This is a genomic window from Streptomyces sp. NPDC058469 (genome assembly GCF_042721125.1).
Classification (GTDB): domain Bacteria; phylum Actinomycetota; class Actinomycetes; order Streptomycetales; family Streptomycetaceae; genus Streptomyces.
Map to the genome: position 1 here is coordinate 16966 of NZ_JBHXME010000039.1, position 48122 is coordinate 65087.

Genomic DNA, 48122 nt, shown 5'->3' on the forward strand with positions numbered 1-48122 from the left:
GTGTCTGTTGTGTTTTCGAGCAAGTCCGTTTGGGTGCGCTTCGGGATGGTGTGCCAACGGTCGGTCAGGCGGGGCGAGTCGCCGCCGATGACTTCGTAGCTCCCGTCCCTCTCCGGCGAGTCGACGGATTCGACGGGCCCGATACCGCTCATGCCGACAGCCTCATGGGGGAACGGTAGGGGAGCGGACGGGGGTGTGGAAGACGGGGGTGCGGTGGACGCGCCCCTGTCCGGGGGGAGTTGGTGGGGGGTTCGGGGTCGGTGTGTGACGGGTGTGGTCCGTTCGCGGTGCGCGCGATCAGTTCGCGGTGTGTGCGGGGATTCCGTCGCCCGGCTTCACGTCCCGCAGCATGCAGGTCAGCCGTGCGGTGCACACGCGTCGCCCGTCCTCGTCACTGATCACGATCTCGTACGTCGCCGTCGAGCGGCCCCGGTGGACGGGGGTGGCGACGCCGGTCACGAGGCCGGAGCGGGCGCCGCGGTGGTGGGTGCAGTTCAGGTCGACGCCGACGGCGATCTTCGTGCTGCCGCCGTGCAGCATGGACCCCAGCGAGCCGAGGGTCTCCGCCAGGACCGCGGACGCGCCCCCGTGCAGCAGTCCGTACGGCTGTGTGTTGCCCTCGACCGGCATGGTGCCGACGACGCGCTCGGCGGACGCCTCGACGATCTCCACGCCCATCCGGGTGCCGAGGTGCCCCGCGGAGAAGAGGGCGACCAGGTCGATGCCGAGTGCCGAGTACTCGTCGATGACGTCCTGCGGGAACTTCCCGTGCTGCTGCTCGCCCATGGGGCCGACTCCGTTCGTCCTGCGTCTGGCTGGTGGACCTGACTGACGGCTGAGCGAACGCTCAGTCGGTGGCCGATTGTTCCAGACGTACGACGACGGACTTGCTGGCCGGGGTGTTGCTGGTGTCGGCGGTGGCGTCCAGGGGGACCAGGACGTTGGTCTCGGGGTAGTAGGCGGCGGCACAGCCCCGCGCGGTCGGATAGTGCACGACCCGGAAACCGGGCGCCCGCCGCTCCACGCCGTCCTTCCACTCGCCGACGAGATCGACGTACGACCCGTCGGCGATGCCCAGCCGGGCGGCGTCGTCGGGGTGGACCATGACGACCCGGCGGCCGTTCTTGATCCCCCGGTAGCGGTCGTCGAGGCCGTAGATCGTGGTGTTGTACTGGTCGTGCGAGCGCAGCGTCTGCAACAGCAGGCGGCCTTCGGGGAGTTCGGGGTATTCGACGGGCGCTGCGGTGAAGTTGGCCTTGCCGGTGGCGGTGGGGAAGCGGCGTTCGTCGCGCGGGGCGTGCGGGAGGGCGAAGCCGCCAGGGCGACCAGCAGAACCGGTCACGCGCGCGTTGAAGTCCTCGAAGCCGGGGATCACGCGCGCGATGCGGTCGCGGATCGTCGCGTAGTCCTTCTCGAACTCCTCCCAGCACGTGCGGGATGCGTCGCCCAGGACGCGGCGGGCGAGGCGGCACACGATGGCCGGCTCGGACAGCAGGTCGGCGCTCGCGGGCTCCAGGCGGCCGCGTGAGGCGTGCACCATGCCCATGGAGTCCTCGACGGTCACGAACTGCTCGCCGCCGCCCTGGAGATCGCGCTCGGTGCGTCCCAGGGTGGGCAGGATGAGGGCACGCGCGCCCGTGACGGCGTGCGAGCGGTTGAGCTTCGTCGACACGTGCACGGTGAGGCTGGCGCGCCGCATGGCGGCTTCGGTGACCTCGGTGTCGGGGGAGGCGGACACGAAGTTGCCGCCCATGGCGAAGAAGACCTTCGCGTCGCCGTCGCGCAGGGCGCGGATCGCGGCGACGACGTCGTAGCCGTGCTCGCGCGGCGGGGCGAAGCCGAACTCCTTCTCCAGGGCGTCCAGGAAGGCGGGTGCGGGACGCTCGAAGATGCCCATGGTGCGGTCGCCCTGGACGTTGCTGTGGCCGCGCACGGGGCACACGCCCGCGCCGGGGCGGCCGATGTTGCCGCGCAGCAGAAGGAAGTTGACGACCTCGCGGATGGTCGGGACGGCGTGCTTGTGCTGGGTGAGGCCCATCGCCCAGCACACGATGGTGCGCTCGGAGGCGAGGGCCATCTCCAGGGCCTTCTCGATCTCCGGGCGGGTCAGGCCGGTGGCGAGGAGCGTCTCGTCCCAGTCGGCTTCGCGCGCGGTGGCGGCGAACTCCTCGTAGCCGTGGGTGTGTTCGTCCACGAACTCCGTGTCGACGGCACCCTCCGTCTCAAGGATGAGCTTGTTGAGGAGGCGGAAGAGGGCCTGGTCGCCGCCGATGCGGATCTGTAGGAACAGGTCGGTGAGGGCGGCGCCCTTGAGCATGCCCTGCGGGGTCTGCGGGTTCTTGAACTTCTCCAGGCCCGCCTCGGGCAGCGGGTTGACGCTGATGATCTTCGCGCCGTTGGCCTTGGCCTTCTCCAGGGCGGAGAGCATGCGCGGGTGGTTGGTGCCCGGGTTCTGGCCGGCGACGACGATCAGATCGGCCTGGTAGAGGTCCTCCAGCAGGACGCTGCCCTTGCCGATGCCGATCGTCTCGTTCAGCGCGGAACCCGACGACTCGTGGCACATGTTCGAGCAGTCCGGCAGGTTGTTGGTGCCCAGCTCACGGGCGAACAACTGGTACAGGAACGCGGCCTCGTTGCTGGTGCGGCCCGAGGTGTAGAAGAGCGCCTCGTCGGGGGAGCCGAGGGCGGCGATCTCCTCCGCGACGATGTCGAAGGCGCGCTCCCAGGAGACCGGTTCGTAGCGCTCGGCCCCTTCGGGGAGATACATGGGGTGCGTGAGTCGGCCCTGCTGGCCCAGCCAGTACCCGCTGCGGGTCGCGAGATCGGCGACCGGATGGGCCGCGAAGAACTCGGGGGTGACCCGGCGCAGGGTGGCCTCCTCGGCGACCGCCTTCGCGCCGTTCTCACAGAACTCCGCCGCGTGCCGGTGGTCCGGCTCCGGCCAGGCGCAGCCCGGGCAGTCGAAGCCGTCCTTCTGATTGACCCGCAGCAGCGTCAACGCGGTGCGCTTCACACCCATCTGCTGCTGCGCGATGCGCAACGTGTGCCCGATCGCCGGAAGTCCGGCCGCGGCGTGCTTCGGCTCGGTGACCTGCGGGGCGTCCTGGACCGGATCACCCTTGGGCGGCTTCGTGGCCATCGCGGGCCCTCCTTCGCTGGCACATGTGCACTACATCGCCGATCCTCGCACGCGCCACCGACAACGTCCGTGGCGCGCCCTCCGCTCGTTTCCGTCCCTCCGTCGCGGTGGCCGTGCGTCCCGACTGTCAGTGGGGCGTGGCAGGATCGGGGTCGTGGCAGAGACAGCATCGAAGAAGACCGACAAGACCTCCGGCGGAGACCGTCCACGGCTGATGCTGATGGACGGGCACTCGCTGGCCTACCGCGCGTTCTTCGCGCTGCCCGCGGAGAACTTCACGACCGCGACGGGCCAGCCGACGAACGCGATCTACGGCTTCGCGTCGATGCTGGCCAACACCCTGCGTGACGAGGCGCCCACGCACTTCGCGGTGGCCTTCGACGTGTCCCGAAAGACCTGGCGCTCCGAGGAGTTCACCGAGTACAAGGCGAACCGCTCCAAGACCCCGGACGAGTTCAAGGGCCAGGTCGAGCTGATCGGCGAGCTGCTCGACACGATGCACGTGTCCCGGTTCGCGGTCGACGGCTTCGAGGCCGACGACGTCATCGCCACGCTCGCCACCCAGGCCGAGGCCGAGGGCTTCGACGTGCTGATCGTCACCGGCGACCGCGACTCCTTCCAGCTCGTGTCCGAGCACACCACCGTGCTCTACCCGACGAAGGGCGTCTCCGAGCTGACCCGGTTCACTCCGGAGAAGGTCGTCGAGAAGTACGGGTTGACGCCCGCCCAGTACCCCGACTTCGCGGCGCTGCGCGGCGACCCGTCCGACAACCTCCCGGGCATCCCGGGCGTCGGCGAGAAGACCGCCGCGAAGTGGATCAACCAGTTCGGTTCGTTCACCGAGCTGGTGGAGCGCGTCGACGAGGTCAAGGGCAAGGCCGGGCAGAACCTCCGCGACCACCTGGACGCCGTCAAGCTCAACCGCCGGCTGACCGAGATGGTCAAGGACGTCGAGCTGCCCAAGACGGTGATCGACCTGGAGCGCGCTCCGTACGACCGCACGGCCCTCGCGATGGTTCTCGACACCCTGGAGATCCGTAACCCCTCGCTGCGCGAGCGCCTGCTGGCCGTCGACCCGGGCAACGAGGAGGCCGACGCGACCCCGCCCGCCGAGAGCGGTGTGGCGGTCGACGGCGCGGTCCTCGGCACCGGCGAACTGACGGGCTGGCTCGCCGACTACGGCACCGAGCCCCTCGGCGTCGCCACCGTCGACACCTGGGCGCTCGGCTCCGGCTCGGTGACCGAGGTCGCGCTCGCCACCGCCGGGGGAGCGGCCGCCTGGTTCGACCCCGCCGAGCTGGACGAGAGCGACGAGAACGCGTTCGCGGCCTGGCTGTCCGACGCCGACCGCCCCAAGGTGTTCCACAACGCCAAGGGCGCGATGCGGGTCTTCGCCGAGCACGGCTGGACGATCGCCGGTATCTCCATGGACACCGCGCTCGCCGCCTACCTGGTCAAGCCCGGCCGCCGCTCCTTCGACCTGGACGCGCTGTCCCTGGAGTACCTCGGCCGCGAACTCGCCCCCGCCGCCACGGCCGACGGCCAGTTGGCCTTCGGCGCGGACGACGGTGCCGAGGCGGACGCCCTGATGGTGCAGGCCCGCGCGATCCTCGACCTGGGGGACGCCTTCGGGGAGCGCCTCCAGGAGGTCGGCGCGGCGGACCTGCTCCGTGACATGGAGCTGCCCACCTCGATCCTGCTGGCCCGCCTGGAGCGGTCCGGCATCGCGGCCGACAAGGCGCACCTGGAAGCCATGGAGCAGATGTTCGCCGGCGCCGTGCAGCAGGCGGTGAAGGAGGCGCACGCGGCGGCCGGGCACGAGTTCAACCTCGGCTCGCCCAAGCAGCTCCAGGAAGTCCTCTTCGGCGAACTCGGCCTGCCCAAGACCAAGAAGACGAAGACCGGCTACACGACCGACGCGGACGCCCTGGCCTGGCTGGCCAACCAGACCGAGAACGAACTGCCGGTCATCATGCTCCGCCACCGCGAACAGGCGAAGCTGCGCGTCACCGTAGAGGGCCTGATCAAGACGATCGCGACGGACGGCCGCATCCACACCACGTTCAACCAGACGGTGGCGGCGACGGGCCGTCTCTCCTCGACGGACCCGAACCTGCAGAACATCCCGGTCCGCACGGACGAGGGCAGGGCGATCCGCCGGGGCTTCGTGGTGGGCGAGGGCTTCGAGTCCCTGATGACGGCCGACTACAGCCAGATCGAGTTGCGCGTGATGGCCCATCTCTCCGAGGACGAGGGCCTGTTGGAGGCGTTCACCTCGGGCGAGGACCTGCACACCACGGTCGCCTCCCAGGTGTTCTCGGTCGAGGGTTCCGCGGTCGACGCGGAGATGCGCCGCAAGATCAAGGCGATGTCGTACGGCCTCGCCTACGGGCTGTCGGCCTTCGGTCTCTCCCAGCAGCTGAACATCGACGCGGGCGAGGCACGGGTCCTGATGGACACGTACTTCGAGCGCTTCGGCGGTGTACGGGACTATCTGCGCCGAGCGGTCGACGAGGCACGGGCGACGGGCTACACGGCGACCCTCTTCGGCCGCCGCCGCTACCTCCCGGACCTCAACAGCGACAACCGCCAGCGCCGCGAGGCCGCCGAGCGCATGGCGCTGAACGCCCCGATCCAGGGCACCGCGGCGGACATCGTCAAGATGGCCATGCTCAAGGTCGACACCGCCCTGCGCGAGGCCGACCTCAAGTCCCGCATGCTCCTCCAGGTCCACGACGAAATCGTCCTGGAGATCGCCCCCGGTGAACGGGCGGCCACGGAGGAACTCGTCCGCCGCGCGATGGCCGGCGCGGTGCATCTCCGGGCGCCGTTGGACGTCTCGGTGGGGGTCGGGCGGGACTGGGAGTCGGCTGCACACTAGAGCCTCCGGCGGTTGGGCGGAGGGGGCGTGGTTGGGCCGGGGCGGTGGGCTGCGTGGGAGTCATGGCTGGGGTGGCGGATGGCTGAGCGTCACGATGGGCGTGGCGGGCGGCGGGGAGTCCTGGCCGGGGTGGTGGGTGACGGGGAACCCCGGTTGGGGTGGTGGGTGGCTGAGCGTCACGATGGGCGTGGTGGGCGGCGGAGCGTCACGGTTGGGGTGGTGGGTGACGGGGGGTTCCGGCTGGGGGTGGGCGCTCGGCCAGTTCCGAACCGCCCCCGCTCTTCGACCCGACCCGCACGAAATTCCCGCCGCAACGGCGAGGACTCACCACGGCCCATCCCGGCGGTGCCGAACTCAGCCCTGCCCCTCCTGGGCCGCCCGCAGGGCACCTGTACTGCTTCCCACCCCAGTCGGTACACCGCCCGCCCCTCCTGGGCCGCCCGCAGGGCACTCGTACTGCTTTCCACCCCAGTCCGTACACCGCCCACCCCTCCCGGGCCGCCCGCAGGGCACCCGCACCTCACCGCCCCCACCGCCCGGCACACACCCACTCCCGGCCACAGACCCCCCGCACAACCCCGCCCGACCCCCGGAGGGCCCGTCACCCGCGTGGCCCCCGCGAAGGCGCCCCCTGCCCCCGGCGACCGTAAGGATGCGGGCATGGGTATACGCATGCTCCATCGCCGGACGGGTCGGATGCGGACTCAGATGCAGGCAGCGGGTGCCGCTGCCGCGCAGGGTGCGCCCCGACCGCCGGTCCCGGCCTTCGCGGTCGGCGCAAGCACCGCCCGCATCCCCGCCGACCTCGCGATGGCCGTCCAGCACACGGCCGCAGGCCTCCGGCGCCGGTTCACGTTCCGGGACGACACGGACGTAGACCCGCGGGAACAAGCAAGACATCCCCAGGGGCCCGCCACCACCCCCACCGGCACCCCCGTCTGGCGTCTCTGGGCCGACCTGGGCCGCAGCTACCTGGACCTCGTCCTCACCAAACTCCCGAGGTCACCCTCCGCGCACACCATGACGGTGTTCATCGCGACCCCGCCGGACGGCTCCGCTCCGCGCTGACCTCCCCCGGGCCGCCGGGGGCGCCAGGCACCCCGGTCTCAGCCGGACGCCACACGCGGACGCCGACGGCGTACAACAGCACGCCCAGCACCAGCCCCGCCCCCGCGCCGAAGCACAGGGTCGGGATCAGGTCCCAGGGGGTCGCCGTCGAGCCCCAGTAGGCCCACCAGGTCGACGCCCGTTCCGCCGCCGCGGCGAGCGCGCAGCCGGCGAGGACGATCCCGGCCGCCCACCGGTCCCGTACCGACAGCACGGGCACTCCCACCGGCTCGGTGGCCGGAACCCGTCGTAGCGCACGCACCACGAACGCGGTGATCAGCAGCGCGCCGAGCGCCGAAGTGCCGTACTGCAGGGACGTGAACAGTGGCCTGCCGCCCAGCTCCCGGTCGAGGACGGGGAACAGCCGTACGCCCCACCGGTCGTGGTGGGTGAACGCGTCCCACACGACGTGGGTCAGGCCGCCGAGCACCGCGGAGACGTACCACCACACCGCCAGCGACGGGGTCGCACGCGCGCGTGGGGTGCCGAAGTGCAACAGGGTCGCCGTCCGGGGCTGCCGGGCGCGCGGCAGCAGGGCCACCAGGGGTTCGCGCAGGAGCAGCCACAGGCCGACCGTCGCCCATGTGATGAGGACGTCGACGGTGAGGACGCCCGGGAAGGAGTGCGTGACGTTCCCGAACTCCATCGCCCCGGGTACCGCACTCGCCGCGTAGTACGTCATGTCGGGGGCGAAGGAACCCGCCACCAGCACCGCCGGTACGAGGCGGCCGCGCCCCCTTCCGTCGCCGCGCACGGCGGGCAGTACGGCGGCGGCATGACTCAAAGTGAACGGCAACGGGGCTCCCCGTAGGAGACGTCGGCATATGGCCAAGCGGTGAATAACGGTCACGAACGGGTGCCCGTGCAAAGCAAGTTGTCGTAGGGTCGCCTGGGCCGCCGCGCGGGGGAGCGCGGACGGGCAGACGCACCGGAACAGAAGTACACACCATCCGAAAAGCACCACGAGGGCAACCCGCGAGGCGGGTCGATCGTCACAACAGGCGCAGAGGCAACAGACAAGGACGGGCGCTCGGGCGTCCCTGGGAGGGGTTCACTCCATGACGGCGCATTTCGGCAGGCGGCTGCGCAAGGGTGCGGCGACGACGGCGGTGGCCGCGGCAGCGGTCGCGGCACTGTCCGCGTCCCAGGCTCCGGCGGTGACCGGCAGCGACAGACCCACCGCCGCCGGCCAGGCGACGCCCGACGGGAGCACCGACCACAGCGCCACCGGAGACTCCCCGTACTACACGGACCTCCCGCCCCTGAGCAGCCCCAACCCGAGCCCGAGCGACAGCCAGTCGCCGTCCATAGGGACCCCGGTCTCGGTGGGCGAGGCCGAGGCCGGTATCCCGGCGACCATCCTCGACGCCTACAAGAAGGCCGAGACCGAACTCGCCGCGTCCAAGCCCGGCTGCAACCTGCCCTGGCAACTCCTCGCCGCCATCGGCAAGGTCGAGTCGGGCCAGGCCCGCGGCGGCCAGGTCGACGCCGCCGGCACCACGACCTCACGGATCCTGGGCCCCGCGCTCGACGGCAACGGCTTCGCGCTCATCCGGGACACCGACAACGGCGCGTACGACGGGAACAGCGCGTACGACCAGGCCGTCGGACCCATGCAGTTCATTCCGTCCACCTGGGCCTGGGCGGGCCGCGACGGCAACGGCGACGGCAAGAAGGACCCCAACAACGTCTACGACGCCGCGCTCGCCGCCGGCCACTACCTGTGCCGCAACGACTGGAACCTGTCGACCGACGCGGGCCTGCGCAGCGCGATCCTCAGCTACAACAACTCGACGGACTACCTGAACACGGTCCTGTCCTGGCTGGAGTACTACCGCAAGGGCACCCACTCGGTCCCGGACGGCACGGGCACGCTGCCGTCGGGTCGCAGCGACGACGGCTCCGGGGCCAACCCCACGCCTACACCCGCGCCCTCGAAGACGACTCCGGCGACCTCGTCGCCGAGCCCGGACCCGACTCCGGGTGGCAGCACGAGCCCCACCGCGCCGGCCAGCCCGACTCCGACTCCGACGCCCACTCCCACGCCGACCCCCACCGACACGGTGGCCAAGCTGGCGGACGCGGGCACGGCGAAGCTCACGGCGATCGCGGGCGACCAGTTCAGCAAGAAGATCAGCACCAGTGCCAAGACCTCGGCCGGCAAGGCCGTCGCCAAGGTCAGGATCCGGTTCACGATCGTCGGGACCACGGACGCCACGTTCACCGGCGGCGAGAAGGTCGCCACGGTCACCACCAACGCCTCCGGTGTGGCCGTCGCCCCGGCCCTGCAAGCCGGCGAGACGACGGGTGACTTCACCGTCCGCGCGACCGTCGTGGGCCGTACGATCGCCGGTCTCGACTACACGGCCAGCGTCACGCCCCGCGTCGCCGACACCCTCGCCCGCACCAGCACCACCGCGCTGACCTGCACCCCGGGCGGCGAGTTCGCCGACCAGGTCGAGGTGAAGGCCACGGAGAACGGCGCGGTCGCCGACAAGGTCGCCGCCACCGCGACCCTCATCAAGGCGGCCGACGACGCCACCGAGAACGACAAGGGCCCCTACTTCAAGGACGCGGACGGCAAGACCGTGCGCACCCTCACGGGCCTGGCCACGGACGCCGACGGCCTCCTGAAGCTGCCGAAGCTGTACGCCGACGACACCACCGGCACCTTCCTGCTCCGGATCACCACCACGGGCGGCGCGACCCTCACGGTCGAACTGACCGTGGCGGCGGCCGACACCTCCTCGGCCAGTCCGAGCCCGAGCCCGTCCGCATCGCCGAGCGCGTAACGACCCGCAGGACCGCACGGCCGCAAGGCCGCACGAGCGCACGACGAGGGCGCCCCTCCGCTACGGCGGGCGGGCGCCCTCGTCGTGTGTGTGCAACGTGTTCTCATCTCGCCCGTGCGTTGCTACGGTGCCGGACCTGACGACCTATCAGTTCCTGTCTGTCGGGAGGCCGGCATGCGTGCCCTGATCGCCGCCGCGACCGGACTCGTGCTCGCGTTCGCGCTGGTCCTGACCATCACCGCGATGGGCTCACCGATGGGCAGGACCTCCCCGAAACCGCTGCTGACGACGGTGCCCGCGCACCCGTAAACGCTTGCGCAAGCGTTTGCGCAAGCCTTTACGCACGCGGTCAACCGCCAGGGAAGGAGGCCGAGATGCGCCGCAAGGCCAGCCTGATCCTGCTCGCCCTCGCCGTGTTCTTCACGGCACTGTCCCCGCTGCTGCGCTGGTACGCCTTCCCGCGCCTGGCCAAGATCCCGGCGAACCAGTACCAGGACATGGTCCTGGAGGCGAAGAACGCCACCCTCCTCGACTACGGCACCATGCGGGCCAAGACGGTCCCCAAGGTCACCATCGTGCAGACCCTCAAGGGCAACGTGGAGGCCGCCAAGAAGATCGACAAGACCGCGGGCCGGGACGTCGTCGTCTGGGACGGCCTGTCCTACGTCCAGGGCCCCGACGGCAAGATGGTCTCCTCGATCCCCGAGCGCTACATCTTCGACGCGCACACCCAGGACCCCGTCCACGCCACCGGTGAGATGGTCGACGGCGACCCGGTGAAACGGGACGGCATCGAGTTCAAGTGGCCGTTCCTGACGCAGAAACGGGACTACGAGTACTTCGACGCGCAGACCCGCACCACCAACCCCATCCACTACAAGGGCACCGAGAACTTCCGCGGCGTCAAGGTCTACTACTTCGAGCAGACCATCCCCTGGACCAAGGTCCCCTTCCCCAAGACGATGCCCGTCAAGGGCATCACCCCGGAGTCCGTCGCCAAGACGGGCACCACCCGCTGGTACACCACGGTCCGCAAGTTCTGGGTCGAACCCGTCACCGGAGCACCGGTCTACGGCGAGGAACTCCACAAGGAGGAACTGCGCGGCGGCACCCTCCTGGGCGGCCGGGACAAGGTGACGGCGTTCGCCGGCGACGTGAAGATGCGCGAGGACTACATCAAGCACACCGTCGCCCTGGTGAAGTCCAACCGCACCCTCGTCCTGCTGATGGTCTCCTACCTCCCCTGGGGCTTTCTGACCCTCGGCCTCCTCCTGCTGGCCCTCTCCCTCTACCTGGAGGCCCGCAGCAGGCGCCCCGGCGACCCCGCCCCCACCGAGGTCCAGGAACCGGAACCGGTCAACGCCTGAGCCGCGCGTTCGTGAACCGCGTGGCCTCGGCGGCGGCCGGATCCTCGGGCCACGGGTGCTTCGGGTACCGCCCCCGCAACTCGGCCCGCACGCCCTTGTAGCCGTCCTTCCAGAAGGAAGCGAGATCGGCGGTCACGGCGGCGGGCCGTCCGGCGGGGGAGAGGAGATGCACGAGCACGGGCACCCCGGCGACGGTCGGCGACTCGTGAAGTCCGAACATCTCCTGCAACTTGACGGCGAGCACGGGCTGTTCGGGGTTGGCGTAGTCGATCCGTATCCTGGACCCGCTCGGCACGAGGAACCGCTCCGGCGCCAACTCGTCCAACCGCCCCGCATCCCCCGAGGCCCACGGCAGCAACCGCCGCAGCCCCTGCCCCGCGTCGATCCGCCCCAGATCCCCCCGCCGCCGCGCCCGCCCCAACTCCGGTTCCAACCACTCCTCCACACGCGCGTGCAACGCGTCGTCGGACACATCGGGCCAGGGCTCCCCGACATGCAGACGCAGGAACGCCAGCCGCTGCCGCAGCACTTGGGCATCGGCGGACCACCGCAACAGCCCGAACCCCTCCTGCCGCAGCCCATCGACAAGCGCATCCCGTACGGCAACGGGGTCGGCGTCCTTCAGAGGCCGCACCGTCAACTCGACGGCCCCGAGCCGCTCGACGCGCCGGGCCACCACGTCGCCGCCGGCCCAGTGGACCTCGTCCACCTCGCTGAGCAGCGCCCCGGCCGCGAACCGGGCGGCGTCCTCGTCGACAACGGCCCCCAACTGCACGCGTGCGTGCCCTTTGCCGATCGGCCGGTCGGCCACGGCGACCGCGATCCAGGGCGCCCCGCGAAGAGCGCTGGCGTCGCCGACTTCGGCACGGGTGCCGGAGACGAGGAGATAGGAACCGCCGTCGGCTTTGGCGACACGTTCGGGGTAGGCGAGGGCGGCGACGAGTCCGGCGAGAGAGTCATCGCCTGTGACGTCCGCTTTTAGGGGGCCGTAACGGGTGGGTGGGTGGGAGATCTCCCCTACCACGGCCCGCAGCCGCCGAACCTCCGCACGCCACCGCCCGGCATAGGCGTCCCCTCCACGCCGGGCACTCCGCAAAGCCCCGGCAAGATCATCCCCGTAAGCCCGCGGCGCCTCCTCACTGAGCAGCGCGACAACCTCGGCGCCGGCCGGACCCGAGTCCAACAACGCCCGCCCCAGCCGGGGATGCAGACCCAGCCGAGCCAACTGCGCACCCCGTGACGTAGCCCGCCCACCCGAGTCGACGGCACCCACCGCCGTCAGAACACCCCGCGCCGCCGCCATCGCCCCGGAGGGAGGCGCGTCCAGCAACGCCAGCCCGGACGCCCCAGGATCCCCCCAGCACGCCGCCTGAAGGGCGAACGCCGTCAGATCGGCCACCTTGATCTCCGGCGCCGGGAAACGCGGCAGACGAGCGTCCTCGGCCTCTGCCCAGCAGCGGTACACCGCCCCCGGTGCCTCACGCCCGGCCCGCCCCGCCCGCTGCCGCCCGGCCGCCTGCGACGCCCGTACCGTCGCCAACGCGCTCAGCCCGCGCGCGTGATCGACCCGCGGCTCCCGTGCCAACCCCGAGTCGACGACCACCCGTACACCGGGAATCGTCAGCGAAGACTCCGCCACGGACGTCGCGAGCACCACCCGCCGCCGCGCCCCCGGGGACAGCACCGCGTCCTGTACGGCGGCCGGCGCCCGCCCGTGCACCTGGAGCACCTCGGCCCCGCCCAGGTCGCCCAACTGCCCGGCCACGCGCGAGATCTCCCCGACCCCGGGCAGAAAACACAGCACGTCCCCGTCCCGCTCGCCCAGCGCCCGCCGTACCGTCGACGCCACGTGCGTGAGCAGTGCCGGGTCCACGCGCATCCCGTGCGGCGGCCGTACGGGACGTGGCGGCGGGGTCCAGACGACCTCCACCGGGTACGCGACACCCTCCGCCTCGACCACCGGCGCATCGCCCAGCAGCCGGGCCCAGCCCTGCGCGTCGGTGGTCGCGGACGCCGCGACCAGCCGCAACTCGGGCCGCAGGGCCTCCCGTACGTCGACCAGGAAGGCGGCCACCGTGTCCGCGTCCAGGTGCCGTTCGTGGCACTCGTCCAGGATCACGGCGTCGACGCCGGTCAACTCCTGGTCGCGTTGCAGCCGTTGGAGCAGCACTCCGGTCGTGACGACCTCCACGCGTGCGTGCCGTCCGACGACCCGCTCGCCGCGCACGGTGTACCCGATGCTCTCGCCGACCTTCTCGCCCAGCAGCCATGCCATGCGCCGGGCCGCCGCCCGCGCCGCGATCCGCCGCGGCTCGGCGACGACCACCCGCCGCGCGGGCCCCTCACCGAGCAGCCCGGCCAGCGCGAGCGGCACCAGCGTCGTCTTGCCGGTGCCGGGCGGCGCGACGAGTACGGCTGCACCGCCCGCCTCCAGGGCGGCGTCAAGTCCGGGCAGGGCACTGCGGACGGGCAGCGCGTCGAGGGCGTCGTAGCGGATCACGCCCCCAGTGTCGTACGCCGTGCGGAACGACCTCTACGCGCGCGTGCCCGCGCTCCGTCAGTCCCTCAGACGTTCTCGCGGTCGCGCTCGCACACGAAGATCGACGTCCCCGGGATGAGATTGCCGCGCAGGGGCGACCAGCCGCCCCACTCGGCGGTGTTCCAGGACGGCCACTCCGGCTCGACGAGGTCCACCAGACGCAGTCCCGCCGCCGAGATGTCCCGGACGCGGTCGCCGAGGGTGCGGTGGTGTTCTACGTAGATCGCGCGGCCGTCGTCGTCCTGCTCGACGTACGGCGTGCGGTCGAAGTAGGAGGCGGAGACCGTCAGTCCCTCGGGGCCGGGCTCGTCGGGGAACGCCCAGCGGATCGGGTGCGTGGTCGAGAAGACGAACCGGCCGCCGGGCCGCAGCACCCGGCGCACCTCGCGCAGCACCAGCACCGGGTCGGCGACGAACGGCAGCGCCCCGTACGCCGAGCAGGCCAGGTCGAAGGAGGCGTCCGCGAAGGGCAGCGCACCGGCGTCGGCGCACACCAGAGGGAACGATCCGCCGATCCGCAGCGCGTGCTGGAGCTGGCGGTGGGAGAGGTCCAGGGCCACCGGGCGGGCGCCCTGGGCGGTCAGCCAGCGCGAGCACTGGGCCGCGCCGGCGCCGATCTCCAGGACGTCCTTGCCCTTCAGTTCCTCGGGCGGGCCGAGGAGCTCGGCCTCCACCTCGTCGAGGCCCTCGGGGCCCCACACGAAGCGGTCGTCGCCGAGGAACGTGCCGTGTTCGACCTGGTAGTCGTCCGCGTTCCGGTCCCACCAACCCCGGTTGGCCCGGGAACTCTCGGTGATGTCGGCGTCACGGCGGGTGGCCTCCGGTTCGAACGTATCGGGCTCTTGGATGATCGGCTCCCTCGTCGTACTCTTCCGTCACCTCTACGGTGCGGCTGTCCCCGGCGGCGTCACTAAAGGGGTGGTTCAGGCCTGCGTGGCCTCGCGGGACACGTTTTGTGCCGGGTATGCGGCGATCCGCCCCGGGTGTGCGCCTTCGCGCATTGACCCTGCCTGGCTGCCCCCGTATGCTACAAGTTGCGCTGCGGGCCTGCGCACCTCAGACGTAGCAGGTTGCGCTCGCATCTGTATGTATGACCCCTCGGTTTTCGAGGCGCCACCGGACACCTGGTGTTCCGGACCGGCGCTTCCTTGGCTGTCCGGCCCTTCTGCAGAGCGAAGCGAAAACGGCTCTCGGCGTGAGCAGTACCTACGACTTCAATGTCCGTACCGGAGCCCTTTCCCACATGACGAGCAGCACCGAGACCACCGCCACCACCCCGCAGGTTGCGGTCAACGACATCGGTGACGAGGAAGCATTCCTCGCCGCTATCGATGAGACGATCAAGTACTTCAACGATGGTGACATCGTCGATGGCGTCATCGTCAAGGTTGACCGGGACGAGGTTCTCCTCGACATCGGTTACAAGACCGAAGGTGTCATCCCGAGCCGCGAGCTCTCGATCAAGCACGACGTCGACCCGAACGAGGTCGTCAAGGTCGGCGACGAGATCGAAGCCCTTGTTCTCCAGAAGGAGGACAAGGAAGGCCGCCTGATCCTCTCGAAGAAGCGCGCACAGTACGAGCGCGCGTGGGGCACCATCGAGAAGATCAAGGAAGAGGACGGCATCGTCACCGGTACCGTCATCGAGGTCGTCAAGGGTGGTCTCATCCTCGACATCGGCCTCCGTGGCTTCCTGCCGGCCTCCCTCGTCGAGATGCGCCGCGTCCGCGACCTCCAGCCCTACGTGGGCAAGGAGCTCGAGGCCAAGATCATCGAGCTGGACAAGAACCGCAACAACGTGGTCCTGTCCCGCCGTGCCTGGCTGGAGCAGACCCAGTCCGAGGTGCGCCAGACGTTCCTCACGACCCTCCAGAAGGGTCAGGTCCGCTCCGGTGTGGTCTCTTCGATCGTCAACTTCGGTGCCTTCGTGGACCTGGGTGGCGTCGACGGTCTGGTCCACGTCTCCGAGCTGTCCTGGAAGCACATCGACCACCCCTCCGAGGTTGTCGAGGTCGGCCAGGAAGTCACCGTCGAGGTCCTCGACGTCGACATGGACCGCGAGCGCGTCTCCCTGTCGCTGAAGGCGACCCAGGAAGACCCGTGGCAGCAGTTCGCCCGCACCCACCAGATCGGCCAGGTCGTGCCCGGAAAGGTCACGAAGCTGGTTCCGTTCGGTGCGTTCGTCCGCGTGGACGAGGGCATCGAGGGTCTGGTGCACATCTCCGAGCTGGCCGAGCGCCACGTGGAGATCCCGGAGCAGGTCGTCCAGGTCAACGACGAGATCTTCGTCAAGGTCATCGACATCGACCTCGAGCGCCGTCGCATCAGCCTCTCGCTGAAGCAGGCCAACGAGGCCTTCGGTGCCGACCCGGCCACGGTCGACTTCGACCCGACGCTGTACGGCATGGCCGCGTCGTACGACGACCAGGGCAACTACATCTACCCCGAGGGCTTCGACCCCGAGACCAACGACTGGCTCGAGGGCTTCGAGTCCCAGCGTGAGGTGTGGGAGACCCAGTACGCCGAGGCGCAGCAGCGCTTCGAGCAGCACCAGGCGCAGGTCATCAAGTCCCGCGAGGCCGACGCCCAGGCGGCGGCCGAGGGTGTCGACACGGCGGGTGCGGCTCCGGCCGCGGCCGGTGGCGGCGGTGGCGGTGGCGGCGGCGGTTCGTACTCCTCCGAGGGTGCGGACACCTCCGGTGCGCTGGCGTCCGACGAGGCGCTCGCTGCCCTGCGTGAGAAGCTGGCCGGCGGCCAGAGCTGATCACTGAGCAGTAGCTCTTGAACTGAGGGGCCGTACCTTTCGAGGTGCGGTCCCTCAGCCATGTGTGCGGCCGGTCGTGCCGCGACTGCGGGCCGGTGGGGGTTGAGCGCGCAGTTCCCCGCGCCCCTGAGGGGCGCTTTCCCCCGGCCTTGTAGAAACGTGCGAGATACATCAGTAACTGCCAGGCCGTAACGGGTCGTTGGGAGGCTTCCTCGGTCATTCATGATCGGAGAGGGGAGCCGGACCATGGCAAGGAACCAGAGCCGACGTGCTTTTCTGCGCAACGTGGGTCTCACCGGTGGCGCGGGCACCATGTTCGCCACCATGGGGGCCCTCGGGCTCGCCCCCACCGCGCAGGCCGCCCAGCGGGAACAGCCCTTCCGCGCGCTGAGCGCCGGCGACTTCAACCTCACCGGACGCGGCGCGGCCAAGGTCGTCATCGTCGGCGGTGGCATCGCCGGACTGACCACGGCGTACGAACTCGGCAAGGCCGGCTACGACTGTACGGTCCTGGAGGCCAGGGACCGTACCGGTGGCCGTAACTTCACCGTCCGCGGCGGCGACACGACGACCGACCTCTACGGCAACCGGCAGACCGCCCGTTTCGCCGACGGCCACTACATGAACTGCGGTCCCGCGCGGATCCCGCAGTGGATGGTCACCCTCGACTACTGCCGTGAACTCGGCGTCCCCATCCAGGTGTTCACCAACGTCAACGCGGACGCGTACATCTACAACGAGTCCACCGGCATGACCAAGCCCGAGCGCTACCGCACCGCCAAGGCCGATGTCTACGGCTACGTCTCGGAGTTGCTTGCCAAGGCCACCGACAAGGGCGCCCTGGACAAGGAGTTGACCGCCACCGACCAGGAGAGGCTCGTCGAGTTCCTCAAGGGCTGGGGCGAGCTCGGCGACACGCTGGACTACAAGGGCGGTGATTTCCGCGGGTACTCGACCGTCCCGGCCGCCGCGGGTACTCCTGGTGTGCTGCTCGGGGACGTACCCACCGCCTCCGAGGTCTTCGCCAGCGGTGTCGGCCGCTACTTCTCCTTCGAATTCGGCTTCGACCAGGCCATGTTGATGTTCCAGCCGGTCGGCGGCATGGACCAGATACCGAAGGCCCTCACCCGGGCGATCGGCGCGCACCGCATCCGTACCGGGGCGGCCGTATCGAAAATCAGCGACAAGGGGAGTGGTGTTTCGGTCACCTACACCCAGGGCGGCCGTACCAGGGTCGTCGAGGCCGACTACTGCGTCGGCGCCCTGCCGCCCAACATCCTCGCCAAGATCCCGCACAACCTCGGCACCGGCGTCCAGACCGCACTGGAGGCGATCACCCCGTCGTCCGCCGCGAAGATCGGCCTGGAGTACAAGTCCCGCTGGTGGGAGCTGGATCACCGGATCTACGGCGGTATCACCGAGACCGACCAGGACGTCACCCACATATGGCACCCTTCCTACGGCTTCCACGGTGAGCGGGGCGTCCTCATCGGGTACTACAACTACGACGACGACGCGGACTCCTACGCGAAGCTCACCCCCAAGGGGCGGGAAGAGCGGGCGGTGGCCGTGGGTGTGAAGATCTACGGGGAGAAGTACCGCAGCGAGCTGGCATCGTCCTTCTCCCACCACTGGCGTCAGACGCCCCACCTGGAGGCCGCGTGGCACGACACCCCCGGTGGCCCCGACGACGCCCGCTACAAGCCGCTCAACGACCCCACCGGACGTGTCTACTTCGCCGGCGACTGGCTCAGCTACACCGACGCCTGGCAGCACGGCGCGTTCTCCTCCGCCCGAAAGGCCGTGACCGCAATCCACGCGCGCGTGCTGTCCTCGTGACGTGGACGCTCTCCCGGTGACACAGGGGAGTGGCGCATGAAAAGCCAGTAAGAGGTGCCTGATCAGGGGCATGGGCGGGAATGCCCATGCCCTGGAGGGCGTTGTGCAGTACGAACACGAGGAGGAGCGGTCACTGTGCTTGATCCGCAGGGTTTGTACGCATGGGAGCCGAAGGGCCTGGCAGTCGTCGACATGGCGCTCGCACAGGAGTCGGCCGGTCTTGTCATGCTCTACCACTTCGACGGATACATCGACGCGGGCGAGACAGGCGACCAGATCGTCGAACGTCTGCTCGATACGTTGCCCCACCAGCTCGTGGCTAGTTTCGACCACGACCGGCTCGTCGACTACCGAGCCCGCCGCCCGCTGCTCACCTTCAAGCGGGACCGGTGGACCGAGTACGAGGAGCCCACGCTCGACGTGCGACTGGTCCAGGACGCCACCGGAGCCCCCTTCCTGCTCCTCTCCGGCCCCGAGCCGGACGTGGAGTGGGAGCGCTTCGCCGCGGCCGTCCAGCAGATCGTGGAGCGGCTCGGCGTCCGGCTGTCCGTGAACTTCCACGGCATCCCCATGGGCGTCCCGCACACCCGGCCCGTCGGCGTCACCCCGCACGGCAACCGCAACGACCTCGTCCCGGGGCACCGCAGCCCCTTCGACGAGGCGCAGGTTCCCGGCAGCGCCGAGGCGCTCGTCGAGTACCGCCTCATGGAGGCCGGTCACGACGTCCTGGGCGTCGCCGCGCACGTTCCGCACTACATCGCCCGCTCCCCGTACCCGGACGCCGCTCTGACCGTCCTGGAGGCCATCACGGCGGGCACCGGACTGGTCCTCCCGGGCATCGCGCACTCCCTGCGCACCGAGGCCCACCGCACCCAGACCGAGATCGACCGCCAGATCCAGGAGGGCGACGAGGAGCTCGTGGCGCTCGTCCAGGGCCTGGAGCACCAGTACGACGCCGCCGCGGGCGCCGAGAGCCGCGGCAACATGCTCGCCGAGCCGGTCGACATCCCGTCGGCGGACGAGATCGGGCAGGAGTTCGAGCGCTTCCTGGCGGAGCGCGAGGGCGACAACTAAGGCCTGCCCGCCGGACTGTTCCTGAGGGCCTGTCCGCCGGACGGGTCCCGGGCGGTTGCCGACGGTCATCGCGTGCCCTGTCGGTGACAGGCCGTAGGCTTCGGTCCATGCTGAAGGTCGGCCTCACCGGGGGCATCGGTGCCGGTAAGAGTGAAGTGTCGCGGCTGCTCGTGGGGTACGGCGCCGTGCTGATCGACGCCGACCGCATCGCGCGCGAGGTCGTCGCGCCCGGAACTCCCGGGCTCGCGGCGGTAGTCGAGGCCTTCGGAGAGGACGTCCTCGGCGAGGACGGCGGCCTGGACCGGCCGAAGCTCGGCTCCATCGTCTTCGCCGACCCCGAGAAGCTGGCCGTCCTCAACGAGATCGTGCACCCCCTGGTCGGCCGACGGTCCCGCGAGCTCGAAGCGGCCGCGGCCGACGACGCCGTGGTGATCCACGACGTACCCCTCCTCGCCGAGAACGCCCTCGCCGCGCTGTACGACCTGGTGATCGTCGTCGACGCGAGCCCCGAGACCCAGCTCGACCGGCTGGTCCGGCTGCGGGGCATGACCGAGGACGACGCACGCGCGCGTATGGCCGCCCAGGCGACGCGCGAGAAGCGGCTCGCCATCGCGGACATCGTCATCGACAACGACGTCCCCCTGGAGGCGCTGGAGCGGCGCGTACGAGACGTGTGGGCCGAACTCGTGCGCAGGGCGCACGCGCCCCAGCAGCCACCCCAGGAATAGCGGTCGTTCCTCCGGGCGTTGAAACGTCCGAGTGAGGGAAGGACTTTGCCGTGCCCGAGAACAGCGGAACGACCGGACGTACTCCGGAGACGCATGTCATCGACTTCCGCGCCGCCGAGCAGTTGCTCGACGCGCGGGACCCGCGGGGCGCGGTGAAGCTGCTCGACCGCGTCATCGACGCGCACCCGGAGAACACCGCCGCGCGCCTGCTGCGCGCGCGTGCCTTCTTCGCGGCCGCGCAACTGCGCCCAGCCGAGCTGGAGTTCACCATCGTCCTGGAGCGCGAGCCCGACAACGCCTTCGCGCACTTCGCGCTCGCCCGCACCTACGAGCGACAGGGCCGCGCCGACCAGGCCAAACGCCACTTCCGGCTGGCCGCCGCGCTCGATCCCAAACCGCAGTACCTGAAGGCGGCCCGCTTCGACGCGTAGGCGTACGCCTGTGGTCACACCCCCGGTGGGTCAGGGGCGGCGGTGTTCCGGTGGTCGGTACGGCGGGACGTCCGGGCCCGGCTGGTAGTGCGGGCCCTGGCGCATGTGTCTGAGGATCATGGTCATGTCGATCGTGACGATCAGCCACAGCACCGCGCAGGCCGCCGCCCACCCGGGGCGACCGGTGAGCGCGAACGCCACCGTGCCGAAGATCGTCCAGACCAGTCCCCACACGCTCAGCCAGAAGCGCGTCCGCAGCGGACTGCGCGCTGTCGTCGGCTCACTGCCTGTACGCATCAGGATCACTACTCCTCCTTGCAACGTACTCTTCGGCTCGGACGTTCTCCACAGGGAGGGAAAGCGCACCGTGCTGCCGGACGCCGACGAACTGCCCGAGGTCCTGCTCGACCTCGCCGTACCCCATGAGGACATCAACGAACTGGTGCGACTGCGCCGGGTGTTGACGCGGGACACCGACGCGACGCGGCTCCTGGAGGAGTGCGTCGGCGAACTGGTGAAGGACATCGGAGAGCACGGCCACTGGACCCGGCTCACCGAGCTGTTCCTGGCACGGCTGCCCGAGGCTCCGCCGGAGGTGGGCGCCTACTTCTCCGTGTACGTGTTCGTCGCCGCGCTGCCCTACACGCGCGCGTACCACCGCGAACGCGGCATCCCCGCCGATGTCTCCCGGCGCACCCTCGCCGACCTGGGACGCAACATCGCGGTGCACCACAAGCGGTACGGCGGGGGAGGGCTGCCGTTCCCGCAGTGGCTCGTCCCGCACTTCCGCGGCGAGCTGTACCAGCTGGGGCGGCTGCAGTTCGAGCGGGCGCGGCTCGGTGAACGCACCGCGCAGGCGCTCACGGCGGCCGGGCTGGACGCGGAGCCGGGGACGCCCTGCCTGAACCTGCACATCCCCGACTTCTCCGGGCCGCTCACCCCGGCCGCGTGCGATCGCTCGCTGGAGCTGGCCCGCGCGTTCTTCGCCCGGCACTTCCCCGAGGAACACCACGAGGTCGCGACCTGCCACTCCTGGCTGCTCGACCCGCAGTTGAAGCGGTACCTCTCCGCCGGCTCGAACATCGTCCGCTTCCAGGAACGGTTCCGAGTGATCCGCGAGGACACGGAGCCGGCCGACACCGAGCCCGTCCAGTTCGTCTTCGGCCATCCCGATCTGGCGGTGGAGAGCCTGCCGCGGCGTACGTCCGTGGAGAAGGCCGTCGGGGATCACTTGCGGGCGGGCGGGCACTGGTACATCGGGCACGGGTGGTTCCCGCTCCAACCGTTGCCTCTCTGACCAACCGTTGCCTCTCTGAAGGGAATTGACTCGTACGGGTGAACCAGTGCGAGTCGGGAACGGGCGTGCGGACGCGGTCCGTTGGACGGGCATGCGAATCGAAATGCGTGAGGGGTACGAAGGGACAGGACCCGGGGCGATCACCCCGGACGGCTGCGCGGTGGAGCTGTACTCGCGGCTCCCCGTGGGAGAGGAGCCGGACATCATCACGGCGGCCGTGCCGGCCGGCGCGCGCATCCTGGAGCTGGGCAGCGGGGTGGGACGGATGACCCACCCCCTTCTGGAACGCGGGTTCACGGTCACGGCGGTCGACGACTCCGCCGAGATGCTGGAGCGGGTCCGGGGCGCGCGCACGATATGCGGCCCGATCGAGAACCTCGATCTGGGAGAGACCTTCGACGTGGTGCTGCTCGCGTCGTTCCTGGTGCACGCCGGGGATGTCGAGGTACGGCGCGGACTGCTGCGGACCTGCGTACGGCATGTCGCGGCGGGCGGCTGTGTGCTGATCCAGCGGGAGGGCGAGGACTTCCACGCGAACGTGCCGCGCGAGCGAAGCGAGATGGGGGTCCCCCCGGCCGGAGGCTGGGGGAGGGGCGACCCCAGTGGCTTCACCGTGCGGATGGTGTCGGCGGAGCCGGTCGGGGACGGGGTCGACTCGGTGCGTGCGGAGTATGTGTTCCCGGACGCGGTCTGGACCCAGACGTTCCTGTCCCGGCCGTTGACGAAGGACCAGTTCGAGGAGGCGCTGGCGGAGGCGGGACTGAAGGTGGACAGCTATCTGACACCGGACCGGATATGGGTGAGGGCGGTGGCGGCGACAGTGGCGGAGGCAGAGACAGCGGATTAGCGGAGGAAATCGCGTGCGGCGGCGATGAGTTCGAGGACGAGGGCCGGTCTACCCCTGTGACAGCAACACGGACCGCTTCCCACCGTCCCCACAGGAGAACCTCATGTCCGAGACCACCGCTTCCGTAGCCTCCGCGAACTCCCGCACCGTCGTCGCCGAGTCCGCGACCCCCCGCGGCCGCCGCGCCCGGATCGCGCTGCGTGCCCTCCAGGTGCTGCTCGCCCTGTTCTACGGCATCGCGAGTGCGCTGCCCAAGCTGATCGCGCATCCGTCGGCCGTGGAGTCCTTCGACAAGATCGGCTGGGGCAGCGGGGCCATGTACACCATCGGCGCGCTCGAACTGGCCGGTGCCGTCGCGCTGTTGGTGCCGCTGCTGCAGTCGGTGGCGGCGACGGCACTCAGTGCGCTGATGGTGGGTGCGTTCGTCGTGCAGATGACCGCGTTCCACGGTGAGAACGCGGCGACACCGTTGATCCTGATCATCCCGCTCGCCCTGATCGCCTGGGCGCGGCGGGGGCAGAACGCGGAGTTGCTGCGAGTGGTACGACGACGGGCGTGATCCGTGCCGTACGGCTGAGGCTGAGGCTGAGCACAGGGTGACGGTGGCGTCCGGTGGGCCGAGGGGCCCGGGCCGGACGTCACCGTTTCGGGTCGCGGCGGGTACTGCGGTGTGAGTCGCGACGGGTGTCCCGCTCCCGGTGGGTGTCGGGGGTGGTGGCGGGGTCGGCGCCGGGGACGCCGCGCAGGCGTTCCAGGTCGCGGCGGTCGCGTTTGGTGGGGCGGCCGGTGCCGCGGTCGCGGATGCCGGCCGGGGCGACGGCCTCGCGGGGCGGGGGCGGCGGGGAGTTGTCCACGTAGCACTGGACGGCGACCGGAGGGCCGACCCGTTTGCGGATGACCTGCTTCACGATGACGACGCGCTCGTGGCCCTCGTGACGGAGGCGTACCTCGTCGCCGACGTGGAGAGAGTGGGCAGGCTTCACCCGCTCGCCGTTGACACGGACGTGGCCGCCCTTGCAGGCGGCGGCGCCCATGGAACGGGTCTTGACCAGGCGGACGGACCAGATCCAACTGTCGACGCGGACGCTCGCACCGTCCGAGGGGCCGGCGGCTTTGGCAGCGGCCACGGCGTCGCTCTGAGGCTCAGCCGTAGGGCTCTGGGGCGCGTCGGTGTTCCGGCTCGTCGTAGTCGCGCCGGTTCCGTTGTCGCCGTCGGTCTCGTCCGCACCCTCGGAAGCCATGCCTCGACTTTAGTCCCCCGAGACGGGCCGCTCCGGCGGGTTTCGGCCGACGACCCGAGCACGGGAGGCTCCTCGCGGCTCCCGGTCTCCGGCCTTCGACTCTTGTGCCACGTTCCCCCCGACCACCGCGTCCCGCCCACCGAGCAGCCCCAGGTTCCGTTGCTGGCGCTGCTGTTCCTGATGATCTGCGGGTTCGTGGCGTTCGCGTGATCCTCACCTGAGTCCGGCGGACCTACGGTGGGGCGTGAACTCGGTGAGGGGACGAAATACGGTGGCGGCATGAACCTGTCCGACCTCGATCAGCGGATCACCGGCTGTCGGGCCTGCCCCCGCCTGGTCGCCTGGCGCGAGGAGGTCGCCCGTACCAAACGCGCGGCCTTCGCCGACTGGACGTACTGGGGGCGCCCGGTACCCGGCTTCGGCCCCGCCGACGCGTCGCTCCTGATCATCGGCCTGGCCCCGGCCGCGCACGGCGCCAACCGCACCGGCCGCATGTTCACCGGCGACCGCTCCGGGGACGTCCTGTACGAGGCCCTCTACGACGTGGGCCTCGCCTCGCAGCCGACCGCCGTGAGCGCCCACGACGGCCTGGAGCTGTACGGCGTGCGCATCACCTCGCCGGTGCGCTGCGCGCCGCCCGCCAACAAGCCCACCCCCGAGGAACGCGACACCTGCCGGTCCTGGCTCGTCGAGGAACTCACCCTGCTGCGGCCGACGTTGAAGGCAGTGGTTGTACTCGGCGCCTTCGGCTGGCAGGCGGCGCTGCCCGCGTTCGCGGCGGCGGGGTGGCAAGTGCCGCGCCCACGGCCCGTGTTCGGGCACGGGACGCAGGTCTCCCTCGGCGGACTCGACCTCTTCGGCTGCTTCCACGTCAGCCAGCGCAACACCTTCACCGGCAAACTCACCCCCGAGATGCTGCGGGACGTACTGCGCACGGCGGCCGGGGCGGCGGGGCTGCCGACCGCGCCGTAGCGACGCTAGGGTCGGCGGATGGGCCTGTATCCGGAGATCGAACCGTACGACCACGGCATGCTCGACGTCGGCGACGGCAACCGCGTCTACTGGGAGACCTGCGGAAACCCGCACGGCAAGCCCGCGGTCGTGCTGCACGGCGGCCCGGGTTCGGGCTGTTCCCCTTATCCCCGGCGGTACTTCGACCCCGCCGTCTACCGGATCGTGCTGCTCGACCAGCGCGGGTGCGGACGTTCCACACCGCACGCGAGCGCGTACGACACCGACATGAGCGTGAACACGACGGCCCACCTCACCGCCGATCTGGAGCTGCTGCGGCGGGAGTTGGGGATCGAACGGTGGCTGGTGTGGGGCGCGTCGTGGGGGTCGGTGCTCGGGCTGCGGTACGCGCAGACGCATCCGGGTGTGGTGTCGGAGCTGGTGCTGACCTGTGTCGCCACCGGGTCCGATCCCGAAGTGGCCCTGCTGACCAGGGGACTTGGGAAGCTCTTCCCGGAGGCCTTCGAAGCGTTCGTCGGTGAACTCCCCGCCGCGGAACGGGACGGGAACCTCGCCGCCGCCTACAACCGGCTCATCGAGTCGCCCGACCGGGCGGTGCGGGAGCGGGCCGCGCGCGCCTGGACGGACTGGGAGACGGCGATCATCCCGGCGCCGCCGCGCTCCGAAAAACGGTACGAGGACCCGGAGTTCCGTATGTGCTTCGCCCGGACCGTCACGCACTACTTCGGCAACGACCACTTCCTGGGCGAGGGCAATGAGGAGGGTGTGGTGCTGCGGGACGCGCCCCTCCTCAAGGACATCCCCGGCACCCTCGTTCAAGGAACCCTCGACCTCGGCAACCTCCTCGGGGTCGTCTGGCGGCTCCATCACGCCTGGCCCGGCAGCGAGTTGGTGCTCGTGGACGAGGCCGGGCACAACGCGAGCGCGCCCGGTGTCGCGGAGGCACTGGTGGCGGCGACGGACAGGTACGCCCGTCGCTGACCTCCGCGACCCGGCGGTTCAGCCGATGCGGGCCGCCGCGACCGGTCGTGCCGTCACGTCGTAAGTCCCGGTGCTCTTCGATGAGTTGACGCTCCACCGGTACCGCGAGAACTCGCCCGTGGTGTCGGAGGCGTAGAACATCATGTGGCCGATGCCGACGCCTTGGAGGTTCTCGCCGGTGACGTTGCTGACCATGCGGGTGTCGGGGTACTTGGGGTAGTTGGTCAGCGCGTACACGCCGTGCGGGTCGGAGGTGCAGTCGATGATCTCGACGGCGTACTGCGTCTCGCCGGTGAAGTCGGCGGTGCCGCTGAAGACGCCCTTGACCTCGCGGACCATGACGATGTGGCCGGTGTTGTCGGGGTCGCTGCCCTTGTAGTCGACGGCGATGATGTCGCCCGGCTGGAGGTCGGCGACCTTGCGGACGCGCTGGAAGCGGGGGCCGGCGGTGCCGTTCAGGAAGGCCGCGCAGTAGTCGGCGGCCTCCGGGACCTTCTCCTGGAAGTACTGGAGGAAGTAGTCGTCCGCCGCCCAGCCATAGGTGTGCTTGAGGACGCCGGTGACGAAGGACGCGCAGCGGGCGCGGGCCACCCAGCTCGCCGGGTCGTCGGGCGTGCCCCAGGCGAGGGTGGCGGCCGAGCCCGTCAGATAGACGTTGTTCTGGCGGGCCGTATGGCCGCTGACCAGGGCGATCTCGTCGGTGGTGAGGGCGCGGGCGTAGGCTCGTACGTCGTCGATGGCGCCCTTGAAGCGGTTGACGGGCGCGCTGTCGAAGCGGGCCCGGCCGATGGAGAAGCCGCCGGTCGCCGCCCAGGACAGGGTGGTCGCGGCGCTGCCCTGCGGCTGACCGTCGACGTACAGCCGGATCTGCGTGCCGTCCCAGACGCCGGTGAGATGGGTCCAGACGCCGAGGGCGGCCGGTGACGTCGCGACGGCGGACACCTTCGTGGTCTGGTCCTCGCTGCGGACCTTGAAGGCCCAGGTGGAGACGGTGTTGTCGTACTGGAGGAGGAAGCGGCTGGTGGTGGTGCCGTCCTGGCTCACCGCCGTGTACATGGTGCCCGGGTCGGCGTCGCTCGCCGGCCGCACCCACGCCGAGACGGTGAAGGGGGCGGTGGTGTCCAGGACAGAGCCCGTGGAACCCGTCGAATCCGTGGCCGCGTACGCCCCGGACGTCCCGTCGAGACTCAGCTCGCCGCCCGCGCGCAGCGCCGTCCAGGTCGCGCCGGGACCGAGCGTGACAGGGTTCTCACGGCCGGAACGGTCCGTGCCCGCACCGTCCAGCGGCCAGTGCCCCACCAACCCGTTCACCAGATACCCGGCCGCCAACAGCCGCTGATATCCCACCAGTTGCTCGGCCCGCGCCAGATGCGGCGTGCCGACCGGCGTGAACGGAGTGTCCAGTGCTACGTCCGCCACGGCCACCCCCGTCCCCTGCGCGCCATCGCACCGACGCCCACGAGCGCGGCCCCGCTCAACAGGCCACGTCTGCTGACCATGTTCCCTCCCTCTCCTTACGGCTGCGGGTCGTCCCCGAACAGATGCCGCACCGTGGAACGGTAGTTGGCCTGTACGTGGCTGAGGGCATGGGCGCGGGCGCGGTCCGGGTCGCCGGACGCGATCGCCTCGTACAACTCCTCGTGTTCGGTGAGGAGTTGGGGCCACTCCTCGTTCTGCCGGGTGAGCCAGCGGAGCCGGCCGTCGACGGGTTCCATGACCGAGATCAGCAGGCTGTTTCCGGCCAGGGCCAGAATGCGGTCGTGGAAGCGGGTGTTGACGTCGGTGATCGCCTCGGCGTCGTCGGACCGGGTGGCCTCCGCCGCGCTGTCCAGCAACTCCCGTAGTTCGGCGAGTGCTTGAGGGGTCGCGCGGGCCGCGGCGAGCCCGGCCGCGTACACCTCCAGCGCCTCGCGCAGCTCGAACAGCTCCTTGACGTCGGTCGGGGTCAGCCGCCGTACGACCGTGCGGCGCGCCGACTCGAACAGGACGAAGCCCTCCGCGACCAGCGCCCGGATCGCCTCCCGGACCGGCACCCGCGAGACCCCGAAACGCTCGGCCAGCTCGCGCTCGACCAGCCGGTCGCCGGGGGCGAGGCGGCCCGCGATGATGTCCTGCCGCAGGGTGGCCAGGACGCGCTCGCGCACCGCTCCGAGGGGTTCGATCTTCGCTGTCATGGAGCTCATGGGGCTATCTTCGCCGACTCCGGAGGTGTTTTACGGAGCGTTAACAACGGTGACATCGGTCGGAACGGTTGACGGGAGGACTATGACGGCAGTTTGGTATACCAAACGACACCGGTAGCCGTCCTGTCCTTCCTGTTCTCCCTCCTCCGTCCCCTTTGCCCTGGAGGCCCCGTGTCCCTCGCCGACAGTGCCGAAGTCACCGGCACGCCAGCGTTCGTCCCCGACCCCCGGCTCACCAACGAAGACCTCGCCCCCGCCGACAAGCGCAACTGGAAGGTCTTCGACCTCTTCGCCATGTGGATGTCCGACGTCCACAACCTCGGCAACTACACCTTCGCCGCCGGACTGCTGGTCCTCGGCATGAACGTCTGGCAGATCTTCACCTCCCTGCTCGTCGGCTTCGTGCTCATCTACGTCGGCATGAACTGGATGGGCAAGATCGGGCAGGCGCACGGCGTTCCGTTCCCGGTTGTCAGCCGCATCAGCTTCGGTGTCTGGGGCGCCAACATCCCGGCCCTCATCCGGGCCGTGATCGCCATCATGTGGTACGGCATCCAGACCTACCTCGCCTCCGTCGCCGTCAACGTGATGCTGCTGGCCGCCTGGCCGGGACTGGAATCCTGGACTCACCACTCCTTCCTGGGACTTGACGCCCTCGGCTGGGTCTCCTTCCTGTCGCTGTGGCTGATCCAGGCGGTGATCATCAGTCAGGGCATGGAATCCGTACGGAAGTTCCAGGACTTCTGCGGCCCCGCGATCTGGCTGGTGATGATCGCGCTGGCCATCTGGGTACTGTCCAAGGCGGGTTGGAGCATCTCGCTCACCTCCACCCCGCACCCGGTCTCGTTCGGCGAGCAGTGGCGGCAGTGGTTCGGCGCGATCGGGCTGATCCTCGCCACGTACGGCACGCTGATGCTCAACTTCTGCGACTTCTCCCGCTTCGCGCCGGACGAACGCACCGTCCGCCGCGGCAACTTCTGGGGCCTGCCCATCAACTCCACGGCGTTCGTGGTCGTTTCGGTGATCGTCACGGCCGGCTCGCTGGAGGTCTGGGGTCAAGCCATCACCGACCCGGCGGAGTTGGTAGCCAAGGTCGGCAACACCTGGGTGATGGTGCTGGGCGCGCTGACGTTCGCCGTCGCCACCATGGGCGTCAACATCGTCGCCAACTTCGTCTCACCGGCGTACGACCTGGCCAACGTCTGGCCGCAGAAGATCAGCTTCAAGATCGGCGGCATGATCAGCACGGTGGCCGCGCTGGTCGTGACCCCGTGGAACCTGTTCTCCAACCCGACCGTCGTCAACTACTTCCTCGGCGGCCTCGGCGCCTTCCTGGGCCCGCTGTTCGGCGTGATCATGGTCGACTACTACTGGGTGAAGCGCGGCCGGGTCGACGTACAGGAACTCTTCGACGCGACCCCCGGCTCCCGCTACTACTACCGCAAGGGCGTCAACCCCAAGGCCCTGTGGGCGTTCCTGCCCTCGGCGGCGGTCGCGGCCGTACTCGCGCTGGTGAAGACGTTCAGCGACGTGGCCCCGTATTCGTGGTTCATCGGCACGGCACTGGGCGCCGGCCTGTACGTACTGATCTGCCGCACCGATCGAGCCGCCGCCGAGCCCGCTCCCGAGCCGGTGGAGGTCTGAGCGGAGTGCGCATCGTCGTCACCAACTGCAACACCACGCAGGAGATGACCGAGGAGATCGTACGAGGTGCCCGGGCCGCAGCAGGCCCGGGCACCACCGTGACCGGCCTGACCCCCGCATGGGGCCCCGAGTCCGCGGAGGGCTGGCTCGACAGCTACCTCTCGGCGGCGGCCGTCATGGACCTGCTCCGCACGTACGAGGGTCCTGCGTACGACGCCGTCGTCATGGCCGGCTTCGGAGAGCACGGACGGGAAGGCGTTCGGGAGTTGGTGGACGTACCGGTCGTCGACATCACCGAGGCGGCCGCCCACCTGGCCTGCCTGCTGGGTCGACGCTACGGCGTCGTCACCACGCTGGAACGGTCCTGCGGCCAGATCGAGGACAGCCTGGAGCTGGCGGGCGTGGGCCGGAACTGCGCGGCGGTGGTGGGGACGGGGCTGAGCGTCCTCGACCTGGGCGGCGACGAGGACCGCACGGAGGCGGCGTTCCTCGCGGCGGCGGAACGGGTGTGCGCGGCCGGCGCCGAGGTGCTGGTGCTGGGCTGCGCCGGGATGACGGGGTTGCAGCGGGCGGTGGGGGAGAAGCTGGGGTTGCCGGTGGTCGACGGGGTCGGCGCGGCGGTGAAGCTGGCGGAGTCGCTGGTGGGGTTGGGACTGACGACGAGCAGGGCGGGGAGTTATGCGAGGCCGGTGCCGAAGAAGCGGGCGTGGGGGCAAGCGCCCCGTTAGAAGCGCGAGGGCAACGCCCTGAAGGGCGCGGGGTAGGGGCTTTTGGGGGCGCGGGGAACTGCGCGACAAGCCACGACGGCGCAGCAGCCGCTCAACAAACAGACCGTGGCACCCCCAACCGCGGCGCATCCCCCCGTAGGGGTGATCTTGCCCCCACCTGCCCGGTGATGCTTCGGCACGCGGACGGGACGCCCCCCAAACTCCGGGAAGGACAAGCCGCCGCCCAGTTATCCCCCCGCGGCGAGAACGGAGTCACCTTGCCCACCCCGGTACGCCGAGCCCTCCTCGCCACCCTCCTCGCAGGACTCTGCTGCGCCGGCGCCACCCGTGACGTACCGGAACCGTTCTGGATCACCCCCGACTCCCGAGCCGCGCAACAGGCAGCCGCCTGGCGCAGCTCGGGCCGAACAACAGACGCCGCCCTGATGGACCGCATCGCAGGCAGGCCCCAGGCAGAGTGGCTCAACGGCCCGAACCCCGCCCCGGTGGTCCGCGCCCGCACCACCGCCGCCGCCCAAGCCGGCCGCGTCGCCGTACTCGTCGCGTACTACATCCCGAACCGGGACTGCGGCCAGTACTCCCTCGGCGGCGCCCCCACCTCGGCGGCCTACCGCGCCTGGATCGACGAGTTCGCGACCGCCCTCGGCGACCGGGGCGCCTATGTGATCGTCGAACCGGACGCCGTGGCCCAGGTGGTCGCCGGTTGCACCCAGGTCACGGCGAGCGAACGCTACGCACTGCTCGCCCACGCCGTCGACCGCCTCAAACGCCAACCGCACACCCACGTCTACCTCGACGCGGGCAACTCCAGCTGGATCCCCGAAGCCTGGCGACTGGTCGCCGCGCTCAAGGCGTCCGGGGTCGCCCGAGCCGACGGCGTCGCCCTGAACATCTCCAACTATCAGACGAACAAGGCGAGTTCGACGTACGGCGACCAGCTCTCCAAAGACCTCGCCGGCACGCACTACGTCATCGACACCAGCCGCAACGGCAACGGCCCCTACACCGGCACCGACGCGTGGTGCAATCCGCCCGGCCGCGCCCTGGGCACCCCGCCGACGACCCGTACGGACAACCCCCTCCTCGACGCCTACCTGTGGATCAAACGCCCCGGCGAGTCCGACGGCACCTGCCGAGGCGGTCCGGCGGCAGGCCAGTGGTGGCCGTCGAACGCCCTGGAACTGGCTCGCAACGCCCGCCCCTGACCTACGACTTGGGCTCCCATACGAACCGCACGGCCGGCTCCCGCTCCTCGTTGGTGCTGCCGTCCGTGAACTCGACGGCGACGAAGCCGTGCCGCTCGTAGAACCGGTGGGCGGGCTTGTTCACCTGAAACGTCCACAGGTGCAGGCCCCCCGGGCTCCGCTCCTTCGCGAGCCCGACGAACCGGTCCCCGAGCCCCCGCCCGCGCCAGTCCGGTTCGAGGTACAGCTGCGACAACAGATCGCCGTTGACCACCATCAGCCCCACGATCCCACCGCCGTCCCCCGCGTCGGCCACCCAGATCTCCCGCAACGGCACGACGACATCCCGGAAGTAGTCCCGCACGTCGTCGTCGGACCGCGGACTGACAACGGTCGGCAACGCGGCGGCGAACGAACGCAGCCATACGTCGGCGGCGGGACGCGCATCGGGCCCGGTAGCCCGACGGAGCGTGACGACGGCCTCGGAGTCGGAGCTCATGACTGCGCCACCTCTTCCGGTACGACGGCTGTCGCGGTGATCTCCACGAGCTGCCCGGTGTACCCGAGGCAGGCCACGCCGACGAGCGTGGACGAATGCGGCCCCGCACTGAGCCCGGACGCCTCGACCACTTCCCACACGGCGGACAACACCGAGGGCTCGCTGCTGACGACATACACGTCCGTCGCGACGACCTGCCCCAAGTCGCTGCCGACCGCCCGCAGTTGCTCACCGAGATTCACCAACACCTGCTCGGCCTGCCGTACCGCGTCCCCCACACCGACCAGCTTGCCGTCGACGTCGAGCGGGACCGCCCCGGCGAGGAAGGCGAGCTTCGTACCGGCTTCGACGACGGTGGCGTGGGAGTAGGTGGGTGGCGGGAAGAGGGTAGGGACGGTGACGCGTTCGAGCACGGGGTCTCCCAGGAGTCGGTCGATCGGTCGCCGGCGGTTGGAGGTCGGCGGTCGGCGCAGTGCGGGCGCCAGCCGATCACGTGGACGATGCCGCCCGCATCCGAATTTCCGCCGGAGGCCCCGGAGGCCCCGGAGGACTCGTTGGACCCGGAGGGCGGGGTCGGGCTCTCCACCCGCCAGCCGTCCTCCCGTGTCACCCGCTCGAAGACCCCGATCTTGTACGCCAGCCCTTTCGGCTCGCCCATGTCACACGACGAGTGCGCCTTCTCCCGCTCCTCCTCCCCACGCACCAACGGCCGTCCGCGCACCGCGAGGAGCGGGACGGAGAGCGAAGAGACGCGCAGCGCACGCGAGTTGGTAGGCCAGGCGTCGACGGCGATGGTCCCCACCGGCACGCTCTCCCTCTCCCTCCCACTCCCGTTGCCCGGCATCGAAATCCAGTACCTCCTGCGGAAATCCTCGTCGCACCGACGCCCGCGCCCGGCCGCCCCCAGCCGCCCCCGCAGCCGCTTCTCGCTCGACACCGTGAGCGAGCCGGGATCGACGCACCCACCCAAAGCGCCCTCGGCGAGCGAGGCTAGATCCCAGAGACCGAACCGGCGACCCTCGCCGAACGAAACGGCGCGGAGCCCGGGAGAGGCGGCCAACCGCTCGTGCACACGCTGGACTTGATCATCCTTCATGGCCCCGGAGCGTAGGGTCGCCGCCGGCGTTAGACCGAGGGCGCCGGGAACATCGCCCGGGCATGTCATTCCGGAGATGGGCCCCACTCCCGTTCAGACACCTGGCGTTCGCACTCCTGTGCAAGAAGCGGGTACGCCTCGGTGATGGCCGCGTAGACCCGCCGCCGGAGCAACTCCTCGGCCGCGAACCGCCCGGCACCCCCGTGCAGCCCGTTCAGCAACTCGTCGTAGCGGGCCAGCCGGTGCCGTAGATAGTCGACCTTCCACCGATCGAGCACGACGGCATCGGCACTCCCGCCCCTGACGCCGGCACCATCCGGCAGCGGCCCCCTTCGTTCGTACGCCCGCTCCTTCTCCCGCCGATCGCGGTGCTCGACCGCAAGCGCCGCCAATTTGTGCGGAGCCAGGCGCGGCACGTCGATCGGCTCGGCCGCGATCCGCGCCAGCACCTCCCGCCGCCTGCGCCGGGCAGCGACCCGCGCCACGCCGGACCGCCGCGCGGCAGCCGCCGAAACGGCCCGGAACTCCTCACTCCGCTCAGCCGCCTCGACCCGCTCGACGCAGTACAGCCGGATCCGCGGAGCCGCCCGTAAATGCGGATTGACCCGCAACAGATCAGGTTCACCGAGCAGTTGACGCACCATCTCGGCCGTCCATCCCCGCGCGCGCAATCCGGCGGCCGAGAGATGCGTACGAGCGACGGGCGAGTCGCCGCCGCCCTCCGATCCCTGCAGCTGTCCTTGTCCCTGGTCCTGCCGCTTCCCCTGCCCACTCTCATTCGCCTCGTACGCTGCCATCGACCGCTCCCAGTGGTGACTCTCGGTGACCACTCCAGTGAAGCGCGCACCACTGACAATCGTCCCGAGGGCCTCGCACGGCGAGAGTGACATCAGCGCCCCCGCACCCTTCGCCCCGCACCCCCCACCCCGCACCCCGGGCCGCCGCGACTCGTCGGCGGCGAGGTGGGAATGCCAGGACGTGAGCAGGGGGGCGCGATATCGCGTGGCACCCGGCGCGCCGTCTGCCTACGCTTCCGGCGATTCCCGCCCCCGGCCGACCAGTTGGAGCCGCAGCCGTGCCCAAGCCCACTTCCACGCCCACTGAAGACGCGGACTTCCTCGACACCACCGCCAACCGCCTAGCCACCCTCCCCACGGTCCGGGCCGTAGCCCTCGGTGGTTCCCGGGCCGAAGGCACTCACCGCCGCGACAGCGACTGGGACTTGGCGGTCTACTACCGTGGCCCCTTCGACCCCGCCGACCTCCGTGCCCTCGGGTGGGAGGGCGAGGTTTCCGAGGTCGGCGGGTGGGGCGGCGGAGTCTTCAACGGGGGTGCCTGGCTGACGATCGACGGGCGGCGTGTCGACGTGCACTATCGCGATCTCGACGTGGTGGAGCGGGAGTTGGCGGAGACGGAGGAGGGGCGGTTCCGGGTGGAACCGTTGCTGTTCCATCTCGCCGGGATTCCCAGTTACCTGGTCATCGCCGAGTTGGCGATCAACCGGGTCCTGCGAGGTGAACTGCCCCGCCCGGACGCCTATCCCGCGAAGCTACGGCTCTCCGCCGCCGAGCGTTGGCACGGCACCGCCGATGCCACCCTCGCGTACGCGCAGGCCAATCACGTCCCGAAGGGTCGGCTCACCGAGGTCGCCGGTGCGCTCGCCGTGGCCGCCGTGCAGGCCGGGCACGGGGTGCTGGCGGGGCGGGGGGAGTGGGTGACGAACGAGAAGCGGTTGTTGGAGCGGGCCGGGCTGCGGTCGGTCGACGGCATTGTGGCGGGGTTGCGGGCGGAGCCGGACGTGCTCACCCGCGCGGTTTCCGACGCGGGAGCGTTGTTCTCGGCGTTGCGTTCATAAAGAAGGCGCCCTTCCGGTCAACCTTCACATCCCCGAAATGCGAGCGGCCCGTTCCGCACAAGGACGCGAACTACCGTGGGCACCACGGCTACCACCCCAGCCGCCTGCACCAGCTTCAGCACCCGCTCCAGCTACCGCCCCGGCCACCGTCGCCCGAAGGCACACCCCGCCCTCGTCAAGACAGGAGCCCTGTGTCCCGTCGTACCGACGCGTTCTCGCTTCCGCCCTGGCTCGCCCACACGCTCCGTGCCCAGCGCGGGCCGGTTCCCTGGAGCGCGGTCACACGAGGGGCGCTGGCCGCCGGGCCGCTGCTGATGACGGCCGTGCTTGTCGGGCGTACGTCTCTCGGGGTGCTGGCCGCGCTCGGGGCCATGCTCGCCGGGATCAACGACCGGCCCGGCAGTCGGCGGGCCTCGGTCAAGCGGCTCGGTGGGCCCGCGCTCGCGGGATCGGCGGGGCTGCTGATCGGGACGTATGCCGGGGAGCATGTCGGGGCCGTCCTGCTCACGCTGCTTCTCACCGGGATCGGGCTGGTCGCCGGCGGGTTCAGTGCCATCGGGCCCGTCGCGTCCGGGGCTGGTACCCAACTCCTCGTCGCCTCCGCCATCGGCGCCGGCATGCCCCTGCCCGAACCCGGGTGGCAGCGGGCCCTCGCCTTCCTCGCCGGGGCCGCGTGGCTGGTCCTGCTGCGGCTGGCGCTGCCGACGCCCGGTGCCCTCGCCGGTGACTACCGGTTCGACGGCGAGCGGGACGCCGTAGCCGCCGTGTACGACGCGATCGCCGCGCTGCTCGACGCCAGTGGTGGGGCGGAGGCGACGGGGCGGCGCGCGGCGCTGACCGCCGCGCTCGATCACGCGCAGGACGCGCTCGCCGGGCCTCGGCTGCGGCGGTACGCCAGTTCGGCGGCCGAGCGACGGCTGCACGGGCAGTACGCCGCCGCGCTGCCGTTGGCCGAGGCCGCGACCGCGATCGCCTGGGCCGGGGAGGCGGTGTCGGCCCGGGCGGGCGAAGGGCCCCGGCGCCTCGCCGCCGCCGTGCGCGACAACGCGCACACCGGGCCGCTGCCCGCGCCCAACCGTTCCGCGCCCGCGCTGCGCGCCCTCGACGACGCGCTGCTGCACGCCGCCGATGCCTTCGACCAGGCGGAGGGGAGCGATCTGCATGCGCGGCGAAGGACCGTAACCTCCTTGTTCCGTACGGCCTTTGGGGCCGGGGGGCGGGAGTACGGGCTGCGGGTCGCGCTCTGTTTCGGGGCCAGTGTCGCCGTCGCTCAGGCGTTGCACCAGGCCCGTTGGTACGGGCAGCACGAGCACTGGTACTGGCTGCCCGCCACCGCCGTCTTCCTCGTCAAGCCCGACCTCGGACCGCTCGCCTCGCGGGCGCTGAGCCGGGCGGCGGGGACCGTGCTGGGGGCGCTTGTCTTCGCCGGGTTCGCCGCCGTGCTGCCCCGACCCGAGGGGCTTGTCGCGCTCGTGGCCCTCAGCGGTGCGCTGATCCCCGTCGCCACCCGGCACTTCGCCGCGCAGACCGCCGTCGTCACCGTCCTTGTGCTCTCCCTCGTGATGGTCGGCGGGGAACCGCAGGCCTCCGCCAGCCGCATCGGCGAGACGCTGCTGGCCTGCGCGATCGTGCTGATCGTCGGGCATCTGCCGATGCCGGGGGAGCGCGGCGGGGGCGTACGCGCCCGGCTCGCGGCCGCGGGCGCCGCCGCGCACGCCTACCTCGTACACGTACTGAGCGAGTCCGACGACCGCGCCGAGCGCTGGACCCTGCGCCGCGAGGCCTACCGCACGCTCGCCGAGGCCCGCGGCGCCATCGCCGTCTCGGCCGCCGAACTCCCCGCCCTCGCCCGGCACACGGAGGGCACGGACGAGGTCGCGGCCGTCCTCGAACGGCTCGTGGACACGACCACCGCCTGCGCCGTCCATCTCGACGACGCGGGGCGGCTCACGTCCCACCACATCGAGCAACTCACCGAGTTGTTGGAGGAGTTCGAGCGGGGGCGGGGACGGGTCGGCCTGCGCGCCATCGAACTGCCCATCGCCGTATAGCCACTTCACCTATATAGGGGATTACTTCCCTACATAGGGAGCTACTCCACCCGCACCCACACCGGCGCGTGATCCGACCCCGGCGCCTCCCGCCGCGCCGCCGGATTCGGGCCCACCGACGGCAGCCGCAACGTTCCCTCACCGGGCAGTCCCGTTCCCGCCGCCGTCACCCGGTGGACCAGGTGATGACTGACCAGGATGTGGTCGATCAGCTCGCGGCGCCCGGAGTTGATCCGGGAGTAGCGCTGGTCGGCGGGGATCAGCGGGGCCACGTCCCACAGGCGGACCGCGTCGCCCTGGTCGGCCCGGTCGTAGCCCGGCGTACCGATCTCCGAGCCGGGCGGGCCGAGCAGGATCTGGGTGGTCGCGGCCTGCACCTCGTCGTTCATGTCACCGAGCACGGCCACGTCCCGGGTACGGCCCTCACCGGCGAGCAGTCCGTCGGCCAGCGCGCGCAGGGTCGCCGCCTCGGCGGCCCGGCGGTAGAGGGCGTAGGCGCCGTAGCGGGCCCGTTCGCCCTCGTCGTGGGGGAAGAAACGGCCGCCCGGGTAGGTCAGCAGCTTCGACTTGAGATGGGCGACCGCCACCGTCAGCGGGCCGGTCCCCGTCGCGACCTGCACCGCCAGGAGACCCCGGCCCGCGCCCGGTTCCTCGGCGCCCGAGTCGTCGGACTGCACCGGGCGGAGATGGGCCGGGAACGCGTTCGTATCCGCGATGACCTGCGGTTCCGTACGGCTGAGGAAGCCGACCCGGATGCCCCGGACGTCCGGATGCGCGGACAGGGCGGTGTGCCACTCACCGTCCAGCATCCCGGCCAGGTCGTCGAGCGCCGCCGGGTCCCCGACCTCCTGGACGCCGAGCAGCACCGGGTCCAGTTCCGTGATCACGGCGGCGAGGGAGGCGAGCTTCGTCTCGTAGGTGGCCTTGTCCTTGGGACCGGATGGACCGCCGGGGCGGTACAGGTTCTCCAGATTCCAGGTGCCGAGGAGCATGCGGGCCCCTTCCAGAAGCCTTGGTCGTGCCGCAAGCGTGCTGGTCCGGGACGGCTCGCGACAGTGCCACGCCAGGATGCGCGGTTCGGCTCACGCGAGGCGAGGACGGCGTCGTACGTTGGGAGAGTGAGCGACTCTCCTGCCGATCTGCTGATCACCGGCTGCACCGTCCTCGTCCACGACGACCAGGAGCGCATCGGCTTCGAGGAGGACGCCGCGATCGTCGTACGGGACGGGCTCGTCGAGTCCGTCGGCGGTGCGGCGGAGGTCGCGGGTCTGGCCGCCGTCGAACGCGTCGACGCGCGCGGGCAGATCGCCCTGCCGGGGCTGGTCAACTGCCACACCCACGCGCCGATGGTCGCGCTGCGCGGGCTCGCCGAGGATCTGCCCACGGAGGAGTGGTTCAACGACGTCGTCTGGTCCGTCGAGTCCAACCTCACTGAGAAAGACGTGGAGTTGGGGGCGCGGCTCGCCTGCGCCGAGATGATCCGCGCCGGGGTCACCTGCTTCGCCGACCACTACTTCTCCATGGACACGGTCGCCGCCGTGGTCGCCGAGTGCGGGATCCGCGCCCATCTCGGCGAGGCCTACTTCTCCTCCCAGGGTCCTCAAGGCCGGGAGAAATCACTGGAGTTCGCGCTACGGCACCGGGGCGCCGCCGACGGCCGCATCACCACCGCTCTCGCCCCGCACGCCCCCTACACGGTGACCGACGCCGACCTCACCGCTACCGCCCAACTTGCCCTGGAACACGGCCTCCCCGTCCACATCCACGCCGCCGAGAACCGCGACCAGACCGACACCAGCCTCTCCCGCCACGGCGTCACCCCCATCGAAGTCCTCGACCGCACCGGCCTGTTGGCCACCGACCTGCTCATCGCCCACGGCACCGGCATCATCGACCGCGATCTCCCCGTCCTGGAGCGCGCGAGCGGCCGTACGGCAGTCGCCACCGCGCCCCGGGGATACCTCAAGTTCGCCTGGCCGGACACCACTCCGATCCGTGCCCTGCGGGCCATCGGCATCCCGGTCGGGCTCGCCACGGACGGCGCCGCCTCCAACAACTCCCTCGACGTGTGGGAGTCGATGGCCCTCACGTCGTTGGTGCAGAAGTCGACCGAGGGCGATCCGCGGTGGCTGACGTCCCGTCAAGCGCTGCATCACGCCACCCTCCAGAGTGCGCGGGCGGTCGGACTGGGTGACTCGATCGGGTCCATCGCACCGGGGCGCCGGGCCGACATCATCCTCGTCGACCTCACCGGGCCGCACACCCGGCCCGTCCACGATCTCGCCGCGACCCTCGTGCACAGCGCCCGTTCCTCCGACGTCCGCACCACGATCGTCGACGGCCGCGTCCTGATGCGCGACCGCGAGCTGCTCACCCTCGATGTGCCCGCCGTCGTACGGGAGTTGGAGGACCGGCTGCCCGCCCTCGTGGACCGGAGTCACGGTCGGCGGATCCAGGAATACGACACCTGAGCCGCGCCTCTAGGCTGTTCCCATGGATCTCGCGGACGGCCTTCTCGACCACCCGTACGACGTGTACCGGCGCCTGCGCGACAGCGCACCCGTGCACCGCATCGCCGGCCCCGACGGCACCCCCGCCTGGCTCGTCACCCGGTACGACGACGTACGGGCGGCGCTGGCCGACCCGCGGCTCTCGCTGGACAAGAGGCATGCCACGGCCGGGACTTACAAGGGGTTCTCGCTGCCGCCCGCGCTCGACGCGAACCTCCTCAACATGGACCCGCCGGACCACACCCGCATCCGCCGCCTGGTCGGCCGCGCCTTCACCCCGCGCCGAACCGAGCAGCTCCGTACGCCCATCCGGCGCACCGCCGACCAACTCCTCGACGCGCTGGGGGAGAAGGGCGACACCGACCTCATCGCCTCCTATGCCGCGCCCCTCCCCATCACCGTCATCTGCGACCTGCTCGGCGTGCCCGCCGGCCACCGCCGGGACTTCCGGGTGTGGACCGACACGCTCGTCGCGCCCGCCCCCGGGACGCCGCCCGAGGCCGGCAAGCACGCGGTCGTCGCGATGCTCGGCTTCTTCACCCAACTCCTCGCCGACAAAAGGGAAGAGCCCGGTGACGACCTCCTCTCCGACCTGATCGCCGTACGCGACGAGGGCGACCGGCTCAGCGAGGACGAGCTGATGTCCCTCGCCTTCCTCATCCTCTTCGCCGGGTACGAGAACACCGTCCAGCTCATCGGCAACGCCGTGCTCGCCCTGCTGCAACACCCCGAGCAGTTGGCCGCGTTGCGCCAGGACCCCGCCCAACTCCCCGCGGCCGTAGAAGAGTTCCTGCGTTACGAAGGGCCCGCGCTGCTCGCCATCCGGCGCTTCCCCGTCGAGGACGTCACCATCGGCGGGGTGACCATTCCCGCCGGTGAGACGGTCTGGGTGTCCGCGTCCGCCGCGAACCGCGACCCGGACCGCTTCCCCGACCCCGACCGGCTCGACCTCGCCCGCGACACCTCCGGGCACCTCGCGCTCGGCCACGGCATCCACTACTGCCTGGGCGCGCCGCTCGCCCGTGCCGAGACGGAGATCGCGCTGGCCGCGCTGCTGGAGCGGTTCCCGCGGCTGGAGCTGGGGGAGGGCGAGGTGCGGTGGCGGCCTTCGCTGCGGGCGCGGGGACTGCTCGCGCTTCCGGTGACGTACGCGAAGAACTCCTGAGACCTCCCTCAGACCTCCTGAGACCTCCTGAGACCTCCTCAGACCTCCGAAGAACGTCTCCTGAAGTTTTTTCGGGCTTTTCCCGGGACGGCGATGAGTTCCCGTCCTTCCTCCGGTCCACCCCTCAACGGACCGTTGTCACAGGAGGGCCCCCATGTCGCTTCCGGAGATCGTCTCGCGTGCGCAGTGGCGCGCGGCGCGCGAGGAACTGCTGGTCAAGGAGAAGGCGGCCACGCGCGCGCGTGACGCGCTCAATGCCGAGCGGCGCGGGCTGCCCATGGTGGAGATCGACAAGGAGTACCTCTTCGAGGGCGGCGACGGGAAGGCCACCCTGCTCGACCTCTTCGAGGGGCGCGGCCAACTCGTCGTCTACCACTTCATGTTCGCGCCCGAGTGGGACGCGGGCTGCCGCAGCTGCTCGGCGTTCCTCGACCAGATCGGGCATCTGGCCCATCTGAAGGTGCGCGGTACGACGTTCGCCGCCGTGTCGAGGGCGCCGTACACCAAGATCCTTCCGTTCAAGGCGCGGATGGGGTGGACGCTGCCCTGGTACTCGTCCAACGGCGGGGACTTCAACGGGGACTTCGAGGTCACGTTCGACGGGGACAGGGGACTCGTCGAGCGGCCCGGTGTCAGTTGCTTCCTGCGGGACCGCGACCGGGTGTTCCACACCTACTCGACCTATGAGCGCGGGCTCGACGGGCTCGGCTCGACCACCACCTTCCTGGATCTGACCGCACTGGGGCGACAGGAGGAGTGGGAGGAACCCAAGGGGCGCGCGTCGGCACTCGGGGCGCCTGCGGGCAGTGAGCGGATCCGGTATCACGACGAGTACGAGGAATGATGCGGAGAGTGTGTGGATTGATGCGGAAAGTGACCTAAACCGACAGAACCTGAGAGTCCGCTCACACTCGACGGTGAACGAGTGTCAACTACGTCTCAGTACCGTCACTTCGCGAGGCGTTCACCCCCCTGTTGGCGTTTAACTCTATGAGGACAGCGCGACATGGAGGTAAAGGGTGAACGGGCGAATGGTGCTTGAGCGCTTCCCCGCCGGCGGGCCGCGTGGCTCGTGGCCGGCGGAGGAGTTCGCGCAGGCGCGCCGTCTGGAGGGCCTGCAGGCTGAGGTCGTCATGGACATCGCGACCGACGCGTTCCTGGTGATCGTGCGCAGCGGCGACGTCGTGGACGTCGCCGCCTGAGAGGTCAGCCCGCCTTCGGGGCGGGCACCTTCACCGTGAACTGGTCCGCCTGGAGCGCGTACAGCTCCGCGTACACACCGCCGCTCGCGAGCAGCTCGTCGGGCGTCCCGGACTCCACCAGCCGCCCCTGATCGAGGACGTGCACCAGATCCGCGTGGCGTACGGACGCCAGCCGGTGCGTGATCAGCACGACCGTCTGCCCGGTGCCCGCCAGCGCGCGGATCTTCTCGAAGACCTCCAGCTCGGCCCGGGCGTCGAGGGCCGCCGTCGGCTCGTCCACGATCAGGATGCGACCCCGCCGGTAGGCGGCCCGCGCGATCCCGAGCCGCTGCCACTGGCCGCCCGACAGCTCGTGCCCGCCGCTGAAGTTGCGGGCCAGCAGCGTGTCCAGGCCGCGCGGCAGATCCGCGATCACGTCCTGCGCACCGGCCTCGGCGACGGCAGCGGCCAGCCGCTCCTCGGTGATCGGCGCCGCGGAGCGCCCGACGGCCACGTTGACGCGGGCGGTGAACGGCCAGCGCTTGAAGTTCTGCGCCACCATCGCGATCCGGTCGGCGAGTTGCTGCCGGTCGGCGCCCGCCGCGTCGACGCCGTCCCACAGGATCCGGCCCCGGTCCGGCCGGTACAGCCCCGCCAGCAGCTTGACCAGGGTCGTCTTGCCGGAGCCGTTCTCGCCGACCAGCGCGATGATCCGGCCCAGCGGCAGGGCGAGCGTGACATCGTCGAGCGCGGGGTGGGTGGCCTCGCCCGGGTAGCTGAACGTGACGTTCTCGAAGCGGATCTCCCGCGGCTCCTCGGGCAGCGCCGCGCCGCCGACCGGGATCGCCCACTCGGTCGCCTCCTTGTACAGCTTCTGCAGATCGCCCACGAACAGGGCCTCCTCGTGCAGCTGGTTCACCGCCAGGACGAGGGTGTCGAGGCTCGCGGAACCGGTGCGGATCGCGATCACCGCCGTACCCGCCACCGAGAGCGCCATCGCACCGGACAGCAGCAGCCCGCCCAGCGTCGCGTACGTCGCCGCCGTCGCCAGGCCCGTCCAGGTCGCCGCGATCAGCCCCGTACGGGCCGTGAGCCGTGCCAGCCGGGCCTGTTCCGCCTCCGCGCTCTCCGACATCTCGTGGAAGTGGTGCAGCAGGAACGGTCCGACGCCGTGCACGCGGATCTCCGGGGCCGCCTCCGGTTCGGTGAGCAGGGAGCCGATGAGGCGGCCGGCGCGGACGTGCTGGACCCAGGTGTGGAACGACTCGTAGTGGCGCCGCGCGTTCGTCAGCGCGCCCCACGCGCTCGGCACCGTCATCGTCGCCAGCAGCGGGAGCAGCGCCGGGTGCAGCACGGTCAGGACGCCCGCCGCCGCGATCAGGGAGATCAGCGCGTTCATGACGTTCGTCGCGTACGAGATCATGCGGCGGGCCGACATGGCGCCGTACTGCGCGGTGTCCAGCAGCTTGTGGAACGCGTGGTCCTCGATCGCGGACAGCTCCACGGCCGCCGCCCGCTCCAGGTACAGCTCGGTGGCGACCCGCTCGACCTTCGGTTCCAGACGCCCGGTCGCATACGTCGACGCGGCCCGCAGCAGCGCGCCCACCAGCATCACGGCGGCCATGATGACCAGCGCGGGGACGGCACCGCGCAGCCGGTCCGCGATGGCACCGCCGGTGATCAGCCGCCCCAGCACACTGTTGACCGCGAGCAGACTCACCGCCTGCGTGGCGCCCCGGCATGCCTCGGCGGCCAGCACGACGCGCGCGGCCCGCGGATCGGCCTGCCAGGCCAGCCGGAAACTGGACCTCAGCATCGCCGGCAACCGCGTCACCATGGACCGGAAGCTCAGCTCCAGGAACGCGTCGTTGTGCTGGCTCCACCCCGTGTCGTACCGCAAGGGCCCACCGAAGAGCAGCTGCTCCGACGCGGACGGCTCCCCTGGCCCCGAGTCACCCTTGCTTCCCACCGTCGACCTCCCCCGATCGTGGACGAACGGCCACTATCGCGGGGTGGGAGGGTTCGGGGGAGAGCGCGGGAGGGAGGGGCCGGGACGCGCGGGCGTACGCCGTGGGGAGGAGGAGGGTGGGGTGGTGGCAGGTTACGCGCTGATGGGGCGAGACCACGACGGCGTAGTCCCCGTGACCCGGCACACCGCGAGGTACAGCGGGATCGGCGGCGTATACGGCAGCTTGCCGTCCGGCTTGTGGATGAGGCCGGGGGCGCGCGGGGAGTCCGGGACCAGCGCGCCGGTGGTGTAGCGCGCCGGGGCGGGCCAGTCCAGGGCGTAGTCCGAGTCGGACGGAACGATCCACCACCAATGCGCCTCGTCGGCGTAGACACAGCCGACGCGCGGCAGGCGGGGCAGGACCAGCGGTCCGAAACGGGCGGGCACCGCCACGGCGTCACAGCCCAGCGGAGCCGTCATGCCCTCGGGGACGGCCAGTCGGCGGGGCGTACCGGGACCGTGCAGCGCACGCCCCAGACGGACCAGCGTGTCGAGACTGAGCACCTGGCCGGGACGAGACACGCCGCTCACACCCATTCGACCCCCGTACCGAAGTCCCCGAAGCCGCGGGTGTCCCCGGGCCCACGGGAATCCGCGAACCCGCCGGATCCCCCGGTGTCCGCGGAGTCCGGGAGGTCGCCGGCGTCCTGGTGACCCCGGCCCCTGAAGAGACCGGTGGTCTCCTGACCGAGGCCCCCGAAGTGGCCCGCGCCCTCCCGGCCTCGCGTACCGGAGCCGGCCCCGCTTGCGAGGCCACCCCCGGTCTCGTGCGCCCGGCTCCCGAAGCCGCCGAGGTCCAGACCTCCGAAGTCGCCGGCACCCCCATGCCCGCCGGAGGCACCCCCATGCCCCCGCCCCGGAAATACGCCCAGATCCTCGAATGCCCCGAAGTGTGCCGTCGCCTCGTCCTCGTCGCCCGTACCGCCCGACGGACCCGGCTTGGGTCGTGCGCCCCAGCCCAGATCGTTGCGCGGTACGGAACTGTCGTGGCCGGGGGCCGGGTGGTGGTCCTGCGCCGGGTCCGCCTGCCGTGGCAGGTCGGCCCAGACCAGCAGGCCGGGACCGTGTTCCTGAGCGCCCCAGGCCCGGCACAGCCCGTCGATGAGAAGCAGTCCCCTCCCGTGCTCCTCATCGGGCCGCTGCGGGGACGGATGAGGTTCGCCGGGGGCACAGCCCTCGTCACGGACGGCTATCCGCACCAGGTCGTCGCCATCGTGCAGCTCGCAGACTATGTGGCTGCTCGCGGTGTGCACGATCGCGTTGGTGACCAGCTCGGAGACGACCAGTACCGCCGTGTCGCAGGTGTCCTCACAGACGGACCAGCCGGACAGCCGGGCCCGCGTCAGGCGTCTCGCCTGGGCCGGGGAACCCGGATGTGCGGCCAGCTCGAACCGGAACCGGCGCTCGGCAGCGGCCCCACCAGGGACGGCTCCCGCGGCGGCACCGAGACCGAGGAGGCCTGCGGCGGCGTCTGTTCCTAAGGGCGCGGACGGAATCACGCTTGCCACTATCGCCCCGCCGTGAACACTTGGCAAGTGTCACTATGAATAATGCAGAGTGCCGTATGACGGTCTGGACGGTCGTGGCACACTGCTCGCAACAGAAAGTCGCGCGGCGCCAGTTGGGATCTCCGGAGGTCTGTCCCGATCTTCGAATGAGTCTTCGAATGGCGCCGCAGGGCTGTCAGGATTCGGTTCGCCGGGATCGGTACGCCGGGCCGGGATCGGTTCGTCGGTCCGTGAGAACCCTTTCAACGGACTGTACGGACGCATGCGCTGTCAGTACTCATCACGCAGCTGTCAGGACTTGTCGCTCAGCTGTCAGGACTCGTCACTCATTCGTGGAGGTGGAGCGTGAGCGAGCCGCGGTCCGCACCGACGGTCGGCCAGGTCGTCCTCGGCCGGCGCCTGCTGGACCTGCGGGAACGCGCGGGGCTCAAGCGCGAGGAGGCCGCCCGCGTCCTCCGCGTCGCACCCGCCACGGTCCGCCGTATGGAGATGGCGGAGGTCTCCCTCAAGATCCCGTACCTTCAGTTCCTCCTGAAGTCCTACGGCGTCTCCGACGAGGAGGCCGAGGCCTTCGTCCAGCTCGCGGAGGAGGCCAACCGGCCCGGCTGGTGGCAGCGCTTCCACGACATCCTGCCCGGCTGGTTCTCGATGCACGTCAGCCTGGAGGGCGCGGCCGCGCTCATCCGGTCGTACGAACCGCACTTCGTACCCGGACTCCTGCAGACCGAGGACTACGCGCGCGGTGTGCTGAAGTCCGGTGCCATCGGCCAGACCGAGCCCGACGACATCGAGCGCCATGTCGCGCTGCGCATGCAGCGCCAGGACCTGCTCACCCGTCCCGACGCGCCCCGTTTCTGGGTCGTCATGGACGAGACCGCCCTGCGCCGCCCGGTCGGCGGCCCGGAGGTGATGCGTGCCCAGATCGACAAGCTGCTCGACGCCACGAAGCTGCCCAACGTGACCCTGCAGGTCGCCCCGTTCTCCTCGGGGCCGCACCCGGGCACGTTCGGGCCCTTCGTGCTGTTCCGATTTGCCATGTCAGAACTGCCGGACATGGTCTACAGCGAGTACCTGACCGGCGCCGTCTATCTGGACGCGCGCGAAGAGGTGGGGACCCATCTCGAGGTCATGGACCGCATGGCGGCGCAGGCCGCTACGGCACATCGCACGAAGGAGATCCTCAAGGATCTCCGCAAGGAGCTGTGAATGGATCGCATCAAGCCGCGTATGAGCGTCTACAACGGTATGCCCGCGCGGGACTTGGGAAGCGAAGGCTGGCACAAGCCGTGGAGCGGTGGCAACGGCGGCAACTGCCTGGAGGCGATGAAGCTCGCCGACGGCCGGATCGCCGTCCGTCAGTCCACCGACCCGGACGGGCCTGCCCTTATCTACACGACCGACGAGATGACGGCCTTCATCGAGGGGGCGAAAGCGGGCGAGGCGGATTTCCTGCTCTCCTGACGGACCTGTGCTGAATGCTTTTTCCTTCCCGAACCTCCTTAATTTGGTACTGACTTGATCACATATTGCCGCACCACCCTCTGTACGACCTTATGGAGCACGCCATGACCGTGCGGCCCACCGACAAGATCGACAAGACCGACAAGACGCACGAGATCGACACCAGCAGGCCTCACCCCGCCCGCATGTACGACTGGTACCTCGGCGGCAAGGACAACCACCCCGTCGACGAGGAGATGGGCCGCCAGATGCTCGCCCTCGACCCGAGGGTGCCGGTCATGGCACGTGTCAACCGCGCGTTCATGCACCGGGCCACACGCTGGCTCACCGAGCACGGCGTACGGCAGTTCCTGGACATCGGCACCGGTATCCCGACCGAGCCGAACCTGCACCAGGTCGCGCAGGGCATCGCGCCCGACGCCCGTGTCGTCTACTGCGACAACGACCCGATCGTGCTGGCCCATTCGGCGGCCCTGCTGCGCGGCACACCCGAGGGTGCGACCGAGTACCTGCGGGCCGACGTGCGCGAGCCCGATGCCGTCATCGAGGGCGCGCGAGCGGTCCTCGACTTCACCCGGCCCGTCGCCCTGTCCCTCGTCGCGCTGCTGCACTTCGTCCCCGACGAGGACGGCGCGCACGAGCTGGTCGACGGTCTGCTGTCCCAACTCCCCACCGGCAGCTACCTGATGATGACCCACGCCACCGCCGACTTCACCCCGGAGGAGTCGACGGCGGCGGTCGAGAAGCTCACGGCGGCGGGCATCACCCTGGCCCTCCGCTCCCGCACCGGCTTCGCCCGCTTCTTCGACGGCCTCGACCTGGTCGAGCCGGGGGTGGCGGTGGTCGACCGGTGGCATCCGGAACTGGGCGATCCGGTGCCGGGGCAGGACGACGGGGTGATGCCGGGGTACGGGGCGGTGGGGCGCAAGCCCTGAGGTCGGTCCTGCTTCGGATCTTGCTTCGCGTCCGGTTGCGGGACTTGCTTCGCGTCCGGTTTCGGGTCCGGTTTCGGAACCACGACAGCATGCGTCGTGGCGCGTCCACCAGTCG

At 70.6% G+C, this 48122-nt stretch carries 42 protein-coding genes and 1 pseudogene; 27 read left to right on the top strand and 16 right to left on the bottom strand.

All coding sequences use genetic code 11. The annotated features are described in order from the left end of the window. Window positions 1-297 precede the first annotated feature (297 nt). Both ACFWP5_RS18980 and ACFWP5_RS18985 read right to left on the bottom strand, forming a co-directional pair. Window positions 298-786 (bottom strand): PaaI family thioesterase, encoded by a 489-nt coding sequence (locus ACFWP5_RS18980; RefSeq protein WP_384157306.1) that lies wholly within the window; start codon window positions 784-786, stop codon window positions 298-300. Between the two features lie 61 nt (window positions 787-847). Next, window positions 848-3139, bottom strand: a complete 2292-nt coding sequence (locus tag ACFWP5_RS18985) for an FdhF/YdeP family oxidoreductase (RefSeq protein WP_384157309.1) — start codon at window positions 3137-3139, stop codon at window positions 848-850. 154 nt (window positions 3140-3293) lie between these two features. Between ACFWP5_RS18985 and polA the strand changes: the two genes are divergently transcribed. Both polA and ACFWP5_RS18995 read left to right on the top strand, forming a co-directional pair. Further along, entirely contained in the window at window positions 3294-6020 is a 2727-nt protein-coding gene (polA, locus tag ACFWP5_RS18990; RefSeq protein ID WP_384157312.1) for a DNA polymerase I, read from the top strand. Between the two features lie 660 nt (window positions 6021-6680). After that, a complete protein-coding gene (locus ACFWP5_RS18995; RefSeq protein ID WP_384157315.1) occupies window positions 6681-7088 on the top strand; it encodes a hypothetical protein in 408 nt (135 codons plus the stop codon). Here the strand turns inward: ACFWP5_RS18995 and ACFWP5_RS19000 are convergent. Continuing rightward, entirely contained in the window at window positions 7051-7923 is an 873-nt protein-coding gene (locus ACFWP5_RS19000) for a DUF4184 family protein (RefSeq protein ID WP_384157317.1), read from the bottom strand. The two genes, ACFWP5_RS18995 and ACFWP5_RS19000, sit on opposite strands and share 38 nt — an antisense overlap. A gap of 262 nt (window positions 7924-8185) precedes the next feature. Here ACFWP5_RS19000 and ACFWP5_RS19005 point away from each other — a divergent pair, with 262 nt between their 5' ends. The 3 genes from ACFWP5_RS19005 (at window position 8186) to ACFWP5_RS19015 (ending at window position 11286) form a co-directional block, all read left to right on the top strand. Beyond that, on the top strand, window positions 8186-9919 hold the full coding sequence (locus ACFWP5_RS19005; protein WP_384157320.1) for a lytic transglycosylase domain-containing protein: 1734 nt from the start codon (window positions 8186-8188) through the stop codon (window positions 9917-9919). Window positions 9920-10093: 174 nt separating this feature from the next. Then, a complete protein-coding gene (locus ACFWP5_RS19010; RefSeq protein WP_266767643.1) occupies window positions 10094-10228 on the top strand; it encodes an SPW_0924 family protein in 135 nt (44 codons plus the stop codon). A 65-nt stretch (window positions 10229-10293) separates the two neighbouring features. Next, the gene (locus tag ACFWP5_RS19015; RefSeq protein ID WP_384157324.1) at window positions 10294-11286 is read left to right on the top strand and encodes a DUF3068 domain-containing protein; all 993 of its coding nucleotides are present in this window, start codon (window positions 10294-10296) and stop codon (window positions 11284-11286) included. Here ACFWP5_RS19015 and hrpB read toward each other — a convergent pair. Both hrpB and ACFWP5_RS19025 read right to left on the bottom strand, forming a co-directional pair. Continuing rightward, on the bottom strand, window positions 11276-13786 hold the full coding sequence (gene hrpB, locus ACFWP5_RS19020; protein WP_384157327.1) for an ATP-dependent helicase HrpB: 2511 nt from the start codon (window positions 13784-13786) through the stop codon (window positions 11276-11278). The genes ACFWP5_RS19015 and hrpB overlap by 11 nt on opposite strands. A gap of 65 nt (window positions 13787-13851) precedes the next feature. Next, window positions 13852-14673: a class I SAM-dependent methyltransferase gene (locus ACFWP5_RS19025; RefSeq protein WP_384157417.1), complete on the bottom strand. Its 822-nt coding sequence runs from the start codon at window positions 14671-14673 to the stop codon at window positions 13852-13854. A gap of 395 nt (window positions 14674-15068) precedes the next feature. On the opposite strand from ACFWP5_RS19025, the gene rpsA reads away from it, so the two are divergent. The 5 genes from rpsA to ACFWP5_RS19050 all read left to right on the top strand — a co-directional run bounded on the left by rpsA (window position 15069) and on the right by ACFWP5_RS19050 (window position 20661). Beyond that, window positions 15069-16589 carry a 30S ribosomal protein S1 gene (gene rpsA, locus ACFWP5_RS19030; RefSeq protein ID WP_384157329.1) on the top strand — a complete coding sequence of 507 codons (1521 nt, stop codon included), beginning with the start codon at window positions 15069-15071 and terminating at the stop codon, window positions 16587-16589. A gap of 312 nt (window positions 16590-16901) precedes the next feature. Next, the gene (locus ACFWP5_RS19035; RefSeq protein WP_384157420.1) at window positions 16902-18428 is read left to right on the top strand and encodes a flavin monoamine oxidase family protein; all 1527 of its coding nucleotides are present in this window, start codon (window positions 16902-16904) and stop codon (window positions 18426-18428) included. A 135-nt stretch (window positions 18429-18563) separates the two neighbouring features. Then, window positions 18564-19502: a PAC2 family protein gene (locus tag ACFWP5_RS19040; RefSeq protein ID WP_384157331.1), complete on the top strand. Its 939-nt coding sequence runs from the start codon at window positions 18564-18566 to the stop codon at window positions 19500-19502. Window positions 19503-19609: 107 nt separating this feature from the next. Further along, complete coding sequence (coaE, locus tag ACFWP5_RS19045; protein WP_384157334.1) at window positions 19610-20230, top strand: dephospho-CoA kinase; 621 nt, start codon at window positions 19610-19612, stop codon at window positions 20228-20230. 50 nt (window positions 20231-20280) lie between these two features. After that, window positions 20281-20661, top strand: coding sequence for a tetratricopeptide repeat protein (locus ACFWP5_RS19050; RefSeq protein WP_384157337.1), 381 nt, complete (start codon window positions 20281-20283; stop codon window positions 20659-20661). Window positions 20662-20691: 30 nt separating this feature from the next. Here the strand turns inward: ACFWP5_RS19050 and ACFWP5_RS19055 are convergent, their stop codons facing one another. Continuing rightward, window positions 20692-20958, bottom strand: coding sequence for a DUF6343 family protein (locus ACFWP5_RS19055; protein ID WP_384157340.1), 267 nt, complete (start codon window positions 20956-20958; stop codon window positions 20692-20694). 70 nt (window positions 20959-21028) lie between these two features. Here ACFWP5_RS19055 and ACFWP5_RS19060 point away from each other — a divergent pair, with 70 nt between their 5' ends. From ACFWP5_RS19060 to ACFWP5_RS19070, 3 genes are all read left to right on the top strand, one after another. Next, window positions 21029-21958 (top strand): acyltransferase domain-containing protein, encoded by a 930-nt coding sequence (locus tag ACFWP5_RS19060; RefSeq protein WP_384157343.1) that lies wholly within the window; start codon window positions 21029-21031, stop codon window positions 21956-21958. Between the two features lie 91 nt (window positions 21959-22049). Next, the gene (locus ACFWP5_RS19065; RefSeq protein ID WP_384157346.1) at window positions 22050-22805 is read left to right on the top strand and encodes a class I SAM-dependent methyltransferase; all 756 of its coding nucleotides are present in this window, start codon (window positions 22050-22052) and stop codon (window positions 22803-22805) included. A gap of 103 nt (window positions 22806-22908) precedes the next feature. Further along, window positions 22909-23364, top strand: coding sequence for a DoxX family protein (locus tag ACFWP5_RS19070; protein ID WP_384157349.1), 456 nt, complete (start codon window positions 22909-22911; stop codon window positions 23362-23364). Between the two features lie 79 nt (window positions 23365-23443). Here ACFWP5_RS19070 and ACFWP5_RS19075 read toward each other — a convergent pair whose 3' ends face one another. Next, window positions 23444-24046 (bottom strand): RNA-binding S4 domain-containing protein, encoded by a 603-nt coding sequence (locus tag ACFWP5_RS19075; protein ID WP_384157352.1) that lies wholly within the window; start codon window positions 24044-24046, stop codon window positions 23444-23446. 279 nt (window positions 24047-24325) lie between these two features. Between ACFWP5_RS19075 and ACFWP5_RS19080 the strand changes: the two genes are divergently transcribed. Then, a complete protein-coding gene (locus tag ACFWP5_RS19080) occupies window positions 24326-25018 on the top strand; it encodes a uracil-DNA glycosylase (RefSeq protein WP_384157355.1) in 693 nt (230 codons plus the stop codon). Between the two features lie 18 nt (window positions 25019-25036). Beyond that, window positions 25037-25999 carry a prolyl aminopeptidase gene (gene pip, locus ACFWP5_RS19085; RefSeq protein ID WP_384157358.1) on the top strand — a complete coding sequence of 321 codons (963 nt, stop codon included), beginning with the start codon at window positions 25037-25039 and terminating at the stop codon, window positions 25997-25999. 18 nt (window positions 26000-26017) lie between these two features. Here the strand turns inward: pip and ACFWP5_RS19090 are convergent, their stop codons facing one another. Both ACFWP5_RS19090 and ACFWP5_RS19095 read right to left on the bottom strand, forming a co-directional pair. Continuing rightward, on the bottom strand, window positions 26018-27418 hold the full coding sequence (locus ACFWP5_RS19090) for a LamG domain-containing protein (protein ID WP_384157360.1): 1401 nt from the start codon (window positions 27416-27418) through the stop codon (window positions 26018-26020). 95 nt (window positions 27419-27513) lie between these two features. Continuing rightward, window positions 27514-28182, bottom strand: a complete 669-nt coding sequence (locus ACFWP5_RS19095) for a GntR family transcriptional regulator (RefSeq protein WP_384157363.1) — start codon at window positions 28180-28182, stop codon at window positions 27514-27516. A gap of 171 nt (window positions 28183-28353) precedes the next feature. Here ACFWP5_RS19095 and ACFWP5_RS19100 point away from each other — a divergent pair, with 171 nt between their 5' ends. From ACFWP5_RS19100 to ACFWP5_RS19110, 3 genes are all read left to right on the top strand, one after another. After that, the gene (locus ACFWP5_RS19100) at window positions 28354-29826 is read left to right on the top strand and encodes an NCS1 family nucleobase:cation symporter-1 (RefSeq protein WP_384157366.1); all 1473 of its coding nucleotides are present in this window, start codon (window positions 28354-28356) and stop codon (window positions 29824-29826) included. Window positions 29827-29831: 5 nt separating this feature from the next. Continuing rightward, window positions 29832-30554 (top strand): aspartate/glutamate racemase family protein, encoded by a 723-nt coding sequence (locus ACFWP5_RS19105; RefSeq protein ID WP_384157369.1) that lies wholly within the window; start codon window positions 29832-29834, stop codon window positions 30552-30554. A 257-nt stretch (window positions 30555-30811) separates the two neighbouring features. Continuing rightward, a complete protein-coding gene (locus ACFWP5_RS19110) occupies window positions 30812-31759 on the top strand; it encodes a glycoside hydrolase family 6 protein (RefSeq protein ID WP_384157372.1) in 948 nt (315 codons plus the stop codon). A gap of 1 nt (window position 31760) precedes the next feature. Here ACFWP5_RS19110 and ACFWP5_RS19115 read toward each other — a convergent pair whose 3' ends face one another. The 3 genes from ACFWP5_RS19115 to ACFWP5_RS19125 all read right to left on the bottom strand — a co-directional run bounded on the left by ACFWP5_RS19115 (window position 31761) and on the right by ACFWP5_RS19125 (window position 34130). Beyond that, window positions 31761-32237, bottom strand: a complete 477-nt coding sequence (locus tag ACFWP5_RS19115; protein ID WP_384157375.1) for a GNAT family N-acetyltransferase — start codon at window positions 32235-32237, stop codon at window positions 31761-31763. Then, the gene (locus ACFWP5_RS19120) at window positions 32234-32650 is read right to left on the bottom strand and encodes a RidA family protein (RefSeq protein ID WP_384157378.1); all 417 of its coding nucleotides are present in this window, start codon (window positions 32648-32650) and stop codon (window positions 32234-32236) included. Before ACFWP5_RS19120 ends, ACFWP5_RS19115 begins: the two co-directional genes overlap by 4 nt. A 748-nt stretch (window positions 32651-33398) precedes the next feature. Next, complete coding sequence (locus ACFWP5_RS19125) at window positions 33399-34130, bottom strand: hypothetical protein (protein ID WP_384157381.1); 732 nt, start codon at window positions 34128-34130, stop codon at window positions 33399-33401. A gap of 278 nt (window positions 34131-34408) precedes the next feature. Between ACFWP5_RS19125 and ACFWP5_RS19130 the strand changes: the two genes are divergently transcribed. Then, window positions 34409-35188 (top strand): nucleotidyltransferase domain-containing protein, encoded by a 780-nt coding sequence (locus ACFWP5_RS19130; RefSeq protein ID WP_384157384.1) that lies wholly within the window; start codon window positions 34409-34411, stop codon window positions 35186-35188. A 191-nt stretch (window positions 35189-35379) separates the two neighbouring features. After that, the gene (locus ACFWP5_RS19135) at window positions 35380-37239 is read left to right on the top strand and encodes an FUSC family protein (protein ID WP_384157387.1); all 1860 of its coding nucleotides are present in this window, start codon (window positions 35380-35382) and stop codon (window positions 37237-37239) included. A 41-nt stretch (window positions 37240-37280) separates the two neighbouring features. On the opposite strand, the gene ACFWP5_RS19140 is transcribed toward ACFWP5_RS19135, so the two are convergent. Beyond that, complete coding sequence (locus ACFWP5_RS19140) at window positions 37281-38231, bottom strand: endonuclease/exonuclease/phosphatase family protein (RefSeq protein WP_384157390.1); 951 nt, start codon at window positions 38229-38231, stop codon at window positions 37281-37283. A gap of 126 nt (window positions 38232-38357) precedes the next feature. Here ACFWP5_RS19140 and ACFWP5_RS19145 point away from each other — a divergent pair, with 126 nt between their 5' ends. From ACFWP5_RS19145 to ACFWP5_RS19160, 4 genes are all read left to right on the top strand, one after another. After that, window positions 38358-39710 (top strand): amidohydrolase, encoded by a 1353-nt coding sequence (locus ACFWP5_RS19145; RefSeq protein WP_384157393.1) that lies wholly within the window; start codon window positions 38358-38360, stop codon window positions 39708-39710. Window positions 39711-39732: 22 nt separating this feature from the next. Continuing rightward, window positions 39733-40914 carry a cytochrome P450 gene (locus ACFWP5_RS19150; protein ID WP_384157394.1) on the top strand — a complete coding sequence of 394 codons (1182 nt, stop codon included), beginning with the start codon at window positions 39733-39735 and terminating at the stop codon, window positions 40912-40914. Between the two features lie 154 nt (window positions 40915-41068). Beyond that, complete coding sequence (locus ACFWP5_RS19155; protein ID WP_384157397.1) at window positions 41069-41758, top strand: DUF899 domain-containing protein; 690 nt, start codon at window positions 41069-41071, stop codon at window positions 41756-41758. A gap of 175 nt (window positions 41759-41933) precedes the next feature. Next, window positions 41934-42116: a hypothetical protein gene (locus ACFWP5_RS19160; protein WP_329247566.1), complete on the top strand. Its 183-nt coding sequence runs from the start codon at window positions 41934-41936 to the stop codon at window positions 42114-42116. Window positions 42117-42120: 4 nt separating this feature from the next. Here the strand turns inward: ACFWP5_RS19160 and ACFWP5_RS19165 are convergent, their stop codons facing one another. The 3 genes and pseudogenes from ACFWP5_RS19165 to ACFWP5_RS19175 form a co-directional block, all read right to left on the bottom strand. Continuing rightward, on the bottom strand, window positions 42121-44064 hold the full coding sequence (locus ACFWP5_RS19165; RefSeq protein WP_384157401.1) for an ABC transporter ATP-binding protein: 1944 nt from the start codon (window positions 44062-44064) through the stop codon (window positions 42121-42123). Between the two features lie 132 nt (window positions 44065-44196). Further along, entirely contained in the window at window positions 44197-44640 is a 444-nt protein-coding gene (locus ACFWP5_RS19170) for a hypothetical protein (RefSeq protein ID WP_384157404.1), read from the bottom strand. 356 nt (window positions 44641-44996) lie between these two features. Beyond that, a pseudogene (locus tag ACFWP5_RS19175) lies at window positions 44997-45611 on the bottom strand (ATP-binding protein); the annotation flags it as partial. A gap of 345 nt (window positions 45612-45956) precedes the next feature. On the opposite strand from ACFWP5_RS19175, the gene ACFWP5_RS19180 reads away from it, so the two are divergent. The 3 genes from ACFWP5_RS19180 to ACFWP5_RS19190 all read left to right on the top strand — a co-directional run bounded on the left by ACFWP5_RS19180 (window position 45957) and on the right by ACFWP5_RS19190 (window position 48007). Continuing rightward, window positions 45957-46817 carry a helix-turn-helix domain-containing protein gene (locus ACFWP5_RS19180; RefSeq protein WP_384157408.1) on the top strand — a complete coding sequence of 287 codons (861 nt, stop codon included), beginning with the start codon at window positions 45957-45959 and terminating at the stop codon, window positions 46815-46817. Continuing rightward, window positions 46818-47072: a DUF397 domain-containing protein gene (locus ACFWP5_RS19185; RefSeq protein ID WP_019060458.1), complete on the top strand. Its 255-nt coding sequence runs from the start codon at window positions 46818-46820 to the stop codon at window positions 47070-47072. 104 nt (window positions 47073-47176) lie between these two features. Next, window positions 47177-48007 (top strand): SAM-dependent methyltransferase, encoded by an 831-nt coding sequence (locus ACFWP5_RS19190; protein ID WP_384157411.1) that lies wholly within the window; start codon window positions 47177-47179, stop codon window positions 48005-48007. The last annotated feature ends 115 nt before the right edge of the window (window positions 48008-48122 follow it).

Bases quoted from the DNA above. Each gene is read 5' to 3' on its own strand.
- ACFWP5_RS18980 (WP_384157306.1), bottom strand. From the start codon at position 786: ATGGGCGAGCAGCAGCACGGGAAGTTCCCGCAGGACGTCATCGACGAG.
- ACFWP5_RS18985 (WP_384157309.1), bottom strand. From the start codon at position 3,139: ATGGCCACGAAGCCGCCCAAGGGTGATCCGGTCCAGGACGCCCCGCAG.
- ACFWP5_RS18995 (WP_384157315.1), top strand. From the start codon at position 6,681: ATGGGTATACGCATGCTCCATCGCCGGACGGGTCGGATGCGGACTCAG.
- ACFWP5_RS19005 (WP_384157320.1), top strand. From the start codon at position 8,186: ATGACGGCGCATTTCGGCAGGCGGCTGCGCAAGGGTGCGGCGACGACG.
- ACFWP5_RS19010 (WP_266767643.1), top strand. From the start codon at position 10,094: ATGCGTGCCCTGATCGCCGCCGCGACCGGACTCGTGCTCGCGTTCGCG.
- ACFWP5_RS19015 (WP_384157324.1), top strand. From the start codon at position 10,294: ATGCGCCGCAAGGCCAGCCTGATCCTGCTCGCCCTCGCCGTGTTCTTC.
- rpsA (WP_384157329.1), top strand. From the start codon at position 15,069: ATGACGAGCAGCACCGAGACCACCGCCACCACCCCGCAGGTTGCGGTC.
- ACFWP5_RS19035 (WP_384157420.1), top strand. From the start codon at position 16,902: ATGTTCGCCACCATGGGGGCCCTCGGGCTCGCCCCCACCGCGCAGGCC.
- coaE (WP_384157334.1), top strand. From the start codon at position 19,610: ATGCTGAAGGTCGGCCTCACCGGGGGCATCGGTGCCGGTAAGAGTGAA.
- ACFWP5_RS19055 (WP_384157340.1), bottom strand. From the start codon at position 20,958: ATGCGTACAGGCAGTGAGCCGACGACAGCGCGCAGTCCGCTGCGGACG.
- ACFWP5_RS19065 (WP_384157346.1), top strand. From the start codon at position 22,050: ATGCGAATCGAAATGCGTGAGGGGTACGAAGGGACAGGACCCGGGGCG.
- ACFWP5_RS19070 (WP_384157349.1), top strand. From the start codon at position 22,909: ATGTCCGAGACCACCGCTTCCGTAGCCTCCGCGAACTCCCGCACCGTC.
- ACFWP5_RS19075 (WP_384157352.1), bottom strand. From the start codon at position 24,046: ATGGCTTCCGAGGGTGCGGACGAGACCGACGGCGACAACGGAACCGGC.
- ACFWP5_RS19080 (WP_384157355.1), top strand. From the start codon at position 24,326: ATGAACCTGTCCGACCTCGATCAGCGGATCACCGGCTGTCGGGCCTGC.
- pip (WP_384157358.1), top strand. From the start codon at position 25,037: ATGGGCCTGTATCCGGAGATCGAACCGTACGACCACGGCATGCTCGAC.
- ACFWP5_RS19095 (WP_384157363.1), bottom strand. From the start codon at position 28,182: ATGAGCTCCATGACAGCGAAGATCGAACCCCTCGGAGCGGTGCGCGAG.
- ACFWP5_RS19115 (WP_384157375.1), bottom strand. From the start codon at position 32,237: ATGAGCTCCGACTCCGAGGCCGTCGTCACGCTCCGTCGGGCTACCGGG.
- ACFWP5_RS19125 (WP_384157381.1), bottom strand. From the start codon at position 34,130: ATGGCAGCGTACGAGGCGAATGAGAGTGGGCAGGGGAAGCGGCAGGAC.
- ACFWP5_RS19140 (WP_384157390.1), bottom strand. From the start codon at position 38,231: ATGCTCCTCGGCACCTGGAATCTGGAGAACCTGTACCGCCCCGGCGGT.
- ACFWP5_RS19150 (WP_384157394.1), top strand. From the start codon at position 39,733: ATGGATCTCGCGGACGGCCTTCTCGACCACCCGTACGACGTGTACCGG.
- ACFWP5_RS19155 (WP_384157397.1), top strand. From the start codon at position 41,069: ATGTCGCTTCCGGAGATCGTCTCGCGTGCGCAGTGGCGCGCGGCGCGC.
- ACFWP5_RS19170 (WP_384157404.1), bottom strand. From the start codon at position 44,640: ATGGGTGTGAGCGGCGTGTCTCGTCCCGGCCAGGTGCTCAGTCTCGAC.
- ACFWP5_RS19185 (WP_019060458.1), top strand. From the start codon at position 46,818: ATGGATCGCATCAAGCCGCGTATGAGCGTCTACAACGGTATGCCCGCG.
- ACFWP5_RS19190 (WP_384157411.1), top strand. From the start codon at position 47,177: ATGACCGTGCGGCCCACCGACAAGATCGACAAGACCGACAAGACGCAC.